The sequence below is a fragment of the Cohnella kolymensis genome, assembly GCF_000829465.1.
Classification (GTDB): domain Bacteria; phylum Bacillota; class Bacilli; order Paenibacillales; family Paenibacillaceae; genus Cohnella; species Cohnella kolymensis.
The window spans coordinates 1-57,671 of sequence record NZ_JXAL01000023.1; the positions used below are offsets into that span (position 1 = coordinate 1).

At 54.2% G+C, this 57,671-nt stretch carries 49 protein-coding genes and 6 pseudogenes (1 of these 55 running past the window's edge); 45 read left to right on the forward strand and 10 right to left on the reverse strand.

All coding sequences use genetic code 11. The features are described from left to right. Window positions 1–324: 324 nt before the first annotated feature. Window positions 325–1,515, reverse strand: a complete 1,191-nt coding sequence (locus tag SD71_RS14230; protein ID WP_041064452.1) for an acetoin utilization protein AcuC — start codon at window positions 1,513–1,515, stop codon at window positions 325–327. A 20-nt stretch (window positions 1,516–1,535) separates the two neighbouring features. Beyond that, window positions 1,536–2,168, reverse strand: a complete 633-nt coding sequence (locus SD71_RS14235) for a GNAT family N-acetyltransferase (protein ID WP_041064456.1) — start codon at window positions 2,166–2,168, stop codon at window positions 1,536–1,538. Window positions 2,169–2,423: 255 nt separating this feature from the next. On the opposite strand from SD71_RS14235, the gene acsA reads away from it, so the two are divergent. Then, the gene (acsA, locus tag SD71_RS14240) at window positions 2,424–4,148 is read left to right on the forward strand and encodes an acetate--CoA ligase (RefSeq protein ID WP_082034259.1); all 1,725 of its coding nucleotides are present in this window, start codon (window positions 2,424–2,426) and stop codon (window positions 4,146–4,148) included. Window positions 4,149–4,212: 64 nt separating this feature from the next. Here acsA and SD71_RS25935 read toward each other — a convergent pair whose 3' ends face one another. Together SD71_RS25935 and SD71_RS25940 are read right to left on the reverse strand one after the other, a co-directional pair. Then, complete coding sequence (locus SD71_RS25935) at window positions 4,213–5,772, reverse strand: penicillin-binding transpeptidase domain-containing protein (RefSeq protein WP_326998757.1); 1,560 nt, start codon at window positions 5,770–5,772, stop codon at window positions 4,213–4,215. Then, complete coding sequence (locus SD71_RS25940; RefSeq protein ID WP_326998758.1) at window positions 5,703–7,292, reverse strand: transglycosylase domain-containing protein; 1,590 nt, start codon at window positions 7,290–7,292, stop codon at window positions 5,703–5,705. The genes SD71_RS25935 and SD71_RS25940 overlap by 70 nt, the downstream gene beginning before the upstream one ends. Before the next feature lie 156 nt (window positions 7,293–7,448). Here SD71_RS25940 and tyrS point away from each other — a divergent pair. Then, a pseudogene (tyrS, locus tag SD71_RS14250) lies at window positions 7,449–8,707 on the forward strand (tyrosine--tRNA ligase). Window positions 8,708–9,029: 322 nt separating this feature from the next. Here tyrS and rpsD read toward each other — a convergent pair. Continuing rightward, the gene (rpsD, locus tag SD71_RS14255) at window positions 9,030–9,629 is read right to left on the reverse strand and encodes a 30S ribosomal protein S4 (protein WP_041064458.1); all 600 of its coding nucleotides are present in this window, start codon (window positions 9,627–9,629) and stop codon (window positions 9,030–9,032) included. 318 nt (window positions 9,630–9,947) lie between these two features. Between rpsD and SD71_RS14260 the strand changes: the two genes are divergently transcribed. The 6 genes from SD71_RS14260 to SD71_RS14285 all read left to right on the forward strand — a co-directional run bounded on the left by SD71_RS14260 (window position 9,948) and on the right by SD71_RS14285 (window position 14,693). Continuing rightward, complete coding sequence (locus SD71_RS14260) at window positions 9,948–11,924, forward strand: sensor domain-containing diguanylate cyclase (protein ID WP_052476275.1); 1,977 nt, start codon at window positions 9,948–9,950, stop codon at window positions 11,922–11,924. A 97-nt stretch (window positions 11,925–12,021) separates the two neighbouring features. Next, window positions 12,022–12,423 carry a hypothetical protein gene (locus SD71_RS14265; RefSeq protein WP_041064462.1) on the forward strand — a complete coding sequence of 134 codons (402 nt, stop codon included), beginning with the start codon at window positions 12,022–12,024 and terminating at the stop codon, window positions 12,421–12,423. Next, a complete protein-coding gene (locus SD71_RS14270) occupies window positions 12,408–12,755 on the forward strand; it encodes a hypothetical protein (protein WP_041064464.1) in 348 nt (115 codons plus the stop codon). Before SD71_RS14265 ends, SD71_RS14270 begins: the two co-directional genes overlap by 16 nt. Window positions 12,756–12,786: 31 nt before the next feature. Further along, on the forward strand, window positions 12,787–13,902 hold the full coding sequence (locus SD71_RS14275; protein WP_041064466.1) for an aminopeptidase: 1,116 nt from the start codon (window positions 12,787–12,789) through the stop codon (window positions 13,900–13,902). A gap of 80 nt (window positions 13,903–13,982) precedes the next feature. After that, window positions 13,983–14,222: an HPr family phosphocarrier protein gene (locus tag SD71_RS14280; protein ID WP_041064468.1), complete on the forward strand. Its 240-nt coding sequence runs from the start codon at window positions 13,983–13,985 to the stop codon at window positions 14,220–14,222. A gap of 180 nt (window positions 14,223–14,402) precedes the next feature. Continuing rightward, on the forward strand, window positions 14,403–14,693 hold the full coding sequence (locus SD71_RS14285; RefSeq protein WP_041064471.1) for a YlaN family protein: 291 nt from the start codon (window positions 14,403–14,405) through the stop codon (window positions 14,691–14,693). Window positions 14,694–14,737: 44 nt separating this feature from the next. On the opposite strand, the gene cax is transcribed toward SD71_RS14285, so the two are convergent. Continuing rightward, window positions 14,738–15,799, reverse strand: a complete 1,062-nt coding sequence (cax, locus tag SD71_RS14290) for a calcium/proton exchanger (RefSeq protein WP_041064474.1) — start codon at window positions 15,797–15,799, stop codon at window positions 14,738–14,740. A gap of 187 nt (window positions 15,800–15,986) precedes the next feature. Here cax and SD71_RS14295 point away from each other — a divergent pair, with 187 nt between their 5' ends. Then, window positions 15,987–16,373 carry an Asp23/Gls24 family envelope stress response protein gene (locus SD71_RS14295; protein ID WP_041064477.1) on the forward strand — a complete coding sequence of 129 codons (387 nt, stop codon included), beginning with the start codon at window positions 15,987–15,989 and terminating at the stop codon, window positions 16,371–16,373. Between the two features lie 79 nt (window positions 16,374–16,452). On the opposite strand, the gene ftsW is transcribed toward SD71_RS14295, so the two are convergent. Both ftsW and SD71_RS14305 read right to left on the reverse strand, forming a co-directional pair. Then, window positions 16,453–17,631: a putative lipid II flippase FtsW gene (gene ftsW, locus SD71_RS14300; RefSeq protein ID WP_041064480.1), complete on the reverse strand. Its 1,179-nt coding sequence runs from the start codon at window positions 17,629–17,631 to the stop codon at window positions 16,453–16,455. A 7-nt stretch (window positions 17,632–17,638) separates the two neighbouring features. Continuing rightward, complete coding sequence (locus SD71_RS14305; RefSeq protein ID WP_041064483.1) at window positions 17,639–17,983, reverse strand: YugN family protein; 345 nt, start codon at window positions 17,981–17,983, stop codon at window positions 17,639–17,641. 250 nt (window positions 17,984–18,233) lie between these two features. Between SD71_RS14305 and SD71_RS14310 the strand changes: the two are divergent. From SD71_RS14310 to SD71_RS14355, 10 genes and pseudogenes are all read left to right on the forward strand, one after another. Then, a pseudogene (locus tag SD71_RS14310) lies at window positions 18,234–19,362 on the forward strand (amidohydrolase). An 84-nt stretch (window positions 19,363–19,446) separates the two neighbouring features. After that, entirely contained in the window at window positions 19,447–19,887 is a 441-nt protein-coding gene (locus SD71_RS14315) for a CBS domain-containing protein (RefSeq protein WP_041064486.1), read from the forward strand. 78 nt (window positions 19,888–19,965) lie between these two features. Continuing rightward, window positions 19,966–20,712: a thermonuclease family protein gene (locus tag SD71_RS22365; protein ID WP_082034261.1), complete on the forward strand. Its 747-nt coding sequence runs from the start codon at window positions 19,966–19,968 to the stop codon at window positions 20,710–20,712. 44 nt (window positions 20,713–20,756) lie between these two features. After that, on the forward strand, window positions 20,757–22,442 hold the full coding sequence (locus tag SD71_RS14325; RefSeq protein ID WP_041064489.1) for a DNA repair helicase XPB: 1,686 nt from the start codon (window positions 20,757–20,759) through the stop codon (window positions 22,440–22,442). Further along, the gene (locus SD71_RS14330) at window positions 22,439–24,391 is read left to right on the forward strand and encodes a helicase-associated domain-containing protein (RefSeq protein WP_041064492.1); all 1,953 of its coding nucleotides are present in this window, start codon (window positions 22,439–22,441) and stop codon (window positions 24,389–24,391) included. The genes SD71_RS14325 and SD71_RS14330 overlap by 4 nt, the downstream gene beginning before the upstream one ends. Window positions 24,392–24,457: 66 nt before the next feature. Continuing rightward, the gene (locus tag SD71_RS14335; protein WP_082034262.1) at window positions 24,458–24,940 is read left to right on the forward strand and encodes a YlbF family regulator; all 483 of its coding nucleotides are present in this window, start codon (window positions 24,458–24,460) and stop codon (window positions 24,938–24,940) included. A 26-nt stretch (window positions 24,941–24,966) separates the two neighbouring features. Next, on the forward strand, window positions 24,967–25,230 hold the full coding sequence (locus tag SD71_RS14340; RefSeq protein WP_041064765.1) for a YlbG family protein: 264 nt from the start codon (window positions 24,967–24,969) through the stop codon (window positions 25,228–25,230). Between the two features lie 221 nt (window positions 25,231–25,451). After that, entirely contained in the window at window positions 25,452–25,889 is a 438-nt protein-coding gene (locus SD71_RS14345; protein ID WP_041064495.1) for a hypothetical protein, read from the forward strand. A gap of 120 nt (window positions 25,890–26,009) precedes the next feature. Beyond that, window positions 26,010–26,914: pseudogene (locus tag SD71_RS14350) on the forward strand (LysR family transcriptional regulator). After that, window positions 26,904–27,740: a PHP domain-containing protein gene (locus SD71_RS14355; RefSeq protein WP_041064498.1), complete on the forward strand. Its 837-nt coding sequence runs from the start codon at window positions 26,904–26,906 to the stop codon at window positions 27,738–27,740. Before SD71_RS14350 ends, SD71_RS14355 begins: the two are co-directional and overlap by 11 nt. Window positions 27,741–27,780: 40 nt before the next feature. Here the strand turns inward: SD71_RS14355 and SD71_RS14360 are convergent, their stop codons facing one another. Further along, window positions 27,781–29,532, reverse strand: a complete 1,752-nt coding sequence (locus tag SD71_RS14360; protein ID WP_041064501.1) for an Rqc2 family fibronectin-binding protein — start codon at window positions 29,530–29,532, stop codon at window positions 27,781–27,783. Between the two features lie 233 nt (window positions 29,533–29,765). Here SD71_RS14360 and SD71_RS14365 point away from each other — a divergent pair. The 18 genes and pseudogenes from SD71_RS14365 (at window position 29,766) to spoVM (ending at window position 49,740) form a co-directional block, all read left to right on the forward strand. Beyond that, window positions 29,766–32,582, forward strand: a pseudogene (locus SD71_RS14365) (calcium-translocating P-type ATPase, SERCA-type). 183 nt (window positions 32,583–32,765) lie between these two features. Continuing rightward, entirely contained in the window at window positions 32,766–33,632 is an 867-nt protein-coding gene (gene dapF / locus SD71_RS14370) for a diaminopimelate epimerase (protein ID WP_052476276.1), read from the forward strand. A 121-nt stretch (window positions 33,633–33,753) separates the two neighbouring features. Beyond that, window positions 33,754–35,639: pseudogene (locus SD71_RS14375) on the forward strand (bifunctional homocysteine S-methyltransferase/methylenetetrahydrofolate reductase). A gap of 180 nt (window positions 35,640–35,819) precedes the next feature. Then, entirely contained in the window at window positions 35,820–36,083 is a 264-nt protein-coding gene (gene remA / locus SD71_RS14380; RefSeq protein WP_041064504.1) for an extracellular matrix/biofilm regulator RemA, read from the forward strand. 13 nt (window positions 36,084–36,096) lie between these two features. Further along, window positions 36,097–36,732 (forward strand): guanylate kinase, encoded by a 636-nt coding sequence (gene gmk, locus SD71_RS14385; RefSeq protein ID WP_041064770.1) that lies wholly within the window; start codon window positions 36,097–36,099, stop codon window positions 36,730–36,732. A gap of 4 nt (window positions 36,733–36,736) precedes the next feature. Next, window positions 36,737–36,934 (forward strand): DNA-directed RNA polymerase subunit omega, encoded by a 198-nt coding sequence (gene rpoZ, locus SD71_RS14390; RefSeq protein ID WP_041064507.1) that lies wholly within the window; start codon window positions 36,737–36,739, stop codon window positions 36,932–36,934. 94 nt (window positions 36,935–37,028) lie between these two features. Continuing rightward, complete coding sequence (gene coaBC, locus SD71_RS14395; RefSeq protein WP_041064509.1) at window positions 37,029–38,267, forward strand: bifunctional phosphopantothenoylcysteine decarboxylase/phosphopantothenate--cysteine ligase CoaBC; 1,239 nt, start codon at window positions 37,029–37,031, stop codon at window positions 38,265–38,267. After that, window positions 38,264–40,744 carry a primosomal protein N' gene (priA, locus tag SD71_RS14400; RefSeq protein WP_041064510.1) on the forward strand — a complete coding sequence of 827 codons (2,481 nt, stop codon included), beginning with the start codon at window positions 38,264–38,266 and terminating at the stop codon, window positions 40,742–40,744. The genes coaBC and priA overlap by 4 nt, the downstream gene beginning before the upstream one ends. Window positions 40,745–40,764: 20 nt before the next feature. Beyond that, window positions 40,765–41,252 (forward strand): annotated as a pseudogene (gene def / locus SD71_RS14405) (peptide deformylase). Between the two features lies 1 nt (window position 41,253). Further along, on the forward strand, window positions 41,254–42,207 hold the full coding sequence (fmt, locus tag SD71_RS14410) for a methionyl-tRNA formyltransferase (RefSeq protein ID WP_041064513.1): 954 nt from the start codon (window positions 41,254–41,256) through the stop codon (window positions 42,205–42,207). 57 nt (window positions 42,208–42,264) lie between these two features. Next, entirely contained in the window at window positions 42,265–42,417 is a 153-nt protein-coding gene (locus SD71_RS24025; RefSeq protein WP_161793399.1) for a hypothetical protein, read from the forward strand. Window positions 42,418–42,539: 122 nt separating this feature from the next. Further along, window positions 42,540–43,937, forward strand: a complete 1,398-nt coding sequence (gene rsmB, locus SD71_RS14415) for a 16S rRNA (cytosine(967)-C(5))-methyltransferase RsmB (protein WP_041064517.1) — start codon at window positions 42,540–42,542, stop codon at window positions 43,935–43,937. A gap of 74 nt (window positions 43,938–44,011) precedes the next feature. Further along, complete coding sequence (gene rlmN, locus SD71_RS14420) at window positions 44,012–45,073, forward strand: 23S rRNA (adenine(2503)-C(2))-methyltransferase RlmN (RefSeq protein WP_041064520.1); 1,062 nt, start codon at window positions 44,012–44,014, stop codon at window positions 45,071–45,073. A gap of 6 nt (window positions 45,074–45,079) precedes the next feature. Further along, on the forward strand, window positions 45,080–45,847 hold the full coding sequence (locus SD71_RS14425) for a Stp1/IreP family PP2C-type Ser/Thr phosphatase (RefSeq protein WP_041064523.1): 768 nt from the start codon (window positions 45,080–45,082) through the stop codon (window positions 45,845–45,847). Then, window positions 45,844–47,889, forward strand: a complete 2,046-nt coding sequence (gene pknB, locus SD71_RS14430; protein ID WP_052476277.1) for a Stk1 family PASTA domain-containing Ser/Thr kinase — start codon at window positions 45,844–45,846, stop codon at window positions 47,887–47,889. The genes SD71_RS14425 and pknB overlap by 4 nt, the downstream gene beginning before the upstream one ends. A gap of 67 nt (window positions 47,890–47,956) precedes the next feature. Next, window positions 47,957–48,862: a ribosome small subunit-dependent GTPase A gene (gene rsgA / locus SD71_RS14435; RefSeq protein WP_041064525.1), complete on the forward strand. Its 906-nt coding sequence runs from the start codon at window positions 47,957–47,959 to the stop codon at window positions 48,860–48,862. 1 nt (window position 48,863) lies between these two features. Beyond that, window positions 48,864–49,523, forward strand: coding sequence for a ribulose-phosphate 3-epimerase (rpe, locus tag SD71_RS14440; protein WP_041064527.1), 660 nt, complete (start codon window positions 48,864–48,866; stop codon window positions 49,521–49,523). Window positions 49,524–49,659: 136 nt separating this feature from the next. Further along, window positions 49,660–49,740: a stage V sporulation protein SpoVM gene (gene spoVM, locus SD71_RS14445; RefSeq protein WP_041064529.1), complete on the forward strand. Its 81-nt coding sequence runs from the start codon at window positions 49,660–49,662 to the stop codon at window positions 49,738–49,740. 82 nt (window positions 49,741–49,822) lie between these two features. On the opposite strand, the gene rpmB is transcribed toward spoVM, so the two are convergent. Beyond that, window positions 49,823–50,011: a 50S ribosomal protein L28 gene (rpmB, locus tag SD71_RS14450; protein ID WP_041064532.1), complete on the reverse strand. Its 189-nt coding sequence runs from the start codon at window positions 50,009–50,011 to the stop codon at window positions 49,823–49,825. 202 nt (window positions 50,012–50,213) lie between these two features. On the opposite strand from rpmB, the gene SD71_RS14455 reads away from it, so the two are divergent. The 8 genes from SD71_RS14455 to SD71_RS14490 all read left to right on the forward strand — a co-directional run. After that, window positions 50,214–50,573, forward strand: a complete 360-nt coding sequence (locus SD71_RS14455) for an Asp23/Gls24 family envelope stress response protein (protein ID WP_041064535.1) — start codon at window positions 50,214–50,216, stop codon at window positions 50,571–50,573. Window positions 50,574–50,692: 119 nt separating this feature from the next. After that, window positions 50,693–52,495: a DAK2 domain-containing protein gene (locus SD71_RS14460; RefSeq protein WP_041064538.1), complete on the forward strand. Its 1,803-nt coding sequence runs from the start codon at window positions 50,693–50,695 to the stop codon at window positions 52,493–52,495. A gap of 33 nt (window positions 52,496–52,528) precedes the next feature. Continuing rightward, window positions 52,529–53,386: a DegV family protein gene (locus SD71_RS14465; protein ID WP_041064541.1), complete on the forward strand. Its 858-nt coding sequence runs from the start codon at window positions 52,529–52,531 to the stop codon at window positions 53,384–53,386. A 36-nt stretch (window positions 53,387–53,422) separates the two neighbouring features. Next, window positions 53,423–55,474, forward strand: coding sequence for an ATP-dependent DNA helicase RecG (recG, locus tag SD71_RS14470; protein WP_041064544.1), 2,052 nt, complete (start codon window positions 53,423–53,425; stop codon window positions 55,472–55,474). 87 nt (window positions 55,475–55,561) lie between these two features. Further along, a complete protein-coding gene (locus SD71_RS14475; protein WP_082034264.1) occupies window positions 55,562–55,864 on the forward strand; it encodes a stage VI sporulation protein F in 303 nt (100 codons plus the stop codon). A gap of 347 nt (window positions 55,865–56,211) precedes the next feature. Then, window positions 56,212–57,261: an ABC transporter substrate-binding protein gene (locus tag SD71_RS14480; protein ID WP_052476278.1), complete on the forward strand. Its 1,050-nt coding sequence runs from the start codon at window positions 56,212–56,214 to the stop codon at window positions 57,259–57,261. Window positions 57,262–57,288: 27 nt separating this feature from the next. Further along, complete coding sequence (locus SD71_RS14485) at window positions 57,289–57,591, forward strand: thiamine-binding protein (protein WP_041064548.1); 303 nt, start codon at window positions 57,289–57,291, stop codon at window positions 57,589–57,591. 1 nt (window position 57,592) lies between these two features. Then, a protein-coding gene (locus SD71_RS14490) for an ABC transporter permease (RefSeq protein ID WP_235427125.1) crosses the window boundary here: on the forward strand, window positions 57,593–57,671 show its 5' portion. 692 nt of this gene lie beyond the right edge of the window; only the first 79 of its 771 coding nucleotides appear in the window; its start codon is at window positions 57,593–57,595; its stop codon lies beyond the right edge, outside the window.

The following is a 57,671-nucleotide window of genomic DNA, read 5'->3' on the forward strand; positions in this document are numbered from 1 at the left end:
GAGCAGCCTTACAGCACGCATTGCAGGTGAGTAACGTGATGTGTAAAGCGGCTGAGCCGCCTTACAGTTCGCAATCCGGGTGAGCAACTGACGTGCAAGGCAGCTGAGCAGCCTTACAGCACGCATTGCGAGTGAGTAACTGATGTGTAAGTCCGGCGAACAACCTGCGGCGGGGCTCATGAGAAAGAGGTCGATCCGAGAACGATATAGTCGAACAGATTTTCCAGTTACTTTGTCCGGGTACGGTGCTGTGAATAAGTTAGCTGGAGATTTTCCAGTTACTTTGTCCGGGTACGGTGCTTCGAATGAATTAGCCTCTCACACCTATACCAAGTGCTGCAGAGCGATGTCCATCATCGTTCTGTTTTTTTCTGTAATTTCTTCTCTTCTCGGCATTGGAGTCCATGCGGCGGTGTCGTCCAGCCAAGTAGCGGGAAGATGCGCCGGCCTTCTTGCAGACTTAACCGTCGGCCACTGTTCAGGGAGATCCCCGCCCAGCGGGCTGGCGTCGATCTGTTTCAGCAGGGGATGGCCGGTCATTTCAAGCCATAGCAGCGACCAAGCTCTGGGCACGACGCGCCAATGGTCATAGCCGCCGCCTCCAAGCGCGATCCACCGTCCCTGCGTGTACTGCGCCGCCAGTTCGTGAATGATCCTCGGCATTTCGCGATAGATTTTCATGCTGCAATGAATATGGGCAAGCGGATCAAAAGCATGGGCATCGCAGCCATGTTGGCTGACGATCACATCAGGCTTGAAGGCCTGCACAGCTGTCTGCACGCCGCGCTCAAAACATTCCAGCCAAGACGCATCCTCTGTATACGGTTCCATAGATAAGTTCAAGCAAGCTCCGTATCCGGTCGCCGCCCCTCTTTCATGATGGAAGCCGGTGCCGGGAAACAGGAATTTGCCGGTCTCGTGAATAGATAAAGTAAATACGTCCGGATCCGTGTAGAAAAACCACTGCACACCGTCGCCATGGTGCACATCGGTATCGATGTACATAACCCGCGCGCCGTATTTTCGGCGAATCCAGGAATTCGCCGCCGCTGCGTCGTTATAGACGCAAAAGCCGGAAGCCCTTTCAGGAAACGCGTGGTGCAAGCCGCCCGCCAAATGGAGCGCATGGTCAGCACGCCCGGACATGACCGCATCGGCAGCCGCAAGCGAACCGGCCACAATGCCCGCAGCAGCCTCGTGAATGCCGGGGAAAAAAGGGGTATCGCCGTCGGATTCCATCCCATATTGGGCTGCAAGCTTTACAGCGTCGTCATTCAACGTCTTGCCGCTCAATGCCGCAACGCATCGGACAAAATCGGTGCGATGGATAAGGTCAACTTCGTGCTCACCCTCGTGCAGAGACAGAGGGAGAATCATCTGTTCCTGCCGCAGCGCCCCGCAAGCGTGGAGCAGATCCTTCGTCAATTCAAGGCGTATCGGATGAAAGGGATGATCATCATGAAAACGATAGATTCCACAGGCGGAATTGTCGATCCACAGCGTACGGTCATTCATAAGGAGCCACCTGCCTTTGATTAATACATAAACCGCTGCCGGAACCGCACCCGGTCGAACTGCTCTTCTGACGACATCGGTACGTCTTTCCCTATACGAACCATAAGACAGTTGGCGGGATGCGCGCAAATTTCGGGATCGTCCGTCGCATACCAGACCATGCCGGCCGACTTCATGAGACGTTCCATCATCTCGCGGTATTCCCAGACGCCCAGTCCGCTCGACTCCAGGTCCCAATGCCAATAATACTCCGTTGTGAACACGATGGCATTGTCCAGCTGTCCTTTGTCAAAAGCCGCAGAGATCAGCGCCTTGCCGAGACCGAGACCGCGATACTCGTCGGCAACCTCGATCGCTCCAAGCTCGATCAGATCGTCCATGCCGGCTTCGGACCATCTTTCCATTTCGTCGGGATAGTGAAAAGTGACGTATCCTACGATAACGCCGCCTTCACGCGCCGCAATGATTCGACCTTCAGGCAAGCCGGCAATCTCTATCAAAGCCTGATGCTGCTCGGCAGGGCGGCGGAACGCGTCCAACGCCGGGTGCATCGTCCAGTCACTTAAAATTTCCGGAGCCACGGGACCCTCTACGACAAGAGATCGGCCCTTTCGTTCTAGCGGATGCCGGCCATATATTTTGATATGTTCCATGCCGATCTCCTTTCCTGAAACAGCATCATATCAAACTGATGCAATTATACCATTAATTGCATACGGAACAGGAAGCGCCCGCAGGCAGAGGTGTGAAATGTCGCCCGCCTTTCCTGAAATGTACCTTTCCTGTATGCGTCACGCTTGGCGACTATGTTATAATGACAATGGCGGGGGAAAACGCTATCCTCCGGTACGATCCTGTAAGCGCATTCGCAGCGAATCGACGGTAATCCAATGGGAAGGTGATGTATAGTGACACTGCAGCATGATGAAAAATTGGCCGTCACGGCGACGGGCTCCAACATGAAATCTTACGAAGAAGCGGTTGATACGTTTTCTTGGTCGGATGTCGAAGCTCAGTTCTCTTGGGCGCGGACCGGCAAAGTGAACATGGCCTATGAGGCGATCGACCGCCATGTCGCTGACGGCAAAGGTGATAAAATCGCGCTTCATTTCAGCAACAATGAAAGAGATGAGAGCTACACCTTTGCGGAAATGTCGAAGCAGTCCAATAAGTTTGCCAACGTGCTTCGTTCTCTCGGCATCGCCAAAGGAGACCGCGTATTTATTTTCATGCCCCGGACACCGGAATTGTATTTCAGTCTGCTGGGAGCACTTAAGATAGGCGCGGTAGTGGGACCGCTGTTTGAGGCGTTCATGGAGTCCGCGGTCAGAGACCGGTTGAAGGACAGTGAGGCGGCCGCTATCGTAACCACGCCTGCATTAATGTCGAGAATACCTCGTTCGGAATTGCCGGACTTAAAACATATCATTGTATTTGGCGAGGGAGTGGCGGAAGGAGAAGGACTTGTCGATTATGGCAGAGCGATGGCAGAAGCATCCGACGAGGCCGACATCACATGGCTCGATCGCGAGGACGGATTGATCCTGCATTATACTTCCGGGTCGACGGGCAAGCCCAAAGGCGTTTTCCACGTTCAGAATGCCATGCTTCAGCATTTGTACACAGGTCAAATCGTATTGGATCTCAAAGAGGATGACGTGTATTGGTGTACGGCCGATCCGGGCTGGGTGACGGGAACCTCCTACGGTATTTTTGCCCCTTGGCTGAATGGAGCTACGAATGTCGTTCGCGGCGGACGGTTCAGCCCGCAGGATTGGTATGCAACGATTGCAAAATATAAAGTTACCGTGTGGTACAGTGCGCCGACTGCGTTTCGTATGTTTATGGGCGCGGGAGCCGAAGTGGCGAAATCATTCGATCTTTCCTGCCTGCGCCATATCCTGAGCGTCGGTGAACCGTTAAACCCTGAAGTGGTCCGCTGGGGACACAAAGTATACGGACAGCGCATTCACGATACATGGTGGATGACCGAGACCGGCGGACATATGATTTGCAATTACCCTGCAATGGAAGTCAAGCCGGGATCCATGGGCCGACCGATACCGGGAGTTCAAGCCGGGATCATCGACGATCAAGGCAACGAGCTGCCGGCGTTCCGTATGGGCAACCTCGCTTTACGTACGCCATGGCCGTCGATGATGAGAAAGATATGGAACAATCCGGCGAAATATGAAGAGTATTTCCGCATCCCGGGCTGGTACGTATCCGGCGACTCCGCTTATATGGATGACGAGGGCTACTTCTGGTTCCAAGGCCGGGTGGACGACGTGATCAATACGGCCGGCGAGCGTGTAGGTCCGTTCGAGGTCGAAAGCAAGCTTGTCGAGCACCCAGCGGTCGCCGAAGCCGGCGTCATCGGCAAACCGGATCCGCTTCGCGGAGAAATTATTAAAGCTTTCATTTCGCTTCGCGAAGGATACGAGCCTTCGGATGAGCTGAAAACGGATATCGCCCGCTTTGTGAAGGAAGGATTGTCCGCTCACGCCGCTCCGCGGGAAATCGAATTCAAAGACAAACTGCCCAAAACACGCAGCGGTAAAATCATGAGGCGCGTTCTCAAAGCTTGGGAGCTCAACCTCCCGGCCGGCGACCTGTCAACGATCGAGGACTAAACAGCACTTTTCCATAAAACCATATAAAAGCCCGCCTCCGTCGTTAGATGGAGGCGGGCTTTTGTCAGTTCAGCTTCACAGCGGCCGACGGCTCGGATTCACCGTTCGCGTTCACGGCAGTGACTTGGTACCAGCCGGATGTGAGTGTATCGACGTACTCGAAGTCAGGGGTGTCTGTCGTGCCGAGGAGCGTGTAATTACCTTGCTGCGCGGCGCTGAACCAGACTTGATATTGCGTCACACCTTCCTGACTGGAATTGGCTCTCCAGCTCAAGCTGGCTCCGATGTCGCTTGCTCTGACCGTCAGTCCCACAGGGGCATTCGGAACGCTGACGACGCTATCCGGTTGACCGGATCCGTTGTCTCCGCCGTTCGGATCCCCGCCATTCGGAAATCCGGGATCCGGTTCGGCCGGCAAACCGTTGGTAGAAGTAATCTCGCTCGGGGCCGATTCATTGCCTGCGACATCCACCGAAGTAACGTAGTAGCTGTATGATTGGCCGGAGGAAATGTAGTTGACGAATTTCGGTTCCTGACCTGTCGGCACCGACGCTTCCACTTTATTGTAGGAACCGCCGTCAACGGCACGGTACAACCGGTATCCGGCAATGTCAGCTTGGCCGGCAGGCGTGAACGACACCCGCACCTTCCCGTTTACCGTCTCCACGGCGATATGACCCGGCGGGTTAGGCGCGCTCCCGTCGTCCTGGCGCGGATCGATCTTCGACGGCGCGCTTTGCGCGGCATCCTTCGGCAAATAGTACGAAAGGGGTTTAGCCGTTTTGACCTTGCCCAATACGCTCTTTAACTCTTCGATCAAAGTGTCCAGCGGCGTCTCCCTCACAATCATGATGGACTCGCGGAGCAGGTCTTCCGGCGTTCCCGGCTGCGGCAAATAGTTGACGCCGTTATACGAAATATATTTCACTTTGACCAGGGCATCGTCCGGTTCTTTCGGAACGAATTTGGCATTGAAAATATCGGTCACCAGTTTCCCCGACGCCCGCGTTAATTCGGTAGGCAGCTTGCCGCTTACGCTGGACACCGTCATGCTCACGATTCCGTCAGGCTTGTGGAACTCCTTGGTCGGGAACAGCTCCGGTTTCGCCTCGGTGACGGAATTCATGATTTCCGCCCAGATGGAGCGTGCCCGGCCTTGCGCTTCTTTGGTCTTGAGCGTATGAATGACCTTCTCGTGACCTGCCCAGACACCGAGCGTGACATCGGGAGTAAAACCTTGGAACCAGACATCCCCGTAGTTTTGGGTGGTGCCGGTTTTACCGGCAATCGGTATTTTGCCGTAATTCTTGAACTTGTTTTGTAAAGTAACTGCCGTACCGTCGGTAATGACGGTTCTCAGCATATCGGTCATCAAATAAGCCGATTGTTCGGAGACGACCCGCTGAGGATCGGATTTATGTTTGTAGACGATTTCGTTGTTGGCATCGCGAATTTCTTTGATCATATAGGCATCGTTAAACACGCCTTGATTGGCGATCGCGGCATACGCATTCGTCAATTCCTCTACCGTCACGCCGTATTTCAGTCCGCCGATTACGCCCGTCTGCGCATTGTTATCCTCTTCGACGATTGTGGTAATGCCCAGTGAACGGACGAATCCCACGATTTCTCGATCGTTAGTTTATTCAAGAAGATTTTTAAAGCCGGTATGTTGTAAGAATGATTCAGCGCTTGCCTGGCTGTAACAAGCCCGGAGTAACGGTTATTGGAATTTTTAGGAATATGGAATCCGCTTCCGCCGTTACGCAGTATGACAGGGGCGTCGTCCAGAATACTGGCGGGCTGTATCAAGCCCTGATCGATAGCCGGCAAATAGGCTGCGATCGGTTTCATTGCCGACCCTGGCTGGCGTGTCATTTGGGTCGCAAAGTTCATCTGCTCGATATGGAAGTCTCGACCTTCGATCATGCCGAGAATCGCGCCGGTTTTCTGCTCCATCATGACTGCAGCGATCTGTTCCACGCCTCGCACAGGATGGTCGGGTGAGAAATTATCCGGATTTTCGGCAATATCATGCATCAGGTTGTACACTTGTTTATCGATCGTCGTCGTTACTGTAAAGCCGCCCCGCAGAAGCTGAGTCCGGGCATCTTCAATAAGGCCGGAATTTTGCTTCTTTTTGAGGTCTTCCCGTTTAAGATTCGGATTCTTCAAAAGGACAAGCTGCTCGGCAGCTTGGCGTTCAACTTCCAACAGCAAATAAGGATAAGTATTGTAAGCTTTCTCGCTTGGCTTGGCCAGAGAGGTGTACAGATCGAATGCCAGCGCTTCTTCATATTCCGCCTGGGTGATCTTGTTCTCTTCCAGCATCCGCTTCAGCACCAGCTTTTGACGCTGCACGGCCCTTTTGAAATTCTTTTCATTGAAATCGCCTTTTCCCGTAAAAGCGGAATAAAGCGAAGGCAATTGCGGCAGGCCGGCCAAGTATGCGGATTGAGCGATGTTCAATTTGTTCAAATCTTCGATTCCGAATATTCCTTTGGAAGCTGCCTTAATTCCGAATAGATTGTATCCGGACGAACCGTTGCCGTAGGGTACTTTATTTAAGTAGGCCGTAATGATTTGTTCTTTGCTCAAATACCGTTCCAACCGCAGCGACAGGAAAATTTCTTTGGCTTTCCGGCTGGATGTCTGATCCAAGCTGAGGAACACCCGCCTTGCTAGTTGCTGCGTGATGGTACTGCCGCCTGTCTGCACGTTTTCATTCAATAACTGCTGCCTGACGGCGCGCAATAAGCCGTTCGTGTCGATACCCGTATGGCTGAAAAAGTTTTTGTCTTCCGTAGCAATAACCGCGTCGATAATCGACTTGGGAATTTGGTTGTAGTTGACCGGCCTGCGGTCCTCTTCCGTGCGCAGCTGGCCGATCGGCGTGCCGTCGCGGAAATAGGCGAACCCTGTAATGGCATTCTCGTTGATCTTCTGTTCGATGAACTTGGGTGGCCTGACGGGCTCGTCATGCACCAATGAGGCCACATATCCGGTAACTGCTCCGGCCGCAACCAGTCCGGCAAGCACGCCGAAGAAGATCAGCCAGAGTACCGTAAAGCCTGTAATTTTTCCGGCTAACTTCAATCGTTCCCCTTTACGCCGCGGCGGAGGGGGTTGTTTGGAATCTTTCACTGGGGATCCTCCTTCAACAAACAGAACTATTATAGCACATAAGAGCATCGTTTGACTTCATTCGGAAGGGTGTGCTATAAAGAGAGAAATTCGCACCTATTATGCGCGGTTATTGGGATTTGGGCGGTTGGTGACAAGGGAGGAAATCGGAATTGAATACGGACGAAAAAAAACACCCTGACGCAGGAGCAGCAGCGTGAAGTATCCCGTCAGCTTGAGGTAATCAAGCGGGGTGCGGCGGACATTGTTCCGGAGGAAGAGCTGGCATCCAAAATTGCGGAGTCGGTTAGGACCGGGACGCCGCTGAAGGTGAAGCTTGGCTTGGACCCGTCCGCTCCGGACATTCACGTCGGGCACACGGTGGTCATGCACAAGCTGCGTCAATTTCAGGAGCTGGGGCATGAAGTGCAGCTGATCATCGGAGATTTCACGGGGCGCATCGGAGATCCGACGGGCAAGTCGGAAACCCGCAAGCAGCTTACGGAAGAAGATGTGAAGCGCAATGCTGAAACCTACCAAAAGCAAGCTTTTAAAATATTAGACCCAGTAAAGACGACCATTTACTATAACTCTTCCTGGCTCGCTCCGCTCAACTTCGCCGATGTCGTGGGATTGGCCGCAAAAATTACCGTCGCCCGCATGATGGAGCGGGATGACTTCACGAAAAGATTCCAGTCGAATCAACCGATCAGCGTACATGAATTCTTTTATCCGCTCATGCAGGGTTACGATTCGGTAGCGCTGGAAAGTGATATCGAGCTCGGGGGTACCGATCAGAAGTTTAATCTTCTCATGGGCCGCACGCTGCAGAAGGAATACGGCAAATCTCCGCAGGCGGCGCTGATGCTTCCGCTGCTCGAGGGCTTGGACGGCGTCAATAAAATGAGCAAAAGCTTGGGCAATTACATCGGAATCGATGAGGAGCCCAATGAAATTTACGGCAAAGCGATGAGCGTTCCGGATGAACTCATGCTCAAATATTACGAGCTCGCCACGGACATCGGAATTGAGGAGCTTAACGAACTGCGTGCCGGCTTGTCAGACGGCACCGTTCATCCCCGCGACGCCAAAATGAAGCTGGCCCGCACCTTCGTCCGGATGTACCATGGGGAAGAGGCCGCGGCGGCTGCGGAAAATCACTTTGTTGCGGTGTTCCAGCAGCGGGCGCTGCCGGAAGATATTGAAGAGGTTGTCATACCGGCTGAAGAATTGTCCGAGGGCAGGATCCGGATCGCCAGGCTGCTGACCGTGCTCGGTCTGCAAAGCTCCGCCAGCGAAGCGCGCAGAAGCATCCAGCAAGGCGCAGTCCGCCTGAACGAGGAGAAGCTGCTCGACCCGAACGGCGATATTGAGCTAAGCATGGCGATGTACTCCAAGTCGGCAAACGGAAGTTCGTGCGGCTGGCCGTGAAGTAACTAGTAAATACAATATGGCTATCCCAAGGCAGAAAGAAAGTTTCTGCCTTGGGATAGCCTTTAATTTTAGCGGGAATTGATCAACCACAAAAGCCGGATAAAGGAAGGGAGGTTTGCATCGTTGAGTAAACAAAGGGGAAGTATCTCGTGGAGGAGCGACAGCGTTTCCCTTTGAAATCGTGAAATAACCTTGTTCAAACCATTCAAATTTCATGATTTCAACAGGAACCGAAACGAGATACTTCCCCGCCAAGCCCTCAAGAATTTGGAAGCAGTCCGCAAAAAGAAAAACCACCCCAAAATGCATTGGGGTGGAAAATGATTAACGGCTGTAGAACTCGACGATTTGCTTCTCGTCGATATCTTGGGACAATTCGCCGCGATCCGGAAGACGAACAAATGTGCCTTCCATAGCGTTGGCGTCGAAGTCGATGTAGCCCGGCAGGTGATGACGAGCTTCCATAGCTTCTTTAATCGACTTCAGACCGCGGCTGCGCTCACGAAGACCGATTTTGTCGCCGATTTGCACCGTGTAGGAAGCGATGTCGACTTTCTTGCCGTTGACTGTCACGTGACCGTGAGAAACCAATTGGCGCGCGCCGTAGCGGGAGTTAGCCCAGCCGAGACGGTATACGAGGTTGTCCAGACGGCTTTCCAGCAGGAACATGAAGTTCTCACCGGCAATACCTTGCTGCTTCGTAGCGCGGTTGAACAAGTTGCGGAACTGCTTCTCGTTCAAGCCGTACATGTGACGCAGTTTTTGTTTCTCTTGAAGCTGCATGCCATATCCGCTGATTTTGCGGCGTGTGTTAGCGCCATGTTGTCCCGGAGGGAAAGGACGCTTCAGTTCTTTACCGGATCCGCCCAAGGAAATGCCGAGGCGGCGGCTTAGTTTGAATTTGGGACCTGTATATCTTGACATGTTCGTGAAAGCTCCTTTTTCAAAAAAGAATGATTTGAAAATGGGTTTCGTTGCGCGGATTTCTCCTTAACCGATTCAATCGGTTCCAGTCAGGGATGTTCAGCCGCAGCCCGCTGGTGGGAAATCCGAGAGGGTGTCACAAATTTTTTGCCCAGTATTCAACAAGTTATATTATATGAATTTGCATGGCGATGTCAAGGGAAATACACTACTTTTGAAAAAAATAGATTATAAGAAGATAGACCCGCAGATAATAGTGCAAAGTTGGTTTTTTCATTGTATAGTGTAGAAAATGGGACATCGGGCGAGGTGTCAAGGTTGGTTCACGAAAGCAAGCCGCTGCAAAATAACGACAATTTGCAGAATAATCAGAGTCCTTTCCGCAGCCGTGCGGATTTGCCCTCGTGGCTGGATAAACAGGATTTGTCGGAAACGGATTTGCCTTACATACATAGTTTGCTGTCGATCAGCTTTAAAGACTGGCAGGAAGATGTCGAAGGATTTCCATGGGTGAGCGGAACGATCGTGCTTTTGCACCCGGACGGAACAAGCATTGCGATGCAACATAACGATGAAGGCCAGGTGCATCCGTTTGCTTGGCGCGCCGACACCTTGGGTGCGACCGCCGCGAATACGGCGCTGGAGACGTGCCGTCCTGCACTGATGAGAGCGGAGGAGCATACATCGCCTGCGCTGAAAGCTTTCGATTCTCTTGCCGTTCCTGTGTTCACCAGGACAACCGGTATTCCTTGCGCCTTGCTGGCTTGCTTGCTACCGGCGGGAACCGCGGAGGCAGGCGACCTCAAGCTTCTGCAGGCGGCATCTCTGCATTTCCGGGGATGCATGTACCGCCGTTTTGAGAATATGTTCGTAGGCGGATTGCTCAGGGATCAGAAGATGAATGAAAGAGAAGAGCGCCGGCGTGAAATATTGTTTGAAGTGATACGGCGTCTCAATGCTCACATTGACGTGGAGAATGTTCTGTCTGAAGTGCTGGACAGCCTTGAACAAATGTACCCGATTTGCAAGGCGGATTTATTTTTGTCTCAGGATTACAGCAGCCAGAACAAGAAGGTTCAGCCGCTGGCGTTCCATCTGAACGACATGGATTTGTGCAAGCTGGCATTTGTCGACGGGCAGATCCGCGAGGATCTGTCGGGAGGCCGGCATCAGGTTGCTCTTCCGTTATCGGGCAAACAAGGTGTGTACGGTGTATTGAGGCTGAATTTGCCCGAAAACCAATTCGACGAAGCGGACATCCGTTTCCTCAACATGCTCGCGGCGGCAGCGGGCGCTTCCTTCGAGAAAGCCAAGCTGCACGAGCAGGCGAATATCATGATCGGAGAGCTGCGGCTGATTAATGAGATAACGCAGCGGCTGAATCGCAGTTTGAAGCTGTCCGACACGATGCAGTTTGCCTCAGCGGAATTGCTGAAGATTTTCAAGGCTGACTACAGCTTGATTCTTCAATACAATGTCAAGCTCGGCCGCTTTGTCGTCCTGTCGTCCAACGTTCCTGCTTTGCACGGACAGACCTATACGACGGATTCCGGTTTCTCAGGCGTTCTATGGACAACGAAGGAACCGATCATTCTTTCGGACTATGATTCGGCAACACCCGTCAGATCGCAGCTGATGGATCTCACACACTCGCGTTCTCTGCTCGCTTCTCCGATGCTGCTTAACGGCGATCTGATCGGTTGTGTGCTGCTGACCAAGCGGGAAGCGAATCACTTCTCATACGACAATTATAAATTGTTACACGTGCTGTCGGCTCACCTTGGGCTGGCAATGTCGAACGCGTCTTTACATGCGGAGGTCCGAAGAATGGTCATTACCGACAATTTAACCGGATTGTTCGCCCGCCATCATCTGAACGAGAGAATTGGGCGGAAGCAGATGCGCGACAACTTAGGCTCGTTGATCGTTGTCGACATCGACCATTTCAAGCAGATCAACGATACTCACGGTCATCAGGTGGGGGACGATATTCTCACTCAAGTGAGCAACATCATCAGAACCTCCATCCGGGACACCGATATCGCGGCCCGCTGGGGTGGTGAGGAACTCGCGATCTATTTGCCTCTCCTCGGACTGGAACAGACTCAAAGCATCGCCGAGCGAATCAGGCAGCGGGTGCAAGAGGAGACGAATCCGAGCGTCACGGTTTCATGCGGCATATCGGCATGGCGCTCGTCAGATGAGAAAGTAAGCGTCGAATCTTTGTTTTATAAAGCGGATATGGCGTTATATGAAGCGAAGCATCAAGGCCGCAACCGTATAGTGACCGGCTGAACCCCCTCGTCCACCCGACGAGGTTTTTTTATTTTTCTGGAAAACATAAACCAAGGAAGGGGAAGCGAATCAAGCCCAAAGGAGTGCTGTTACGCTCATGTTGAATAAGATGACGCGCATCGCGGCCCGCGCGGGGATCTGTTTCCTACTGCTCCTGCAAGGGTGCGCAATGTGGCCCGCTTCCATGCCGGCCGAGAAGACGTTCGCAATGTCCGCTTCGGCACTGTCCGGCAGCGAACGGTATGGCTTTAACGGGGAGGTCGCTGTCGTGGATGCGGGCGGCTGGGTGGTCAACCGGACGGCATACAAGGGTGAGGTCGTCGGACACGGAAAGCTCAATATGACGGTAACACCGCCACAGCAGGGAACGGCTGCCGAAGCGCAGAAGAACGGCGACGGTTTCCAGCCGTTGCAGCTGCTGCAGGCCATCAATAACGGTTCGGCTGCGATCCGTTACACGGAGCGGCCCAACGGTCCGCGCCGGTGCAGTTTCGCATAGAGCTGGACGAGGATGCGGCCCGCAAAAGAATGGCGAACAGTCTAAGGGCGGATCTGGCATCGCTGCGTAAGGAAAAGGTGTTTGCCGGTAAAAATCGCGCGGCGGCGGAACAGGTGCTGAGCAAGGCTGACAAAACGCTTGAGCAAGCTCTCTCAACTTTGCAGGTGTCAACCGTCTGCCTATGGTCAGCTGATCCCCGAACTTGGTTTCCCCGCCAGCTGAAGGAAGAAACGGTGCTTGAATATACTTCGGGGGGCAGGTCGTACCGTGAAAAAAGAGTGTCGGTAACCAATTTCCAGCGGCAGGATCGGAGTGGTACAATAAGAAAATAGCCGCAGAAATCAAAGGAGGATTCATTTTATCATGCATGATCCGCGTCTGCAGAAATTAGCTTCCAACCTGGCGGGGTATTCCGTCAAAGTTCAACCGGGCGAGAACATCCTAATCGAGATGATCGGACCCGAGCGCGAACTGCTCAAATGCGTCATCGAAGAAGTGGCCAAACGGGGAGGACGGCCGTTCGTCGAGCTATCCGATCGTTCCGTGCTCCGCAGTCTGGTGAAGAACGGCACTGCTGAACAAATGGAAACGTGGGCTGCTTACGACCTGGAAAGAATGAAGCAAATGCAAGGATATATAGGCATTCGCTCCGGTGAGAACGTCAATGAAATGGCGGATGTTCCGTCCGACAAGATGAAGCTGTACGACAAAATCTACAGCCACCCGATACATATGGAGCAGCGGGTCAAACGCACGAAATGGGTCGTACTGCGCTACCCGAATTCGGCAATGGCTCAGCTCGCGAATACGAGTACGGAAGCGTTCGAAGATTTTTATTTTAACGTTTGCAACCTGGACTATTCGAAAATGGACCGGGCGATGGATCCGCTTCAGCAGCTGATGAACCGTACCGATAAGGTGCGCATTGTAAGCCCGGGCACGGATCTGACGTTCTCGATCAAAGGCATCGGCTCCAAAAAATGCTCGGGAGAACGCAATATTCCGGACGGCGAATTGTATTCCTGCCCGGTGCGCGATTCCGTCAACGGAACTCTGGCTTATAATACACCGAGCGTCTATAACGGATTTACTTACGAGAATATCAAGTTCACTTTCGAGAACGGGAAAATCGTGAAGGCGACGGCAAACGACACCGATCGCATTAACGCCGTGCTGGACAGCGATGAAGGTGCGCGGCATATCGGCGAATTTAGCCTGGGATTTAACCCGTACATTCTCCATCCGATGAAGGACACGCTGTTCGACGAGAAAATTTCCGGCAGCCTGCATTTTACACCAGGGCAAGCTTACGAGGATACGGATAACGGCAACCGTTCCGCGATTCATTGGGATCTCGTGCTCATCCAGCGTCCCGAATACGGCGGGGGAGAAGTATACTTCGACGATGTGCTGATCCGCAAAGACGGCCTGTTTGTTCTGCCGGAGCTGCAAGGGCTCAACCCGGAAGCTTTGAAGTAACACGCCGCTCTTGCATGACTTCCGCTGAACTTGGTATGATGGGGAAGATAATCGAACAGTCTAAATTTGGAGGGATTCCGATGTCTAACAACGCGGCAATTGTCGAATTGTCCCAAACCGCGAACAAGTTCCGTTCTTCAATCGTGCTGCAAGCCGAGAACAAGTACATCGACGTTAAAAGCATTCTGGGATTGTTCACCACGCTTGTAGGCAATCATTCTTACGAGCTGCACGTTCACGGACCGGACGCTGAAGAGGCCAAAAAGGAACTGGCAGCCGTCTTCTCCAAACATAACTTGAATGTCAAGGTTGTGGATTAATCCCCACCGATCCATACTTACGGCCACCTCGCTCTTTCCGGCGGGGTGTTTTACTTTTCCAAGGCATTTTTCCGAATGTAAATCCTGTTTCGGGGTACCCGTCCTTGTACTTCTTTGTAATATCGTCTAATATGAAAGGGATAGCTTTAATGAGAAGGCATGGGTACAGGGGGAGTAGGAATGGCTTCATCGGATACGATCGTCCACCTGAACCAGAAGGCGCTTCGTCTTCTGCAGGAGGACGCCGACAAAATTGAAAAGCTTATCGCCATTCAGATGGAGAATCTCACGACCCGGCAATGCCCGCTGTATGAAGAAGTGCTGGACACCCAAATGTACGGCTTCTCACGGGCAGTGGATTTTGCGGTGCGCTCGGGATTGTTGGAGGAAGGCACAGGCAAATTGCTGATCAGCCAGTTGGAACGCAATCTGGCGATTTTATACGAAGCGTTGGAACGAAAAGAAGAGTAGCAGCCCGCCGGGCATGCCGCTCTTCTTTTTTTCACCACTGTTTATTATACGAAGTAGAACGCAACGCCAAGGATTACATACACGATCAGCAGCAGCTTACCCTCATACCATGTTGTCGCTCCATCTCTGGAGATGGATGTGGCGATCAATACGGCGACGCCGATTGCTGCAAGTTCGATTGTAGTGAAGATAAGATTCATATTCTCCTGGAACAGCAAGCTGACAAACACAAGAACAGGCGCTACGAACAACGCGATCTGCAGGCTGCTGCCGACGGCAATCTCGACAGCTGCACCCATTTTGTTCTTCATCGCTAACATGACCGCAGCGCTGTGCTCGGCGGCATTCCCGATGATCGCAACCACGAAAGCACCGACGAACAGCTCGGATAATCCGAATCGGCTCGTGAACGTATCGAGCGTATGTACCAGCCATTCACTGACAAATGCGACCATTACGGTGGCGAGGATCAGGTACAATATCGATCGCATACGCGACCAAGCCGGTTGTTCGCCGTGATCGGCCTGCGTGTCCACGTGGTCTTCAAGCATATCTTTGTGGGTGAACATGGAGTAGAACAGCCACCCCAAGTAAGCGAAGATCAGGAATGCCGCAACAATAATGCTCATCGTCATCGTCTGGGTTTCCGGAATGTTTTCCGTTTTGACGAAAACCGCAGGAATGAACAGGGCAATAACGGCCAGCATCATTAGAGACGCATTTTGACCCGCCAGATGGATGTTGAATCTCTGCTCTTTGTATTTAAGCCCTCCGGCCAATGCGCTGACACCAAGGACGAGAAGCAGATTTCCGATGATCGCGCCCGTCAAGCTGGCTTTAACGATTGCAAACATGCCTTCTTTGATAAGAAAAATGGAGATGATCAATTCTGCCGCGTTGCCGAACGTCGCATTAAGAAATCCGCCGAGCCGCTGTCCGGCGTAATGGGCGACGGCTTCCGTCGCTTTGCCGAGAAAGCCGGCTACGAACACAATAGCGATCGCCGATAAGCCAAATGTAATTTCCGGTCCCCAATGTAAATAGTGAGATATTGCGCTAAGAACAAACGTTGCGATCAATAAAGGGAAGAAAAGCCGTTTCAACACAGCAACACCTCGTCTTCTTGTTTTGGGCTCGATATGGATTGCCATTACTTACTATAACCAAAAGAGCAGGGCAGGTAAACCGGAGCCGAAGCGATGGCAGGAGCTGGAAGCGCACGGTGTTGCTTAAGCCGAACCCATCAAGTACAATGAAGGCATACATATCATTAGGTTCGGGGAGTGTGCCGCCATGACGGAAGAACTGCACGAGCACGATCAAGGTCTGATTCGTATTTCCGACGACGTCGTTGCCACGATTGCCGGCTTGGCAGCGCTGGAAACGCCCGGGATCTCCGCAATGTCCGGCGGAATCTCGGAAGGTCTGGCCAAGCGGTTAAGCGGACGCAACGCCCAGAAGGGCGTATCTGTGGAGGTCGGGCAGCTCGAAGCTGCGATCGATCTGCGAATCGTCGTGCAATACGGGATTCCCATACAGGAGGTTGGCCGCCGCCTGCAGGACAACGTTAAGGAAGCGGTAGAGAATATGACCGGGCTCCGCGTCGTGGAAGTGAACGTGAAGGTGGAAGGTGTCGCCTTCAAAGACGAAGAGCCGGATGACAGTCATCGGTTGAAATAAGGATCGAAACAGAAAACCGTGATTGAAGGGTGCTCCTGCGAGAGCCCGGTCAATCACGGTTTTCTGTTTTTTGTATCTGCTATCCGTTTCGCCGTTCTTTGTCCTCACGATTATACTCTCTGGATATGCTCAGGAGAATACCCATTCCGATCAGCATCATCAGCAGCGACGAGCCTCCATAACTGATAAAAGGCAAGGTGACTCCGGTGATGGGAATCGCACCGCTCACTCCGCCCATGTTGATCAGAGCTTGAATGGAGATCAATGAAACAAGTCCGACCCCGATTAATGTGCCGTAAATATCGGAGCAGCGAAGCGATACGATAAGAGCCCGCCACAAGAACAGCATATAGAAAAGCAGGAACAGGGTCGTTCCGATAAAGCCGAGCTCTTCGCCGATGACGGCGAATATGAAGTCATTGTATGCGTAAGGAATATAAAACAATTTCTGAACGCTGTTTCCAAGCCCCGCACCGGTTAGTCCGCCATGTCCGAACGCTTCAAGCGAGCGGATCAGATGATAGCCGCCGCCTTGCTCGTCTGCCAAAGGATCCATGAAAGCAGTGAAGCGGGCGAACCGGTAGCCTCCGTCAAAGTCCGGGTTAAACAGAAGGAACACGCTTGTCCCGAGCGCGGCCAAACCCAGCAGCACGCCTGCCGAGAGAAGCACATGCTTCATGTTGGATCCGCCTGCAACAACCATCGCTGCGGCGCACAGCACGAGGATGGCACAGGAGCCTAAGTCGGGCTGCAGCATGATGAGGAAGGCGAACAAACCGACGACAATCATGACGGGCATCAATCCCCGTTTGAATTCCCGAAATTTCTCGTCTTTCTTGGCGATGATCGCCGCGAGGTAGAGAATGATGGCAAGCTTGGCGAACTCCGTCGGCTGTATTCCGAAATCTCCGATCTGGAGCCAGCTCCTGGCGCCGTTTCTTTCGTCAGCAGCGAATGGAACGATCGCCATCAGAATAAGAGTTCCGAAGAAGAACAAGGCGTACAATTTCTTGTATTTGTAATAAGGAATGTTCATAAGTACAAGCATGATGAATGTGCCCAAACCCGCAAACATCATCTGCCGCTTCATAAAATACAAAGGGTCGTTGTTGTAATCGGGATCGATGGCCGCCATGCTGGAGCTTGCGCTGAATACCATGACCAGACCGAAGCACACCAGTACCATTGTGAGAATCAGCAGCAGAAAATCCGGCGTGCCGCGCGAACCTTGAGCCGGGTTTTTCGAATCTGTGCTCATGGCTCGCTTAGGCAAGCAGCTGCTTCAGTTCCTGCGCGCGCTGCGTTGCGATATTCATAATCGGCTGCGGGATCGGCGATTCATAATCCAGCCCGTGAGGGAACGTTGCCCGGCCGATGTAGACGGCTTCCAGTTCAAGCACCGCATCGGGGTTTTCCAGTTTTCCTTCTACCGCCCGAGTCGCTATACGCAAGAAGTAGTCTTCACCGTTGGAACGGTCATGCAATTTGAGGTCATATGTAGCGCGCGTGTATTCCCACTGCCAGCGAACAAAGCCGAGCTTTTCTCCCGATTCGTCCAAATGCGCGAGATCGCTGCGCAATCCGTTCAATCCAGTATTCTCGATAATCATGCCAAAAATCCTCCTTTGGAAGGTCGAAACGAGCTTGTTACCCTTCCATGATAGACGGTTTGAAGGGCTTCCGCAACCCTGTATACATGGAGAAGTTAGAACGTTCGTTGACAAATTCTACCCCTTTGGGAGGCCGGGCGGTTACGGATGTGACCGCTTTCTGATACAATGGTACCAATAAACGGGACATGGGGAAGGGGCGGCCGCCTTGACGATTAAGGAACAGACGCTGCTGTCTTTATATGAAGATATGGTCGAATGGCGGCGCCATTTGCACAAGCATCCGGAGCTTTCATTTCACGAGCACAATACTTCCCGAATGATTGCCGGCCTGCTGGAATCCTGGGGACTTGAAGTCAGACGCGGGGCGGCAGGCACCGGTGTCATCGCCAAGATCACCGGAGGATTGCCCGGCCGCACCATTGCACTCAGGGCGGATATTGACGCGCTGCCGATTCAAGAAGACAAGGAATCTTCCTACAAGTCGACGGTTGCCGGCGTTATGCACGCTTGCGGGCACGATGGGCATACCGCTCAGCTGCTGGCCGTAGCGAGGTATTACAGCTTGCATCGGAACGACACCGAGGGAACCCGCATTTTCTTATTCCAGCCGGCCGAAGAGCTGCTGCCGGGTGGCGCTGTGGGCATGATTGCGGATGGAGCGCTCGAAGGTGTGGATGTCATCTATGGCGTACATCTATGGTCACCTATGCCTTACGGCGTAGTCGCTGCAAGAGCAGGAACGTTCATGGCGGCCCCTGATGAATACGAGATTGAGATTATAGGCCGCGGCGGACACGGCGGTACCGCATCAATGCAAGGACGCGCTGGTCGCCGGAGCGTCGCTTGTCGTGGCGCTGCAGACGATCGTTTCCCGCAACGTGGACCCGCTTGATGCGGCTGTGCTGTCCGTGGGCCAATTCTCCGCCGGAACCGCCAACAACGTCATTGCGGAGCGCTGCCGGTTAAGCGGGACGGTGCGCAGCTTTGATACCAAGGTCCGCGGCTTGGTGAGACAACGGCTAGAAGACACCGTCCGTCATATGTGCGAGCTTCATGGGTGTGATTTCAAGTTTCAATATTATGAAGGATACCCGCCGGTCGTGAACGACGCCGATGAGACGGAGAGAATGCTTCGCACGGCGTCGTTACAGATGCCCGATGTGAAAGTGCAGCAATGTGAAAGAGTTATGGCCGGTGAAGATTTCTCGTATTATTTGGAAAAGAAACCCGGCTGCTTCTTTTTCGTAGGAGCAGGAGCTGAGGACGGCAGTTCCGCGCCTCATCACCACCCTCGCTTTGATATCGAAGAGAAGGCGATGCTTCACGCAGCAAGACTGCTCATTGCCGTGTCGGATGACGCTGCCTCCGATCTGTAGCGGCAGTCCGCGGCAGAAGCTTCTTTCGTATGAGGATTTCCTGTTTCGGTCACTCTAGAGACGGATACGAAAGGAGGAGCATTGATGACCAAAGTTACGGAGATTATGACGTCCGACATTTACACGCTCGGTCCGAACGAAACCATTTATGAAGCAGCGGTTTTGATGAAAGACAAAGACATCGGTTTTATACCGGTCGTCGACAACGGCAAGCTGCTCGGGGTTTGTACGGACAGGGACTTGGTGCTGCGCGGCTATGCGGGGAAGCATTCCGGTTCGACCTCGATCACGGAGGTGATCACCCGCGATGTGCATACGCTGTCCCCGGATGCGTCCGTGGACGACGCGGCGGATATTATGGCCAAGCATCAGATTAAACGGCTGCCGGTGCTCGACAACGGCAACCTGGTTGGAATCGTCGCTCTGGGTGACATGGCGATTCACGAAATCTTCATGAACGAAGCGAGCGACGCTTTAAGCGAAATTTCGGAGCCGGAGCCTTCGCACACACGCATGACGCATTGAGCCACAAGGTTCGTTTTCCGGCACTTGCCGGGAAATGGACCTTTTTTAAAGAATTGGATGGAGAGGGAAGCGAACACCATGGGGAAATATTCGAAGTTACAAGTATTCAAGGCAGCGATAGCTTGTGTCCTGCTGTGGCAGCTGCTCGGATGCGTCAATCCGGAAAAGGCGGCCGACAGCGATGCGGATCGTGACAGGATTATACGCAACTACCCTGAGCTGGCTGACAAAAAGATGGAAAAAGCAACGGTAGCCCGTATCGTCGACGGAGATACTTTGGAGCTCGGCGGCGGAGTAAAAGTGCGTCTGATCGGAGTGAACACCCCCGAGGTCCACGGCAAGGTTCAACCATACGGCAAAGAAGCGTCTGCCTTCACCAAATCTGCGCTGCTCGGCGAAACAATCCTGCTGTTTCCCGACGTTTCCGATACCGACCGGTACGGCCGGCAGCTGCGATATGTGTTCGTTGCCGGGCAAGACGTCATGTACAATGAGCGCCTTGTCCGAGAGGGGTATGCCCAAGTGATGACGATCCCTCCGAATGTGGCGTATGCCGAACTCTTTTTACAAAGACAAAAGGAAGCTCGCGAAAATAACAAAGGGCTGTGGGCGGAAGATGCTTCCGTGGACCAAGCACCGGCAGCGCCTTCCGGGACGCCGGCTGTCCCTTCGTGTTCGAATCCGATTAAAGGGAATATCAACTCCAAAGGGGAAAAGATTTATCATGTGCCCGGTGCCTCCGCCTACAAAAGAACGGTACCCGAGCAATGGTTCTGCTCTGAACAGGAAGCGCGGGAAGCCGGTTTTCGCAAAGCTATGAATTAACGGTTCCGCAAGCGGAAAGGCTGTAGTTGCAAGGAGGGATATGCATGACGATTCCCCGGCCGCTGCTGGTCCAATCGAACGGAACGCTGCTGCTTGACGAAAGACATCCTCACTATGAAGAGGCAAGGAAGTTTCTAAGGCAGATTGCCCAGCTTCAGAAACGTCCCGGCACCCTTCATACATACCGTGTAAGCCCGGTTACATTATGGAATGCGTCAGCGTCGGGATGGAGCGGCAGCCAGGTAACGGAAAAACTGGCCTCCCTCGCCCGATTCGGTGTGCCGCGCTCTCTGGCAGACGAGATACACAAACAGATGAGCCGATATGGCCGCATTCGGCTTGTTTCCCTGGATGGCGCACTTACTCTCGTTACCGATACTCCCGATTTGTTAGATTTACTGAGGGAATGGGAAGATCTGGCAGATGTCTTTGTCACTTATTTGTCCGGGACGGAAGCGGTCGTCAGACGCGACGCCCGCGGCTGGATTAAGCGTGAGCTTGCAGCGCGAGGCTATCCCGTGTTGGATCAAGCCGGATACCGTTCGGGAGAAACGCTCCAGGTCTCGATGCGGTCGGGCACCGGCTCCGGACGGCCGGTACAGCTGCGAGATTACCAGATTGAAGCGGTCAATGCTTTTGTCGAAGAAGGCAGCGGGATCGTGGTGCTTCCCTGCGGTGCCGGCAAAACATGGGTAGGCTTGGCGGCTATATCCCGGCTAAAGTGCGAAACCCTGATTCTGACGCCGAACGGAGTGTCCGTGTCGCAGTGGATTTCGGAGCTGCTGCGGAATACAAGCTTAACGGAGAATGAGGTCGGCGAGTATACCGGGCAAGCGAAGAACGTTCGTCCCGTCACCGTCGCCACCTACCAGGTGCTTACGCACCGCCGGTCCAAAGACCAAGCTTATCCTCATTGGAAGTTATTCGTGAATCGGGATTGGGGCTTGATCATCTATGACGAGGTGCATCTGCTGCCCGCCCCGGTGTTCCGGATGACTGCGGACATTCAGGCGACGCGCAGACTGGGCCTCAGCGCCACTCTCGTAAGGGAAGACGGGCGGGAAGAGGATGCGTTCGCTTTAATCGGACCCAAACGTTATGAAGTGCCGTGGAAAACGATGGAGGAAAAAGGCTGGATCGCCGAGGCTGTATGTACGGAAGTTAGAGTCCCTCTCGATCCGGTAACGGCGGAAAAATATGCGGCCGCACCGAAACGGAACCGTCACAGGATCGCCGGAGAAAACCCTTTGAAGGCGATAGTCGTCAAATCGCTCCTTCAGCGGCATCAAGGGATCCCAACCCTTGTCATCGGCCAATACTTGAACCAGCTTCATTATCTGGCGGAAGAGCTGTCTTTGCCGCTGATCACGGGAGAAACACCGCATAGCACCCGCAAGCAGTGGTTCGACCGCTTCAACGCGGGGGAGATCGGCGTGCTGCTCGTCTCCAAGGTGGCCAATTTTGCCGTTGATTTGCCGGAAGCCAGCATAGCCATTCAAGTATCCGGCAGCTTCGGCTCCCGCCAAGAAGAAGCGCAGCGGCTGGGCCGTATCCTTCGCCCGAAAAAGTCGGGGAACGAAGCGCTGTTTTATTCCATTGTCAGCGAAGGAACCGACGAGATCGAATTTTCCCGTAATCGCGCGCGGTTTCTGCTTGAACAGGGTTATCCGTATTCCGTGGAGAGATGGGCGGAATTTGATGCTGACAGCGCGGAGAAGGTGAGCCTATGAACATTGAAGCTTCCGTGCGGCGTCTGCCGCCTTCGATCAGGCGGCTTATTGAAACGGAGCCTTCCGTCCTGCGCAGGATTACACAAGGGGATAGTCTGGAACGGATTCTCCGTTCCGTTGATTGGGCCTCCTCGTGGCTGCAACATGCCGATGACACGGTTGTGCAAATGCTGAAGCTCATTATCTTGCGCTTCGCCGGCATTGCTTTCGAACCGGCTGCCCTGAGCAGGGCTGCAGAAGAACAGGGGATCGCCACCGGAGCTGAAGTGAGAGTCGCTGCGGCCAGACTGCGGCGCAGCGGGGTTCTGTTCGCCGTTCGCAAAAGTTGGGGAGACCGGCTGTTATATGTACCTACAGATATGGTTGCCGTCTGGCAGTCTCTGCTGATGCCGGTTGAAGGCGGGCCGCTTACCGAGCAGGAATCTGGCGAGGTGAGGGTGGATGCGTATGCTTTAAGGCTGCCGTTAGCGTTGGAACTGTTCACCGCCTGGCATTCCGTTTATTTGCATCCGCTTACCGTAACCTCCAAAGGGACGCTTCAGCGTCCGCCGGTGGCGCGAATGACGGCAAACATGCGTGTAACTGCAGAGGAATTGGCGTTCTTATCATTGACTTACCCCGGGCACGAGCAGGTTCCCGCACATGCCGCGCTGGCAATCGACTTTGGGTTGTGCTGTGGTGTTCTCCGCAAAGAAGACGGCGCAATCCGCGTTTCGGAATCCGGATTGCAATCGTGGCTGACCCAGCCGATTTGCACGGCGGATGCCCGATTGCACGAGTTGGCGCTGACACGGTTCAGCTCAGCCGATGCCGGTCTGCACATGGCCGCTTCTGCCGTGCACTCGTTGCCGCCGTTTCAATGGTATCGGGCAGAACAAATCGTGCCGATTTGCGGCGACCGGCAAAAGATCGACGATTGGCTCGGGCTGCTGCAATCGTTCGGGTGGCTGGAAAAAGGGACCTGTAAAGGGCAATCCGTGTTTCGGAAAAATTGCGATTTGAGCACGCCGGCCGAATCTGAACGGGAGGACTCCGGTTTATTTTTCGTGCAGCCGGACGGAGAAATCGTTGTCCCGCCGGATGTCTGCCTTGCGCACCGCTGGTTGTTGGAGCAAATGGCTGAACGGGTCACAATCGATGCGTTGTTTGTGTACCGTTTGACACGGACCGCTTGTGAGAAGGCCTGCCATGCAGGCTATACATTGGAAGCCGTCACCGAGTTTCTGGAACGCGGTTCCGGCGAACCGCTGCCGGAAAGCGTTGGCGGCGCCCTGAGGGATTGGTTTGCTCAACTCGGCAAAGTGAAGCTCGCTCAGGTGACCCTGCTCAGAACTGAAAGCGCTGAGGTCGCAGAACGTTTACGGCAAAATCCGGAGTTGTCGGCGCTTCTGACGGAACAGATCGGAGATAAAGACTTTGTCGTGGATGCTTCAGCGGTGAAAGCGTTAGCCGCGGTCTTGCAAAAAATCGGCTATCCCCCCTCCGAAGCGAATGATCGCACCTTTATTGCCCGGCCGGACGCGTCATCCGTCGCTCAGGGAGCGGCGGAATTTGCTGCGGAGGAGGGATGGCTGTATTTGGGCCATCTCGTTACCGTTTATGAACCCGATCAGACCTTCCCAAGAGCCGACGATTTATTTCCCGGACTGTCCGACATTCCCGCAGCGTGGATCCGGCAGCCGAGAGCGTATCACGTTTCGACCCGCAAGGAGCTGATCCAGCGAGCGATCCGCTGGCAGGCGCCGGTCCGAGTCGGCGGGAACGGCGAAAGCCATACCTTTATCCCGAAGGCGGTTGAGGAGCAGGGGGCGGAATGGAGCGTATCGGGACAGTGGAAAAGCGAGCATCCTGCCGCTTCCGGGCAGCGACAATCTGTCGTTGTACAGCCGGGGGATTTTGCTGAAATGATGATTCTGCTGCCGCCTTTGGATGAGTTTGAATCCATTTGACCTGTTGTCGCCTATCTGTGGTATGATAGAGAAGATATGGCACAGCCCAAAGGTGAGGTGAGGCCGATGGCCGCATTAATGCAAACCCTCCCTGCGGCAGGACAAGGTGTGGATGAAGCGCCTGCTGATATGGCGGTCCTCCTGACCCACGCCTTCGAGCTCGGGGATTGGATAAAAGATTCCACTTACGCGGCGGAGTATATTTTTTGGAAAGAGCAAGTCGGCAAGAACGCCGAAGCGCAGGAGCTGACCCGCCAATTCGCCAAAGCGAAGGAAAAATTCGCGGAATGCGAAAGATTCGGCAGGTTCCATCCGGATTATAACGCTGCTTTGGATGAGGTATATGCAATACAAGCACGGTTGGACAGTATAGAATCCGTTCGCCGGTTTAAGGAAGCGGAGTCTTCGCTGGATCAACTATTGTACGATATTACGAGAACGATCGCTGATGCCGTGTCCGAAACCGTTAAAGTATCCGGCAACGAATCGAGCGGCAAGGGCTGCGGCAGCGGCGGCAGCTGTTCTTGCGGATCCGGAGGCTGCGGATAATCATGTTCGACAATCTTGAGGTTAACTTGTTTGCCGAGCGCATCGGATATATCGTATGGTTCAGCGATTGGAAAGCGGCGCGAGGGTTAGACAAATATGGCACGCTGCACTATCTGTCGCGGAAGATGCAATACGCAGTTCTGTACATGAACGCTGACGCAGCAGAAGAGGCGACTCGCAATCTGCAGCGTCTGCCGTTCGTCCGGAAAATCGAACGTTCCTACCGTAACGAAATCAAGACGGAGTATGAAAGCAACGTTCCCGACAAAACACGGTTTTACGGCTTATAAGCCGATCTGAACCATCTGAAGAGTCTCCTTGCCATAGGGAGACTCTTTTTGCAACTATCGACCTGCACGGAATTGAGAGATTGCCGTACAGTCACGTTCCCTCCGATTTTATTTTTTTGTTGAATCCTTGGGAATGAGTGAGTTAGAATGTACTTAACTTCCTGGAGTCTCAGCCGGCAAGAATGATCTGAAAGACCTAGAATCGGGAAGGAGACAGCCCCGTGAAGGATAAACATACTGAGCGGTGGAACACTTACGAACCTTTCCATATTGAGCTCGGGGACAAGAAAGTCGTCGATATCATCATTACCAACCATGCTCGTGCGCGTTGGGCAGATCGTGTTGAAAGCGAGAAGACCGGCTACTCCGATATCGCCCAATATATTTGGGAATGCTTGAAAGAAGGCCGTATCGTCTCCTATTACCGTAATGAGCAGGATGTCTACACGATTGACGACGATCTTGTGTTTGTTGCGGAATTCGCCGTCAGTGAGACGGACACGGATCTTCTAGGAACGCCGCTGCATAAGATGATTGTCGTTACTTTTCTCGGCCGTATGTCGGAGACGATGGAGCTGCGAGATCTGAAAAGCTACTACTCGTGGCTGAGGCATTCCCGCCGGATGACATTAATCAAGAACAATCGCAAGCGCCGATAACGGCCTTATTCCTTTTGGACAGTCAAGCATACCTGCGGGTATGCTTTTTCATTTCGAGCAAGTGATTGATCCGCATGTGGTATAATTCGGAATAATAAGTGCGTCGGAAGGGTGAATGGCATGGCTCTGAACGTCCATCAACTGCATATTTTCTACACCGTAGCGCAGCGGGGAAGCTTCTCTTCAGCCGCGCAGACGCTGCATATGACACAGCCGGCCGTAACGATGCAGGTTCAGGCGCTTGAGGAACGGTTCGGGACAAAGCTGTTTAATCGTACGACCAAGAAGCTTGAGCTTACGGAGGCTGGCCACCATCTCCTGCCGCAAGCGCGCAAAGCCGTTGAACTGATGAGGGACACCGACGCATGATGGCGCGTTTCGCCGAAGACCTGAAAGGCCGTCTGCAATTTGCCGCCAGTCTGACCATCGGAGAGTACGTGCTTCCTCGTTTGCTCGGATCGTTCTTGCGCACGTTTCCGGAAGTATCCGTTAATATGAAAGTCATGAACACGACGGAAATCATTGACGCCATCGCCAATCAGGGATTGGATTTCGGATTGATCGAAGCTCCCTGCGACGTGCCGGGATTTCATACGGAAGCTGTCATGGACGATGAGCTTATTCTCGTGACGCCGAAGGATCATCCTTTCGCCGCTCTTGAGGAAGTAGATTTGGATGATGTGCTTCTCGAGCCGATGGTACTGAGGGAAAAAGGTTCAGGTACGCGGCAGATCATGGAAGACGAGCTTTCCCGCCATGGGGTGCAGGACGGCCGGTTGAGGGTGGTCAGCGAATTCGGCAGCACAGGCGCCGTGAAGTCGGCGGTGGAGGCCGGCTTAGGTTTGTCCGTGTTGTCGGTATGGACGATTAAGCATGAAGTGTCGCTTGGCTTGCTCAAGCCGGTCAGGATCAAAGGTGTATCTTTCATGCGCAAGTTTTTTGCCGTTCGCTTGCAATCCTCACTGCTGCCGATGCCCGCCGCCGCGTTGCTTCACGATTTAAGGGAGCTGTCACATGAACAATAGAGCGGATTTACATACACATACGACTGCATCGGACGGGATGAACCGTCCTTCGGAGAATGTGCGGCTTGCGAAGGAGGCCGGATTGTCGGCTGTCGCAATTACCGATCATGATACTGTCGCGGGGATCCCTGAAGCATTGGAGGCGGGTGAACGATACGGCATCAGTGTAGTGCCGGGTGTGGAAATCAGCACGGCCCTTGACGGAAGAGATATACATATGCTGGGGTACGGGATATCGCATCAGGATCCTCTATTGCTGTCCCGGCTCAGCTCGCTTCGCAATGTCAGAAATCGCAGAAACGAGCAAATTCTAGCACGGCTGGCCGAACTAGGGATGCCCGTTTCTATGGCGGAGGTCGAGGCTGCCGCGGGCAAATCCGGCCGCGGCAGCGAGTCTGTAGGAAGGCCGCATATTGCGCAAGTATTGATGAACAAAGGTTACGCCTCCGATCTGCGCGACGCATTCGACCGTTTCCTCGGGGAAGGTAAACCCGCATATGTCAGTCCTCCGCGCATTTCTCCGTTTGAGGCGGTCGCCTGGATCCACGAAGCCGGGGGAGCGGCGGTCGTCGCGCATCCGGGTTTGTACGATAACGATGACCTCGTTGCCGCGTTATTGGAAGCGGGAGCAGACGGAGTGGAAGCTTTCCATTCCGACCATGATGCGGAGCAGGAAGCACGATACTCTGCGTTAGCCGATCGGCACAGCAAGCTTGTCACGGGTGGATCGGATTTTCACGGGGCGCGGGAAGGCGTTATCTTCCATGGACCTATCGGGAATAAGACGGTCGACGCCGGAGTGGTGCACAAGCTGAAGCGATTATAAAAAAAGCGGGTTTCGCTCATTGCAGCGAAACCCGCTTTTTTTATTTAACCTCGGAAGGCATTCGTTCGATGAGAGCCTCATCCGGTGTCACATATAACGTCCTTTGCCCTTCGTAAATGACAAAGCCGGGCTTCGCGCCGTTTGGCTTACGGACGTTACGAATCCGCGTATAATCCACGGGAACGGTGCTCGATTCTTTGGCCTTGCTGTAGTAAGCCGCGAGAACCGCAGCCTCATGCAGCGTGGCTTCGCCGAATTCCGGACTGCGAATGAGCACGTGGGAGCCGGGGATGTCCTTGGTGTGGAGCCACGTGTCGGAAGGCGTGCCCAGCCGGTTCGTGACGTAGTCGTTTTGTGTATTGTTTTTGCCGACGTAGATCGGAATGCCTTCGCTGGATGTATAACAAAGAATGGACGGCCGGTCCTTCTTCTTCTTTTTTTTCATACCCCGTTTCAATCCGCGTTCCCGAATGTAGCCTTGCTCCGTCAGCTCGTCGCGAATCTCCTCGATGTCGGCCGGCGAAGCCGTATCAAGGCCTTGAAGAACCGACGCGAGGTAGCGGATTTCATCTTCGGCTGCTTGCATCTGTTCCGCGACTACCGTGCGGCTGTTTTTGAGCTTGCTGTATTTGCGGAAAAAACGCTGGGCGTTCTCATTAGGTGTCAGCAGCGGATCGAGCGGAATCGCAACGGTCTGCTGGTCCTCATCATAGTAGTCGGTCACCTGGACGGATTTGTCCCCCCGTTGGAACTGATGCAGATGCGCTGTGAGCAGCTCGCCGAATCGCCGCACCTTGTCCGCTTCCTCCGCTTCTTCGAGCGTTTCTTGAAGCTTGACCAGCTTCTTCTCGTTCTTGGAGATTTCGTTGAGGAGGAACCGATGTAAATCTGTAGTTCGCTGGCGGACGAGATCCCGCTGGGCCTTTTCGCTGAAATAAGTCTCCAGGCATTGATGAATGCTTGTGAATGTCTGCGCTTCCCCTTGCAGATGCGTTAAAGTTACGGCGGAATAATCGGTTTTGCCGTTTACCGGCTCCACTAAATTCGGAACATAGCTGTGTCTCGCAATTTGCTGCATCATCTCGAGAAAGGCAGGCCACAGCCCGGCTTGATTTTCCTGTGCGCGATAAGCAATTTCACGTGCGATTAACGGACTGATTCCGGTAAAAGAGTTGACGAGAGCTTTCATCGTGTTCTGCGTTTCATCGGATTGTTCGGCTTCCGCATGGTGATTGTTCAAAGCTTCTTCAAATGCCGCTTCGGAATCAACGATCAACGGGTTCACTTTATTTTGGGACGGCGGAGGCACATAAAGACTTCCCGGCAAAACGACGCGGTGACTGCTGATGGCCGGTGTAACATGCCTGATTCCATCGTGGATAACACCGGTGGCCGGGTCGATCAGCATCAGATTGCTGTGGCGCCCCATAATCTCCAGTACAATCCTTTTCAGCGCGCAGTCCCCGAGTTCGTCACGATGCCTGATGTCTATCTCGACGACTCGCTCCATGCCGACCTGGCGTATGGCCTCGATGACGCCGCCTTCGCAGTATTTGCGCAGGAGCATGCAGAACATCGGCGGTTCCTGCGGATTGGCCCAAGGCTGTTCCGTCCAATGAATTCTCGGCATGGAAGGGTGAGCCGACATGAGCAGGCGCCCATTGATTCCCTGGCCTCTAATATGGAGCACCAACTCGTTGTCGGTAGGCTGATAAATTTTATGAATGCGCGCATGCACACAATTTTGGAGTTCATATACGAGGGCGCGTGTGACAATTCCGTCCAAAGACATTTCAATGGCTCCTATTTTACCGCAAAAAGATGCGTTTCTTCTGACTCTTATGATGCCACACCTGCCTTCAAAGGGAAAGCCCTGCGGCTGCGGGGCGGAAGAGCGCGGGGCCGTCCGTTGACGCGGATGGGCATGCCGGCGGCAATGCGGTGAGCGGCAATTAGGGGATATTTCCCGGCTTGTCTGAATACATATAGGTCGTAAAGCGGATAAGCGGGAGGGAGATGACCGTCGTGGAAGGTAAGTCATGGCATCAGCTGAACGAGGGACAATTGCTTGAGGTGCTGGAAACGGACATCACAAATGGGCTCATTGCCGAAGAAGCGTCCCGGCGGCTGCAAGCGCACGGCCCCAACGAACTGGAAGAGAGGCGGGGCCAGTCGCCTTTAAAGCTGCTGCTGAATCAATTCAAGGATTTCATGGTGCTGGTGCTTGTCGGAGCAACGATCGTCTCCGGCTTGTTGGGGGAAATGCTCGATGCGCTCACGATCATAGCGATTATTCTGATCAACGGAGTGCTCGGTTTCTTCCAGGAATTCAGGGCGGAACGGTCCCTTCGCGCTCTTAAACAATTGTCCGCCCCTTCCGCGAAGGTCATTCGAAGCGGGGCGTACGAGCAAGTGCCTGCCAGCAGTCTCGTTCCGGGTGACATCGTCCTGCTCGAGAGCGGAGATCGAGTACCCGCGGACTTAAGATTGGTCGAGTGCAATCAGTTCTCCATAGATGAAGCGCCGTTAACGGGAGAATCGGTGCCTGTGGTTAAAGACGCCGCGAGTATCGATGCGCAGGAGCTGCCGCTGGGGGACCGTAGAAATTGTGCCTATTTAGGAACGATGGTTACGCGAGGTACCGCTAAAGGGGTCGTTACGGTTACCGGAATGTCCACCGAGATGGGTAAAATTGCGGACCTGATCCAACAGACGGATGAGGCGGGGACACCGCTTCAGCACAGGCTTGAGCAGCTCGGCAAAATCCTTATTATCGTTGCGCTGGCGTTAACCGTTATGGTTGTGCTCGCAGGGGTTCTGCACGGACAACCTATGTACGAGATGTTTCTGGCAGGCGTCAGCCTGGCAGTGGCCGCGATTCCGGAAGGTTTGCCTGCCATCGTCACGATCGCATTGGCGCTGGGCGTACAACGGATGATCAAGCGGCGCGCGATCGTACGTAAACTCCCGTCCGTAGAGACGCTGGGCTGCGCTTCGGTGATCTGTTCCGACAAGACGGGCACGTTGACCCAGAATAAAATGACCGTAACCCAGCTGTGGCTTGGCGGAAGATCCATTGATGTTACCGGCGAGGGATATGAGCCTCAGGCCGCTTGCCAGGAAGCCGGCAAGACTGTCGATGCGAAAGGCGACGCGTTCGCTGCGCCGGCTGACCCAGATCGCGGCGCTGTGCAATAACTCTGTATTTGACTCGTTCGGACCGCGATGAAGAAGCTGCGCAAGCGCAAGCCGGGCAAAGGCGAGGAAGCGGCGGCGGAATCCTCGGAGTGGAAAATAAAAGGCGACCCCACCGAAGGAGCGCTGCTGGTGCTCGCAGCCAAAACCGGTCTTGCCAAAAGCTCGCTGGAAAGCTTGTATACGCGGGTTAAGGAGTTTCCGTTCGAGCCTGAGCGCAAGCGGATGTCCGTCCTTATCTCCCACCAAGGAGGCAAGCTCGTTTGTACAAAAGGAGCGCCGGATCTGCTGATCGAACGTTGTTCCTATGTTCTATGGGGAGATCACGTCGTACCTTTCACCGGCACGATCCGCCAGAAGGTGCTTCAGGCGAATGAAGCCATGGCAAAAGATGCCCTTCGCGTTCTGGGCTTTGCCTTCCGTGAAGTGAAGGCGCATGACGTTATCGAGACTCCGGAGCAGGCGGAGCAAGGGCTGATTTTTGTAGGGCTGATCGGAATGATGGACCCGCCGCGCAAAGAGGTTAAGGAAGCGATCTACAAATGCCGTCAGGCCGGGATCAAGACGGTTATGATTACCGGAGATCATGGCACAACTGCCGAAGCGATAGCCAGAAGCCTTGGCATTATCGCGCGCGGCGGACGCGTCGTAACCGGAGCGGAGTTATCCGGCATGGATGATGACAAGCTCCAGAAAATGGCCGACGATATTTATGTATACGCCCGGGTTTCCCCCGAGCATAAGCTTCGGATCGTCCAGGCGCTGCAGCGCCGCGGGCATGTTGTGGCGATGACCGGTGACGGCGTCAACGACGCCCCGGCGGTGAAAGCTGCGGATATCGGCATCGCGATGGGCATTACCGGTACCGATGTGACGAAGGAAGCGTCTGCGCTCGTGCTCGCGGACGACAACTTTTCGACCATCGTTGCCGCCGTGGAGGAAGGACGCGGAATTTATGAGAACATCCGCAAGTTCATCCGCTACTTGTTAGCTTCGAACGTCGGAGAGATTATGACGATGTTCATGGCGATGATGATGGGGCTGCCCTTGCCGCTCGTTCCCATTCAGATCTTGTGGGTGAACCTGGTCACGGACGGCCTGCCGGCAATGGCGCTCGGTGTCGATCAGGCAGAGAGCGATCTGATGCAGCACAAGCCGCGTTCCGCCAGGGAAAATATTTTTGCCCGCCGTCTCGGTTGGAAAATCATCAGCCGCGGTATATTGATCGGATTCTGCACGCTCGGCGCCTTCATGCTGGCGTTAAGCGAAGGAGCAAGAAGCGGCGACAACCTCGTACACGCGCAAACCGTCGCTTTCGCAACACTCGTTATGGCACAGTTGATTCACGTGTTTGACTGCCGCAGCTCCCGATCCATTTTCCACCGTAAGCTTCTGGAGAACAAATTTCTGGTTTTGGCGGTCTTATCCTCGCTGATTCTGATGATTGCCGTGCTTTATCTTGAGCCGCTGCAGCCAGTATTCAAAACGGTTCCTCTCAACTTGCGCGACTGGGCGCTCGTCATTGTCGCAGCCGGCATCCCGACGTTCGCGATGGGAATCGGCAGCGTGCTCGGATCATCGAAGCCGACAAAAGGCACAAAAATCACATATGGAGGAGCGACCGCAACGCGCACTCTCTCCAGGTAACGTTGTAAAGGCTGTTTCGTCAGCGGATTTCTTCCGCATTCGAAGCAGCCTTTGAGCGATCCAGAGACTAATTTATTCGGAAAAGTGCAAATAAACAGAGGATTGCTGTATGCTCTTCCTGCTGTATAATAGCTATCATTAGAATAGAAGCATAGACGGGTATACAAGCAGGAGGAACGAACAATGGAATTTACTAAAATGCACGGGTTAGGCAATGATTTTATCGTTGTCGCAGGCGAGCAAGCATTGCCGGACAACGTCGGCGATCTGGCTGTTAAGCTCTGTAACAGGTTTTTCGGCATCGGTGCTGACGGCCTGGTCTACATCCTGCCGTCCGAGGCGGCAGACTTCCGGATGCGGATCATTAACTCCGACGGTTCGGAAGCGGAGCAATGCGGCAACGCCATTCGCTGCGTCGCGAAATATGTGTATGATAACGGATTGACCGATAAAACGGAACTGACCATTGAGACTCTCGGGGCCGGTGTGCAGCCTGTGCAGTTGGTCGTTAAAAACGGAAAAACGGAATCGGTAACCGTTGATATGGGTGAACCGATTCTGAACGGATTGGACGTGCCTACAACGATTGATGAGAATCCGGTCGTCGGACACTCCGTAATGATCGATGGACGGGAATTCACGTTTACCGCCGTTTCGATGGGCAATCCGCACTGCGTCATTTATGTTGACGATGCAATTGGTTTCGATCTCGCGACATGGGGGCCAAAGCTTGAGAAGCATCCGCTGTTCCCCCGCAAAATTAACGTTGAGTTCGCCAAGGTCAACTCCACAAACCAAGTGGACATGCGCGTATGGGAACGCGGCGCCGGTCCGACATTGGCGTGCGGAACAGGTGCGTGCGCAACGCTCGTTTCCTCGGTGCTTAACGGCCTGACGGACCGCAAAGCTACCATCTCTCTGGCCGGCGGCGACCTGCTCATCGACTGGAACGAGGAGAACAACCGCGTCTATATGACCGGTCCCGCTGCGGTTGTGTACACAGGCACCATTGAATCACGGAACATCACGAGAGTAACCCAAATTCGCTGACAACTTTGTTCGAAATATTGTTGAATCAGACCCGGCAGCCGCCGGGTTTTGCCATTTTCGCGATAGAGAAATTGTGCTACATTTAGAATACTTTTATGGATGGAATGGATGGGGATGCTTCATGAAACCGGATTTGCGCACGGCGCTTGCAGAACGGCCCCGCGTCGGAGACGGTGCGATGGGCACTTATTTATATCAGCTTGGTTTTCCGGTCGGCGTCTCGTACGAGGAATTCAATTTGCTTAAACCCGATATTATCGGCGATGTTCACAAGCGGTACGTGGCGGCCGGCGCAGAAGTGATCGAGACGAATACGTTCTCCGCGCAGCACGGAAAGCTTTCAAAATACGGATTAGAGAAAAAGACGGAAGAGATCAACGCCGCAGGTGTCGCTATCGCCCGGCAAGCGGCGGGGGACGATGTCTATGTTGTCGGTGCGATCGGAGCATTTCGGGCGGCCCGCGGAAGACACGTAAAGACGTCCGCCATCAAGCGGGATTTCGAGGAACAGATCGGCGCGCTTCTGGCAGCGGGTGTGGACGGCCTTTTGTTGGAGACCTTTTTCAATCTTGAAGAGATGTCCCTGGCATTGTCGCTGATTCGTAAACGCAGCGATCTTCCGGTCATCTGTCAATTCGCCGTAGAAGACGTGCCGCGTACTGCGGACGGAGTGCCGCTTTCCGATGCATTCCTGCGGTTGAAAGGTGAAGGAGCGGACGTTATCGGCTTTAACTGCCGCAGCGGCCCTAACGCCATTCTTCGCGCAATGGAAACCATTCCGCGAGATTTGGGCGCGCCGCTCAGCGTTTTCCCGACGCCGGACTTCCGGATTACGTGGACGGCAAAGTGGTGTACAAAGCGACTCCGGAGTACTTCGGGGCGTCCGCCGTCAAGTTTGCGGATATCGGTGCACGGCTCATCGGCGGGTGCTGCGGGACGACGCCGGAGCATATTGCCGCGATTTCGGCAGCGCTGACAGGCTATGCTCCCTCGCAAATTGATGTAAGCAATGTTAATGAACTCATCTCTCAAGTTGCCATCAAAGAGCCGGCAGCGGTTCCTGTGCAAGAACATCCTCCAACGGACGGCGGAGCGGGAGATCCCAGTATCCTCCATCTTGTGCGCGAACGTCACACGGTTATCGTGGAGTTGGATCCGCCGCGTGATCTGGACATTGCCAAGTTCATGGCCGGAGCTGCGGCGCTGAAAGAGGCTGGAGCCGACGCTCTAACAATGGCGGACAATTCCCTTGCCGTCACCCGGATGAGCAACATGGCGCTGGCTGCGCTGCTGAAGGAACGCATCGGTATTCGTCCGCTGGCGCATATCGCTTGCCGCGACCGCAACCTGATCGGCACCCAGTCCCATATGATGGGCTTCGACGCGCTCGGTATCGATCATGTATTGGCAGTGACGGGCGATCCCGCCAAATTCGGAGATCTTCCCGGATCCAGCTCGGTTTATGATCTGACCTCATTCGAAATCATCCGGATGATCAAGCAATTGAACGAAGGCGTTGCCTTCTCCGGCAAGCCGCTTAAGCAGAAAGCCAAATTCGTCGTCGGAGCGGCATTTAATCCGAACGTCAAGCATTTGGATAAAGCGGTGGAAAGATTGGAGCGCAAAATCAAGGCGGGAGCCGATTACATTATGACTCAACCCGTGTACGATGAAGCGTTAATTGAACGGATCGCCGATGCGACGAAGCATATCTCTGCTCCGATTTTTCTGGGCATTTTCCCGCTTGCCAATGGCCGTAATGCGGAATACCTGCACAATGAGGTGCCGGGCATTCAGCTCTCGGACTCCGTCCGGCAGAGAATGAGCGGATTAGAGGGAGCCGAAGGCCGGGCGGAAGGCATCAAGATCGCGCAGGAACTGCTTGACGCCGCCATGTCCCTTTTTAATGGAATCTATTTAATGACTCCTTTCATGGCTTACGAGATGACGGCTGCGCTTACTAGATATGTAAAAGAGAGAAGCGGCAGTTTATCACCCGTCAATTGAGACGCCGTCGAATGCTCTTGTCCGGCTTTGGGATTTGAAGTACAATAAAAAAATGAATTGATAGGCGATAAGACTAGGTATATCCAAACCTGCAGTATGCGAGGCGCCGCTTTCGTCAACAATGGGAGCGTACGGCAGCCCCCGGCTCAGGGCAGGAGTAACCGGAGGGAAAGTGTATCTATGGCGGCCATTAAGCTGATCAATATCGGTTTCGGCAATATCGTATCAGCGAATCGGATTATTTCCATCGTCAGCCCGGAATCGGCACCTATTAAAAGGATCATACAGGAAGCTCGAGACCGGCATATGCTGATCGATGCGACTTATGGTCGCCGGACACGGGCGGTTATTATAACCGACAGCGATCACGTCATCCTGTCGGCCGTCCAACCGGAAACGGTTGCGCACCGGTTGTCCACCAAAGACGACGAGAATGATGAATGAATCGGGGAAGCCCATGAAAAGAGGTTTACTGATCGTGCTGTCCGGCCCATCCGGGGTCGGCAAAGGTACGGTATGCGCAGCGCTGCGCGCCAGGCTGCCTGAGCTGGTATATTCCGTATCCGCCACGACAAGATCGCCGCGAGAAGGCGAACGGGACGGCGTCAACTATTTTTTTAAATCCCGCGAGCAGTTTCACCATATGATGCAGACGGACGCGCTGCTGGAGTATGCCGAGTATGTCGGCAACTATTACGGCACGCCTCGCGATTTTGTGGAGAAGACGCTGTCAGAGGGTAAGGACATCATTCTTGAAATTGAAGTCCAGGGAGCTTTGAAAGTGAAAGAAAAGTTTCCCGAAGGCATATTCGTGTTTCTGATGCCGCCTTCTCTTAATGAATTGAAGCAGAGGATTACCGGCAGAGGAACCGAAACGCAAGCGACCATCGACCATCGCCTTTCTGTGGCGGTGGAGGAGATGAATTTGCTGTATCACTACGATTATGCGGTGGTCAACGATCAGATCGATTCCGCGTGCAATCGGATCAGCGCGATCATCACGGCTGAACATTGCAAAAGGGAACGATTCCTGAACGAGTTGTTTCAGGAGTTCGCGTCCGTACCGTCCGCCGAAAATGTCTCAGAGAGGTGAAATCATGTTATATCCATCCATCGATGAAATGGTCAAGAAAGTAGACAGCAAATATACGCTTGTTGTCGCTGCCTCGAAGAGAGCTCGCGGGCTGAGAGAAGGCGACATGGTCGGTATAAGCGGGCCAAAGTCCCACAAGGTTGTCGGGGTTGCTTTGGAGGAAATTTATAAGGACGCCATCAAAGTGGAACATCTTAAATAATGATCGGATCGGATATATCTGCCGGATCTGAAGGAAGGACAACCCCTGCGGTTGTTTTTTTTCTAAGGAGACGGTGCGCAATGGAGGAGAATTCATGGACAAGCCGCTTTCGGGGAAAACCATTCTGCTGGGAATATCGGGGGGCATAGCGGCATACAAAGCTGCAACCCTGTGCAGCCGGCTGATCAGCCTTGGAGCCTCGGTTCGGGTGATCATGACGGAAGGCGCCACCCGCTTTATTACTCCGCTGACGCTGCAGACGCTCTCCCGTCATCCGGTGGCAACAGACGTGTTCGACGAAAGGGACGCTTCCATCGTACAGCATATCGATTGGGCCGATGCTGCGGATCTTGTTGTCGTGGCTCCGGCGACTGCGAATATTCTGTCCAAGCTTGCGAACGGGCTGGCGGACGATATGCTCAGCACGACGCTGCTGGCCGCGACGGCTCCGGTGCTGGTTGCTCCCGCTATGAACGTCCATATGTGGGAACACCCGGCTGTTGTTGAAAATGTCAACAAATTGGCAGCGCGGGGAGTCACATTCGTTGAGCCCGGTACGGGTCAATTGGCATGCGGCTATGTCGGCAAAGGGCGTCTCGCGGAACCGGACGAAATCGCCGGCGCGGTTGTCGCCATGCTGGCCGGACCCCGGCCGCTGGCGGGACGGAGTGTTCTGATTACCGCCGGCGGTACGGTGGAAAGAATCGATCCCGTGCGTTACATATCGAACGACTCATCGGGAAAAATGGGCTTTGCGCTGGCGGAAGCCGCACGTGCGTCGGGAGCGGACGTCACGTTGATTTGCGGAAGGACGGATTCAGCTGCACCGAGTGGAGTGAAGGCAATTAAAGTAAATTCGGCAGTTGAAATGTATGAAGCCGTAATGGAACGCCTGCCGCAGACGGATGTTGTGATCAAGGCGGCTGCGGTTGCGGATTACCGTCCGAAAGAGACGGCGGATCATAAAATAAAAAAGAGTGCGGAAACCATAAGCTTGGAGCTCATTCGGAATCCGGATATTCTGCAATCGATCGGTGAATGGAAATCCGGTAATAAGGGGTCTAATGGTCTGTTCGTGGTCGGATTTGCCGCGGAAACAACGGATGTGGAGCGGCATGCCGTCGACAAGCTGAACCGGAAAAAGTGCGACCTGATGATCGCTAACGACGTATCGCGAGAGGGAGCCGGCTTCGGCTCGGATACGAATATCGTGAGCGTGTATGATACGCGCGGGCTCGTGGAAAATATGCCGCAAATGTCCAAACGAGAGGTTGCGAACCGGATTATGGAATTGATTGCGCAGAGGCTGCCTATGAAAGGATCCGGCGTATGACGGCGGTTGCCCGAGTCATCGTAGATGTTCCAAGCCGCGAAACGGATCGGACGTTCGATTACTTGATTCCGGACCGGTTAAGCGGCTGGGTTGAGATCGGAACCCGGGTTGCGGTGCCGTTCGGCGGGCGCACGCTGCAGGGGATCGTCACCGGTCTCGGGGCGGACGCCGAGGTTGAATTGGCACGGATGAAGCCGCTAGAGGATGTGCTTGATGCGATTACGCCGCTGTCTTCAGAGCTTGTGCAGTTAGGGGTATGGATGAGCAAACGATGGCTCTGCCCCTTGACGATCGCTCTGCAGGCGATGCTTCCCGCAGCGCTTAAGGGCCGAGCCGAGAAATATGTATTTCCGGCTGAGGGTGCCGAATGGTCAGATGAAGAGACCGCCCAGAGTGGCGGTCTCTTGCATGCGCTTCGCAAAGGGCAGCCGCTGAAGCTGTCCGGCTTGCTGCAGCATTATCCGGAGCATGGCGATTTATTGCGCCGATGGCTGCTCGACGGAAGGCTGGAAGAACGTCAAAAAGTGGAAGACAGGCTGTCTGTGAAGACGGTGCAGACTGTATTTCCATCCGATGCCGAGACATTGAAGCGCGCGGTGGCAGAGCTTCCGGCCAGGGCGCATAAACAGAGGGAAGTGTTGGCGTATTTGGCCGATCAGCCTGAACCGATTGGCGTGCAGAGGCTTGCGGAAGCTGTAAGCACAACGCCTTCAACGATTCGTTCCTTGGCAGAGCGCGGATGGATCGATATCCGCGCGGTTACGGAGGATCGGGATCCTTACGCGGATCGGGACTTCCCAGTTTCCTTGCCGATGCAGCTTACGCCTGCGCAGGCAGCCGCTTTATTGCCTATTAACGATGCATTGGAGCAGAGAAGTAACGAAGTTTTTCTCCTGCACGGAGTGACGGGAAGCGGTAAAACGGAAGTATATCTGCAGGCGATACAGCGATGTATGGAATCGGGCCGGGAAGCGATCGTTCTCGTTCCGGAGATTGCCTTGACGCCGCAAATGGTAGAACGGTTCAAAAGCCGTTTCGGAGCCAGAGTCGCGGTCCTCCACAGCCGCCTGTCGCAAGGGGAGCGCTATGACGAATGGCGCAAGATCCGGGAAGGCCGGGCACAGGTGGCCGTTGGCGCGCGTTCTGCCATTTTCGCTCCATTTTCCAAGATCGGACTTATTGTCATAGATGAAGAGCACGAAACCTCGTATAAGCAAGAGGAAAGTCCCAAATATCACGCGCGGGACGTTGCGGTTGAGCGGGCTCGCCTTCATGGCGCTGTCGTCGTTCTCGGATCCGCCACTCCGTCTTTGGAAACTTATCAGGCTGCGGTTGACGGCGGGCGTCCGAAGTACATTGCAATGCCTGAACGTGTAGCGGATCGGCCTCTGCCGGGTGTGCGTATCGTAGACATGAGGGAAGAGCTGAAGCTGGGCAATCGGGCGATGTTCAGCCGGGAGCTTGCCGAAGCTTTGAGAGACAGACTTGATAGAAACGAGCAAACGGTGCTGCTGCTGAACAGGCGGGGGTATGCGACTTTCGTCATGTGCCGGTCTTGCGGTTATACCGCCGCTTGTCCTCATTGCGAGATTTCATTGACCTATCATCGCGGCTCGCACAACCTGCGCTGCCATTACTGCGGTTATGCGGAAGCGGAGCCGAAGGTTTGCCCGAGCTGCGAAAGTCCGCACATCCGCTTCTTCGGAACCGGCACTCAGAAGGTGGAAGAGGCGCTTGCCGAGGCGTTCCCCGGCATCCGTGTGATCCGGATGGACGTCGATACGACAACCGAGAAAGGTTCCCATGAAAAGTGGCTCACCCAGTTCCGTGAGAGGCGCGCGGATGTGCTGCTGGGAACGCAGATGGTCGCTAAAGGATTGGATTTCCCTTACGTGACTCTGGTAGGCGTGCTCGCCGCGGATGCTGCTTTGAGATTGCCTGACTTCCGCGCATCGGAGCGAACGTTTCAGCTGCTCACCCAAGTGGCGGGGCGGGCGGGACGTCATGAGCTTCCCGGTGAAGTTATCATTCAAACCTATGATCCGGAGCATGTATCGATAGACTCCGTGCGAGGCCATGACTATAAAGGGTTCGTCACTAAGGAACTCCATGTGCGGCGGCAGTTGGGTTATCCGCCGTATGGCCGTCTCATCGCCATTACTTTGTCCCATGAGTCGGTGCCTATGCTTCTCTCTGTGGGCGAACAGTTTGCAATGAGGATAAGAGAGAAAGCGGCGGCGCTCGGAATTTCATCTGATTTTACGGAACCAGGGAGGGCGGCGTTGGAAGTGCTCGGGCCTGTTTCTTCGCCGATCGCCCGTTTGAAAGATCGCTACCGTTTTCAATGTATGGTAAAATATCGGGGAGACGTCGACGCAAGCTTTTTAGCCTCACAGGTACTGCAGGAGATGGGTGACGCGGTGAAACGCGGCGGCCTGCAGGTCAGCGTCGATGTAGACCCGCAGATGATGCTTTAACGAAAAGGAAGGATGCCGTAATGTCGATTCGATTAATCGTGAAACATCCCGACAGTGTGCTCCGGGAAAGAGCGCAAGAAGTGACCAAATTCAACGCCAACCTGCACAAGCTGCTTGACGACATGGCCGAAACCATGTATGACGCCGAAGGAGTCGGACTAGCCGCTCCCCAGGTGGGCATTTTGAAGCGTGTCATTGTTGTGGATGTGGGTGATGATCACGGACTTATCGAGCTGGTGAATCCCGAGATCGCAGTGTCGGAGGGCGAGCAGCTCGGACCCGAGGGGTGCCTCAGCATTCCCGGGATCCAAGGGGACGTGCGCCGCGCGAATCGGATCGTTATCAAGGGATTGGACCGTAACGGCAACCCGATTCAATATGAAGGAAGCGAGTATATCTGTCCAGAGCTTTCCAGCATGAGCTCGATCATTTGAACGGGGTGCTGTTCATCGATTTGGCGGAATCCGTCTACGAAGCCCGTAAACCAAACGAGCAGGACGGGGAGTAATATGAAAATTCTATTCATGGGGACACCGCAATTCGCGGTACCTGCCTTGGCTCTGCTCTTGGAGCGGGGTTATGAGATTGCTGCGGTGGTGACGCAGCCGGATCGGCCAAAGGGCCGCAAGCGGGAGTTGACGCCGTCCCCGGTCAAGGTTTTCGCATTGGAGCGCGGGCTGAAGGTGTTTCAGCCGGAGAAGCTGCGTTCGCCGGAAGCGGTGGAGGAGGTTAAGGCGATCTCCCCGGATTTGATTGTAACCGCCGCGTACGGGCAAATTTTGCCGAAATCCGTATTGGACGTGCCGCGGTACGGATGCGTTAACGTTCACGGTTCGCTGCTGCCGCGTTATCGCGGCGGAGCGCCGATTCAACGAGCGATTATCAATGGCGAATCTGTCACAGGCGTGACGCTGATGTATATGGCGGAAGGCATGGACACAGGCGACATGATCGCCAAGGTGGAAGTGCCGATTACCGACGAAGACACAGCGGGCACGATGTTCGAGAAGCTCAGTGCTGCTGGAGCTCAGCTGCTGCTCGATTGGCTGCCGCGAATAGCGGAAGGCACAGCGCCGCGCACGCCGCAGCAGGAAAGCGAAGCGACGTATGCGCCGAACCTGACGCGTGAGGACGAGAAGCTGAATTGGAGCGGGACGGCCCGTGCACTGTTTAACCGGGTTCGGGGCTTGAATCCGATGGCGGGCGGCTTCACGTATTTGGACGGCGAAGTGTTCAAAGTGTGGGCGTGCCGCATACCGCAAGGGTCGGATAAGATGATGCGTCCGGAATGGACGAATCTGTTTCCGGGATCGGTGCTGGAGACCGGCGCATTCGGCATACGCGTGCGCACCGGAGATGGCAGCGTCGTACTTACGGAAGTGCAGCCGGCAGGCAAAAAGGCGCAGTCAGCCGCGGATTTCGCCAGAGGCGCGCGGCTGCCCGCCGGCAAATTGCTCGGGTGATCCCCGGGCTTTTTTTCTGCTTGTGAGAGGTTATAGCGGTGGGAACGGCTTAAATGGGTGCCGCAGGCGAAACTGCTCGCAGTAAGCCGCTGCGAACGGCTTAAATGGCTGCCGCAGGCGAAACTGCTCGCAGTAAGCCGCTGCGAACGGCTTAAATGGCTGCCGCAGGCGAAATTGCTCGCAGTAAACCGCTGTGAGCGGCTTAAATAGCTGCCGCAGGCGAAATTGCTCTAAGCCGCTGAGCGAGTTACAACACACGAATGGAAATACTAAGCAAGAGTTACGCCAACATTGATCCGATACAAATGACTAAGCCAGATAGGATGTCTATAATGAACAAAAATAACCGCACGCCGGGCGCTAAACCGAAAGGAGCGCGCGAACTTGCGATGAATGTGCTGCAGCGGGTGGAGATGAACGGCGCGTACAGCGGGCTGGAGCTGAATCAGGCGCTCTCGTCTGCGGAGTTGTCCCGCGCCGATGCTGCGCTTGCAACAGAGCTTGTGTACGGGACGATTCAGCGGTTAAATACGATCGACTATTCTTTGACGGGAAGGGTGAATGGCTGGCCGCGGAAGGTCGAGCCTTGGGTGCGAAGCCTGCTGCGGTTAAGCTATTACCAGCTCCGCTGGCTGTCCCGCGTACCGGCGCATGCCGTCGTGGATGAAGCCGTGCGAATCGCCAAGAAAAGAGGGCATGCGGGGATTGCCGGGTTGGTGAACGGCGTGTTGAGAGCGTTGCTTCGGGATGGGGTTGAGACACCTTTGCCGGAGCATATGAACGCCGCCGAAAGGCTGTCGCTTACCCACAGCCATCCGCAGTGGCTGGTAGAGCGTTGGATCGCCGCCTACGGCGAACAGACTACCGAGCTCATGTGCGCCGCCAATAATGAGCCCCCGCACGCCTCGGCGCGCGTCAATGTCCTCCGAAGTGAACGCGCCGGGCTGATCGACGCGATGCAAGACGCCGGCCTGGACGCGGCCGCCTCCCAGCTTGCCTCTCAAGGCATTGTTACCTCAAGAGCCGGTAATCTCGTTCATACGGATTGGTACAAGGAAGGTTTACTATCGGTGCAGGATGAGAGCTCCATGCTGGTGGCTGCGGCAGCCGATCCGCAGCCGGGAATGACGGTGCTGGACTGCTGCGCCGCACCTGGCGGCAAATCGTCTCATCTGGCGGAGCTGATGAACAATGAAGGCCAGGTTATCGCGAATGACTTGCACCCTCATAAGGAAGCGCTGATCCGGCAGCAAGCGGAGCGTCTCGGCTTAACCGTCATCAAGACGATAACCGGCGACGCCGCAGAGCTGCCCGAACGCCTGCCGCCGGAATCCTGCGATGTCGTGCTTTTGGATGCCCCATGCTCAGGCTTCGGCGTCATCCGGCGCAAGCCCGAAATCAAGTGGAACAAGACGCAAGACGATATTGACAGCCTTTCAATTTTACAGAGACAACTGTTAAGCAGAGTCCAGTCTCTCGTGAAGCCGGGCGGGGTTCTCGTTTACAGCACATGTACCGTTGCGCCGGAAGAAAATGAGCAAGCCGTTACACATTTTCTTGCGGAGCATCCCGAGTTCAGCCTCGATCCGTTATGGCCCGAGCCTGTGCTGCAGCCGATTCGCGACAGGATGCAGCTGCCCCGGCCGTTCACCGGAATGATTCAACTGCTTCCCCATATGTTCGGAAGCGACGGATTTTTTATCGCACGCATGAGAAGACAAGTCCGGTAGACGGATCATAATACGCGTTTTGTTTATGCACAAACTACCTTTATGGTAAAATAGATCGAACGGTGGTGACCAAATTGGAAAATGAACAAAATAAACCTTTCATTTACGACTTTACAATAGATCAAATTCAGGACTGGATAAAAGAACAGGGGGAGCCCGCTTTCCGTGCCGGTCAGATATTCGACTGGCTGTATGTGAAACGCGTCGGCTCTTTCGAAGATATGACCAACCTGCCCAAACCTTTGCGCGACAAGCTGAACGATAGCTTCCGCTTCGTAACCCTGACGGAAATTACGAAAATGTCCTCCAAAGACGGTACGGTTAAGTTTCTATTCGGGCTGCACGACAATCATGCGATCGAGACGGTTATCATGCGCCACAATTACGGCAACAGCGTATGTGTGACTACCCAGGTGGGCTGCCGGATCGGCTGCACTTTCTGCGCCTCCACATTGGGGGGGCTAAAGCGGGATCTGACTGCCGGGGAAATTGTCGCGCAAGTGGTGCAATCCCAGAAGCTGCTCGATCCGGAAGACGAACGGGTATCCAGCATCGTCATCATGGGATCGGGTGAACCTTTCGAAAACTATGACGCAACGATGAACTTTTTGCGTATTATGATTGATCCGAAAGGATTGAACATCGGCCAGCGGCATATCACAGTGTCAACGAGCGGAATCGTACCCAGCATGCTGAAATTTGCAGAGGAGAATACCCAGATTAACCTTGCAATTTCAATCCATGCGCCGAATGACGCACTCCGCTCCAAGCTGATGCCCGTTAATCGGCGGTTCCCTTTTGAGGACGTTATCAACGCTTGCAAGTACTACATCGAAAAGACCGGCCGGCGGATTACGTTCGAATACGCGTTGATCGGCGGCGTAAACGATCGTCCCGAGCATGCGGAAGAACTCGCATCCGTACTCCAAGGCATGCTGTGTCATGTCAACCTCATACCGGTCAACTATGTACCCGAGCGGGACTATGTCAGAACGCCTCGCGACGATATATTCGAGTTTCAGCGCATTTTGCAGAAGAACAACGTGAACGCCACGATTCGCAGAGAGCAGGGCCATGACATTGCGGCGGCTTGCGGACAATTGCGGGCCAAGCACATGGAAACTACGACGGGGTGATGGGGATTGAGGACGGCCGTACGGACGCATGTGGGGAAAGTAAGGCAAATCAATGAAGATAAAGCGTGGGGAGGCCGCCTTGCCGGCGGTCTGACCGCGGTGATCGTGGCCGACGGGATGGGCGGGCATCGCGCGGGGGAAGTAGCGAGCGCCCTTGCCGTCGACAGCCTGCTGCAATCTCTTGCTGCATGGGATGATACGGTATCCCTGGAGGAGAAAACGGACAGGATTCAGGAGATGATCCGTAAAGCCAACAAGCTCATCTTCGAAACGGCTTCGCTGAACGAGGAGTTTTACAACATGGGCACGACGGTCGACATGGCACTGCTTAACGGCAGTTCCCTGTTAATCGGCCACATTGGGGACAGCCGCGTGTACAGGGTACGCGAAGGACAACTGGAGCTGTTGACTGATGATCATACGCTGGTCAATGAATTGGCGAAATCCGGACAGCTCAGCCCGGAAGAGGCCGCCAATCATCCGAGACGCAATGTGATAACGAGAGCGCTCGGCACCGATCGGGAAGTTGACGTTGACGTGCTGGCCTTAGACTGGGCGGCCGGCGACCGGCTGCTGCTCTGCAGCGACGGATTAAGCGGCTTGGTCGAACCGGCCATGCTGCTTGCCGTATTGGAGGAACCGGATTCCACATTGGATCAGCAAGCGGAGACGCTCATTAATCTTGCGCTTGCTGCCGGCGGAGACGATAATGTGACGGTTGCATTGGCTGCAGACCAAGGCGAAGCTGACGCTACAGGAGGGGATACAGCATGATCGGCCATACGCTAAGCGGACGTTACGAATTGCTGGCCCGGGTGGGCGGCGGCGGGATGGCTCTCGTTTATAAAGCAAAGGACTTATTGTTAAATCGTTTTGTCGCGGTTAAGGTTCTGCGCCAACAGTTCACCCACGATGAGGATTTCGTCAAGAGATTCCGCAGGGAGGCTCAAGCTGCAGCTTCTTTATCCCATCCGAATATCGTAAGCATTTATGATGTGGGACAAGTTGAAGATACCCATTATATCGTCATGGAATACATCGAAGGGGCCAATCTCAATGAAATCATTCGCGACAGGGCCCCTATGCAATCGGAAGAAGCGGTCAGAATCACTTCGCAAATTTGCGACGCACTGGAGCATGCCCACCAGAATCAAATTATTCACCGCGATATTAAACCGCATAACATCCTGATCGGCAACAACGGACGGGTAAAAGTGACGGATTTCGGAATCGCGCGCGCCGTGACGTCCTCGACCATTACGCAAACGGGCGCGGTGGTCGGGTCCGTACACTATTTCTCACCGGAGCATGCCAAGGGCGTGGCGACGGGTGAGAAATCGGACCTGTACTCGCTGGGTATCGTACTGTATCAGATGGTTACCGGCCGCTTGCCTTTTCTCGGTGAAAGTCCGATCAGCGTGGCGCTCAAACATTTGCAGGAGCCTTTTGAGCAGCCTCGCAAAGTGAATCCGCATATTCCGCAAAGCGTTGAAAATATTATTTCGAAGGCGATGCGCAAAAACCCGCAGGAAAGGTATCATTCCGCGCGGGAAATGATGAAGGACTTGGAAACTTGCTTGCAGCCGCAGAGACTTAATGAACCGCCCTCCCAATTCGCCAGCGACGACGATGAGGAAGCGGAGCACACGCGCGCGATACCGGCTTTGCGCACCGACATGCGCAATACGATGGAGGCCAAAGGCATCGGTGACCGTGATGACGAGGATCGTTGGAACTCCGACGGGCTCGTACAGCGCAAGCGCAGGTGGGTGCTGCCGACGATACTGGGCATATTCGCCGTTCTGCTTATCGGTGTGCTTATTTGGGCAATTGCCCAGCTGCAAGATAATTTGAAGCCTAAAGACGTCATGGTTCCAACTGTCACGAATCAGTCATTGATGGACGCACGCAGCGAGTTGGAGGCCGCGGGGCTTAAAGTGGAAGAACCGGTGGAGGAAGAACCGAGTGAAACCGTGCCGGAAGGTTATGTAACCAAGCAGTCTAAGGAAGGCATTCGAGTTAAGGAAGGCTCCGGCATCGCACTCACGATCAGCACCGGTAAAGAGCTGCCTGGAATGCCGGATCTGGAAGGCAAGACTTACAACGATGCCGTCAAAATACTGAAAGACATGGGTGTGGACGAAGACCGGATCGGCACGATTCCAGAGTACGACGACAGTGAAGAAGGGACCGTTCTGAAGCAATCTCCGGCAACCGATCAGCAATTCGATCCGGAAAATCAGAATGTTACGCTCACGGTCAGCCAAGGTCCGGAGACGTTCGCGATGCCTAATCTCGTCGGTAAAACGATCAACCAAGCGAAACAGATTGTCGCAGATAAAAAATTGAAGCTTCCTGCCGACAAAATCGTGCCGGAGCCGAGCTACACGACGCCTCAAGGCACCGTGTTCAAGCAATTCCCGCCCGAAGGGGACGACATGGTGACCGCGGGTACGGAAGTTACCGTTTATGTAAGCAGCGGGTATCCGAAAGATTCGAGAACCCAGCAACTGGATTTGCTCATTTCTCCGGCGGTTGAAGGCCAGATCAGCACGATCAAAATCGTCTACTCCGACGCACGCGGCGATAACCGTGAAGGGACGACCAAGAAAATCAGCACGGCGACTTCGTTCCCTGTTAAGCTCGTTTTGTCCCCGGAAAAGGATGGGGTGGTTTACATTTATGAGAACGGGCAGTTTTTACAAAGCATTCCCGTTCCTTACGAGGATCGGCCGGCGAGCAATCCGGAACCGCCTAATCCGGATCCCGGCACCCCGGGTGATGGTACCGATGAAGGAAACGGCGGCCAGGGATGATCAGGAATGTGCGTTGCGATCGTAATGAACCCAGCACCTTCGGGCGTGGGAAAGGAGTCGTTGTCTTATGCCCGAAGGTCTGATCGTTAAAGCTTTAAGCGGGTACTATTATGTTCAAGGCACAGAAGGCGGCGAGACGATGCAATGCCGTGCCCGCGGCATCTTCAAGAAGCGCGGGGAATCCCCGCTTGTGGGGGACAGGGTCATCTACGGCGAGACGGAGAACGGGGAAGGAACCGTGGACCGGATTCTGCCCCGAAGCTCCGTACTAATGCGTCCGCCGATCGCGAATGCCGATCTGGCGGTTCTCGTATTTTCCGTAATTCGGCCGGAGCTGAATTTCACTTTGCTGGATAAATTTCTGGTGCATACGGAACATGCCGGCCTGGATTCCATTCTTGTCTTCACCAAAATGGACCGCATCCCGGAAGGCGGTGCAGGAGACGAAATCCGCCGTACAGTAGAGGAAGCTGCGAAACTGTACTCCTCGATCGGTTACGATGTCCTGCTCACCAGTGCCCATCTTGGAGAAGGGATGGACGAGCTCCGGCAAGCACTGGCAGGTCATATTAACGTATTCGCGGGTCAGTCGGGCGTAGGCAAATCGTCTCTGGTGAATGCTCTCATTCCGGGGTTGATGCTGGAAACCAATGAAATCAGCGAAAAGCTCGGCCGAGGGAAGCATACGACCCGGCATGTGGAAATTCGTCCTTTGCGGGACGGCGGCTATGTAGCGGATACTCCGGGCTTCAGCCAGCTGGATTTCGCGGAGCTTGGAATCGACGACATCGGTTCCTGTTTTCGCGAATTCAGACAATTGTCTGCCGGCTGCAAGTTCCGCGGCTGCACGCATACGCATGAACCTAAATGCGCTGTGCTCTCGGCCAAAGAGCAAGGTGAAATTGCCGCCAGCCGTTATGATAATTATGTGGATTTTTTGGCGGAGTGGAAAGAGAACCGACGGAGGTACTGATATGATCAAAATAGCCCCATCTATTCTGGCTTCGGATTTCGCGCGGCTGGGGGAAGAAATACGGGATATCGATTCCGCGGGAGCGGACTGGATTCATATTGATATCATGGACGGACACTTTGTGCCCAATTTGACGTTCGGACCGCCGATCGTGTCCATGATCAGACCGGTGAGCAAACTGTGCTTTGACGTTCATCTCATGGTCGAATCGCCGGAAACTCTGTTTCCCGCTCTTGCCGACGCCGGCGCGGACAGGCTGACGGTTCATCCGGAAGCATGCGTTCATCTTCACCGCACGCTTATGCAAATCCGGGAGCTGGGCATGAGAGCGGGTGTCGCGCTAAATCCGCACACACCTTTATCCGTACTCGAATATATATTGGATGAGATCGATCTCGTTCTGATCATGACGATTAATCCCGGCTTCGGCGGGCAATCCTTCCTGCCGGCCATGCTGCCGAAGCTCCGGCAGCTTCGCGAAATGCTGGAAAAGAATGGCAGAAACGATATTCACATTGAGGTAGACGGGGGCATTAATGTCGAGACCGCTTCGCTTGTCATCGAGGCCGGGGCCGACGCTCTCGTAGCGGGCACGTATATTTTCGGTCAGAACGACCGGGCTGCGGCGATCGCGTCTCTCCGAGCCGCCCGCTCGTCATAACGCCAAACCCCCGCGCTATCTTTATTCCGATTTTGTCTGGCATAGGACAATGTGAAAACCGCATACACTTGAATCATTAGAAGCGGTGGATTTCAGTCGACGGAATCGGTTCAGCCTGCGGAGGGGGGATGGGAAGATGAAATTTTACACCATCAAGCTGCCGAAATTTTTGGGTGGCTTCGTCAAAGCGATTCTCAACACGTTTCACAAAAATTGACGAGACTCCAATTACCCCAACACAAAAAGAACCGTCAGGATGACCTGACGGTTTTTCTTCATGGCCGCTTGCGCGGCGTTCATTATACGCGAGTTACTTGACCGGACTTCAAGGCCTTGGCGCTGACATAAACCCGCTTCGGCTTACCGTTCACCAAAATGCGCACCTTTTGTACGTTAACCCCCCAAGAACGGCGGGTAGTGTTGTTGGCGTGAGACTTGTTGTTACCGGAACCCGGCTTTTTACCTGTGATGAAACATTTACGAGCCATTAAAATACACCTCCCTGCCCTGTGTACACAAATACTTCACTATCATAGCACAGGGGATAGGGTGTTGCAATGCTAATTCAGCCCTCTGAAGCCATTCTCTGACACAATCGATAGATTTCCCGAGAAAACGGCTTCATTCTCCCGTTTTTTTATAGTACAATGGGGTATGGTCCATAATACAGGCATAAAGGAGTGAATTTCCATGCCGATGCAGCTCGTCTCGGAAAACGGAAAAATTGATGTTGCGGATCAGGTTATAGCGGTGATCGCCGGTTCGGCGGCATTGGATTGTTATGGGCTGATCGGAATGGCTTCCCGTAAAGGTTTGAAGGACGGCATTGCCGAACTGCTCGGACGAGAGAATTTGTCCCGCGGCGTGGAAGTCCGTCGAGAGGGAGAGCTTTTCCATCTTGATCTTTATGTTATTGTAAGCTACGGAACGAAGATTTCCGAAGTGGCCCATAACATTCAATCAAAAGTAAAATATGTGTTGGAAGAAGTAGTCGGACTGAAAGTGGATTTCGTGAACATATTCGTTCAAGGAGTTCGCGTAGTCAGTTAGCGACAACTATGCTTAGTGGCGCCGGAGGCGCACTTATGCGGGTCGCATCTGTGACTCACCCGACTGTGACGCTATAGGCGCACACTTCGGTTGGCACTGATAGGAAGGGGAATCCATCATTGAGCAAGCGCTTCTTGAACGGAAGTGAATGGGCGGCCATGATCCTGGCCGGTGCTGAGCGGTTGTCCCGCAACGCCGAACGAGTTAACGCCCTGAATGTGTTTCCGGTGCCGGACGGCGATACGGGAACCAATATGAATCTAACCATGACGGCCGGTGTGGCCGAATTGACCAATAAACCGTCGGACGAGGTCGGCCGCGCTGCAGAGGTGTTGTCCAAAGGGCTTCTCATGGGAGCGCGAGGCAATTCGGGAGTTATTTTGTCCCAATTGTTCCGCGGCTTTTCGCGTGCGCTTTCCGGCGAGCGCGAACTAGACGTGCCTTTGTTCGCCAATGGGCTGCAGCAGGGAGTGGACACCGCCTATAAAGCGGTAGCCAAGCCGGTTGAAGGGACGATTCTTACGGTCGCTCGCGAAGCGGCCCGCCATGGGGTGCTGATCTCCCGCCGGACCACGGATCTGGCGGAATGGATGCAGGAGGTTCATGCGAAGGCGCTTGAGACGCTCGCTCGTACACAGGAGATGCTTCCTGTTCTGAAGCAAGTCGGTGTTGTCGATTCAGGCGGACAAGGACTCGTTTATTTGTATGAGGGATTTGTCGACTTTTTGCAGGGAGGCGCCGATACGGCAGATTTAGTGCGGCAGCAGCCCGCCGCTCCCGCTGCGGCTCCCGTACCTGCGCAAGGCGCAGCGGCGAAAGCTCAATCCAAGCTGGCAACGGAAAGCATTGCTTTTCCTTATGATATGGAATTTTTCATTCAGCGGATATCTTCGGCGGCGCCATTCCCGGAGCGCACGTTCCGGCAAGCGCTCGAACGGGACGGCGATTCCGTCATCCTGATCCAGGACGACGACATCATTAAAGTGCACGTTCATTCCCGTCGTCCCGGCGATGTCATGAACTTGGCGTTAACTTACGGAGAAATCACGCACATTCACATATTGAACATGCAGGAGCAGCATCGTGAATTGCTGCAGCCTGAGTCTCAGCCTATTGCAGCGGCTCCGGAAGCTCTCCGTCCGATGGATCAGGCGGATGGATTGGGCCTGGAAGCCGCAACGGGCATTCCGCATGTGGAATACGGCACGGAAGGCGTGACGGCATCACCTGAAAGCGAACCGAACCCGGACGTATATGAAATGGCGTCCTACGGGGTAGTTGCCGTCAGCGTTGGGGACGGCAATGCGGAATTATTCCGCAGCCTGGGCGTCGATATCGTCATCTCAGGCGGACAAAGCATGAACCCGAGCACGGAAGATTTGCTCGGAGCGGTGTCTTCCTTGTCGACGCACCATGTGTTCCTGCTTCCGAACAATCCGAATATCATTATGGCAGCCAAACAAGCGGCAGAGCTTGCAGACAAGCAGGTAACCGTCATTCCGACGAAGACGATTCCGCAAGGCTTGGCGGCTATGCTTGCTTTTCAGGAGAACGACTCGGAAGCGGCCAACGTCGAACGTATGAACAAAGCGTTGGAACGTGTCGTAACCGGACAGGTTACTCAGGCTGTGAGGGATACGACGATGGATGGACTGCAGATCAAGGAGGGCCATTTCATCGGCATTCAGGACAAAACGATCGTGGTCTCAGCGCCTACTCAAGCGGAAGCTTGCCGGGAGCTGCTGACGAACCTGCTTGCTTCAGGCGGAGATATGGTCACGGTGCTCACAGGTGAGGATGCAGATGCACAGGAGACGGAAGAACTTGAAGCTTGGCTCGAGCAGCAGTTCCCGGACGTCGAGGTCGAAGTGCATGAAGGCGGGCAGCCGCTGTATCCGTATTTGTTTGCCGTAGAAGCCTAACCCCAATTAAGTTCGCGAATGGAGGACAAGTTCATGGCTTCGATTGCTTTGGTAACAGACAGTACGGCGGATATCTCGCAAGAGGTACGTGACAAGCTGGGTATTTCGATGGTCCCGCTGAAGGTCAGTTTCGGTGAAGAGACATTTTTGGATAACATTACTTTACAACCTGCGCAGTTTTACCAGAAGCTGACTGCTTTTACCGCCGGTCTTCCGAAAACTTCAACGCCTTCCCCGGCAGACTTTTACGAAGTATTCAAGAAATTAACGGACGAAGGCCGTTCGGTGATTTCGGTGCACCTGTCTTCATCGCTCAGCGGAACTTATCAAGCCGCACTGATCGCCCAGTCGATGCTGGAGGGTGAGGGTGACGTTACCGTAATCGACTCCAAATCCGCTTCTTACGGCTATGGCAATCAGGTGGTGGCGGCGGCAGAAATGGCTCAAACAGGCGCTTCCAAAGAGGAGATCATCGATGAAATCCATCGGTTGCGCGGGGAAATGCAGCTGTATTTCATGGTCGATACGCTCGAATATTTACAAAAGGGCGGCCGCATCGGTAAAGCTTCTGCAGTGCTCGGGTCCCTCCTGAACATCAAACCGATTCTATCGATTGACGATGACGGCTCTATCTTTCCGGTGGAGAAGGTCAGAGGAACGAAACGCGCCATGGCTCGCATCACGGAAATGGTAGCGACGCATTTTCAAGGTGCTCCTGTGGACGTGACGGTTGCCGTGACGCCAGGTTACACTTCAGGCGTTGCTGAGATGGCAGAGATGCTGAAAAACCAATTAAACATCAAACGTTACCTGGAGGCGGAAATCGGTCCGGTCGTCGGCACCCATGCCGGACCGGGCACGATCGGCTTGTTCGTTACTCCTGCTCGTTAACTTGGACAATCAGGCAATTGTAAAGAGGTCGGTCTTATGTCTATCGATTTATTCGTTATACCGGTCGTTCAACTTCAAGGCGTGGGCTCCCAGAAAGCGGAGGAGCTTCACGCCTTGGGTATTTCCACGGTCGGCGAACTGCTCGAATACTATCCTTTTCGTTATGAGGATTACCGGATTCGCGAGCTGAGCGAAGTGAAGGACGGGGAGAAAATCACCGTTCAAGGCACGATCGCCTCGATGCCTTCCGTTCAAAGATACGGGCGTAAATCCCGGCTTACTTCGCGTGTAACCGTGGAAGGGATTCTTGTGACCGCGGTATGGTTTAACCGGGCATTCCTTCAGGATCAGCTCACACCGGGCCGGGAGATCACTTTAACCGGCAAGTGGGATCAGCGCCGCCGTCATTTAACCGTGGCGGAGTCTGAATTCCCTGACCGGGGCGGAGCGAAGTCCGGTACGCTTCAACCGGTATACTCGGTTGGCGGTACCCTTACCCAGTCATGGCTTCGCAAAACGATGGACCGCGCATTGACCCAATACGGAGGACTCATACCGGAAATGCTTCCGCCGGATCTTGTGGACAAGCACAAATTGGTTCCCAGAAGGGAAGCGATTATGCGCATTCACCGTCCCGAGAACACGCGCGAGGGACAGGAAGCCCGCCGAAGAATGGTTTACGAGGAGCTGTTTTTGTTCCAGTTGAAGCTGCAGGCCTATCGGGCAACTCATCTGAAGCAGCCTGACGGTGTTGCGCACCCCGTCAACAATGAGGACATCCGGACGTTTGTGGGGGCGCTGCCTTTCTCGCTCACGGACTCGCAAAAACAGGTGATCAACGAAATTCTTCATGATATGAAGCAGCCGTACGTGATGAATCGGCTGCTGCAAGGAGATGTCGGCGCAGGTAAAACCGTTGTTGCTGCGGTGGCGCTTTATGCTACGGTCAAAGCAGGCAATCAAGGGGCGCTTATGGTGCCTACCGAAATTCTGGCCGAGCAGCATGCACGGTCGTTAAGCAAGCTTTTCGAGCCGTACGGCATCCAGGTCGGCCTGTTGACCGGAAGTCTGACCGAACGAAGACGCAGAGACGTGCTGGCATCCCTTCAAATGGGATTGTCGGATATCGTCGTCGGCACGCATGCCCTCATCCAGGAGGATGTGTTTTTCCGGAGTCTCGGACTGGTCGTGACCGATGAGCAGCACCGGTTCGGAGTCAATCAGCGCAGCATATTGCGGCGCAAGGGCATGAACCCCGATGTGCTGACCATGACCGCCACTCCGATACCTCGCACGCTTGCCATCACCGTCTTCGGCGATATGGACGTGTCGACGCTCAGGGAACGGCCTAAGGGACGCAAGCCTATCAAAACCTACTGGGTCAAACACGATATGATGGACCGCGTGCTTGGATTCATCCGCCGTGAAGCGGAAGCGGGGCGGCAGACCTTTTTCATATGCCCGCTCATTGAAGAATCCGAGAAGCTTGACGTGCAGAATGCCATCGACCTGCATATGCAATTGCGCCAAGCGCTGCCGGAGCTGCCCGTGGGCCTCCTGCACGGTCGCATGAGCCCTGCCGACAAGGAAGCGGCAATGGCCGCTTTTGCGGACGGTGAAACGACTGTGCTCGTATCGACAACGGTCATTGAAGTCGGGGTGGATGTTCCGAATGCGACACTTATGATTGTTATGGATGCCGATCGTTTCGGGCTCTCCCAGCTGCATCAGCTGCGCGGACGAGTAGGGCGAGGCGAGCATCAGTCGTATTGCATTCTCATTGCCGATCCGAAGTCGGAGAACGGGCAGGAGAGAATGAAGGCGATGACGGACACCGATGACGGCTTCGAAATTTCTCGCCGTGATTTGGAGTTGCGCGGCCCCGGCGAATTCTTCGGAACAAAGCAAAGCGGCATGCCGGAGTTCCGGCTGGCGAATTTGCTGAACGATTTCGAGGTGCTGGAGCAAGCGCGGGATGATGCGGCACAATTGACCTCCCGTGAGGAATTCTGGTCGTCGCCTGTTTACGGGGAATTGCGGGATCACCTGCAGCGCGAGACGCGCATGCAAGGCGAGCCGCTGGATTAGCGTGCGCCACCTACTTTGGGCATTTGACGCTGTCATTTCACCTGTTTTACCGGCATAAGATGAACGGGAACGAATGCCGGAAGGAGCGTGACCGTCTTGAGCCCAAGTTGGCAGAGTTACGGCATTAAGCCGGAGTTTGTGGAACGCGTGAAATTCAAAATGAAAAACCCGGCAACCAAAGAGAAGATCAAAGGGCTTCTGGAAGGGATCACGAAATACGATTTGCAGGATCGCGTGAAGGTCCGCAAATGGGTTAAAATGTTCGCCAAAATCTTGAACGAACCGTTAACCCAGATGCAGGAGGAACAGTTAGTCAATTTTGTCATCGCCCAAAAAATAGATCCGAACAACACGCTCCATCTGATAAAGCTATGGACGATGTTCCGGTAAACAGTAACGCTCTGTTCCCGCACATTGCCTGCGGGAGCGGAGCGTTCCGGCGTTTATCTTGACATCGAATATCACCGGATGTATATTATGAGCGAAGAAGGATGAGACAACTGCATATAACCTCGGGAGCTTAGGTGAACTTTGCTGAGAGGAAAGCTATTCCGCTTTCGACCGATAACCTGATCTGGATAATGCCAGCGGAGGGACGCCCTTAACATCATTTAAGGCCGCACATTCGTTGCGGCCTTTTATATTTGGCGGCTTTCTTATCTGACGTCTTCCGGATCCGGAGACGTTTTTTGAGTTGTGAGCATCCGTTACGACAGACAACGCACGAAGAGAGGAAGATGAAAGTGACAGCAGGCAGCAGGTTTGTGAAAATTGCAGGGTTAACGTTATTGGCGGGGGTACTTCTCATCACCGGATGCGGAAACAAGGAAAATGCGGCGCCGGCCGCCGGCCCGTCCGATTCAGCCGCTGTGCAAGAGCAGCCAAAAAAGCTGCAGGAAGTAAAGCTGGTGCTGGACTGGACACCGAATACGAATCATACGGGTTTGTATGCGGCCAGGGATAATGGCTACTGGGAGAAGCGGGGACTGAAGGTTGAAATCATTCAACCCCCGGAGACGGGAGCCGATGCGCTAGTGGCCAGTGGTACCGCACAATTCGGAGTCGGAGCGCAAGAGGCAATGATATTAGCTCGGGAGCAAGGGCTGCCGATCGTTTCTTTGGCTGCGGTCATCCAGCATAACACATCAGGCTTCGCCTCTCCTGCGAGTAAGAATATCAAGCAGCCCAAGGATTTCGAAGGCAAAACGTACGGCGGGTGGGGATCTCCCGCAGAGCAGGCCGTTATCGACTCGTTGATGCAGGTTCAAAAAGCGGACGTGAGCAAGGTGACATTCGTCAACGCCGGAACCGCCGACTTTTTCACCGCCGTAAAGAAGGATATCGATTTCGAATGGATTTTCTACGGCTGGACGGGAATCGAAGCGGAACTTCGCAAAGAGCCAATCAACATGATCTACCTGGCCGACTATAGCAAACAGCTGGATTATTACACCCCGCTTTTGACGACAAATGAAAAAATGATCAAAGAGAAGCCGGATGTCGTGCGCGCGTTTGTAGAAGGGGCTGCGGAAGGTTACCAATATGCAATCGACAATCCCGAGGCTTCAGCGGATCTGCTGCTGAAAGCTGTGCCGGAGCTGAATGCGGATCTTGTGAAAGCGAGCCAGAACTGGTTAAGTCCGAAATACAAGGATGACGCGGCCCGCTGGGGCGAACAGAAGAAGGAAATTTGGTCCGGCTACGGTGATTGGATGCAGCAGCATGGCCTTTTGAAAAAAGAGCTGAATTACGACGAAATGTTCACAAACGAGTTTCTGCCGAAATAATTGACGGTGTAGAGGGGATGAGAGAGTATGGCTCAGGCGCTGCTCAGTATTCAAATATTGCCGAAAACAAACGCGGGTGAAGAGGTTTATCCTTACGTGGACCGCGCGATCGAGATCATTAAGCAATCCGGCGTTCCTTATCGGGTAGGGCCGCTGGAGACGACGATGGAGGGCGATCTCGATCAACTGCTTGATATTGTCAAACAGATGAACGCAGCGATGTTCGAAATGGGAAGCCCTTCGGTGCTGTCGCAAATCAAGCTGTCCGTGGATAGTAAGGAAGGCGCGTCCATGGCGCGCTTGCTGCAAAAGTATCCTGATGGGAAATAGGATGCTCAGGAACATTGTTCCGCCGGTGCTCAGCGTGACGGTGTTCCTGTTGGTCTGGCAGGCGGCATGTAAGATGTTTT

Coding starts and splice junctions, on each gene's coding strand:
- SD71_RS14230 (WP_041064452.1), bottom strand. CDS start 1,515: ATGAATGACCGTACGCTGTGGATCGACAATTCCGCCTGTGGAATCTAT.
- SD71_RS14235 (WP_041064456.1), bottom strand. CDS start 2,168: ATGGAACATATCAAAATATATGGCCGGCATCCGCTAGAACGAAAGGGC.
- rpsD (WP_041064458.1), bottom strand. CDS start 9,629: ATGTCAAGATATACAGGTCCCAAATTCAAACTAAGCCGCCGCCTCGGC.
- SD71_RS14265 (WP_041064462.1), top strand. CDS start 12,022: ATGTTGAATAAGATGACGCGCATCGCGGCCCGCGCGGGGATCTGTTTC.
- SD71_RS14275 (WP_041064466.1), top strand. CDS start 12,787: ATGCATGATCCGCGTCTGCAGAAATTAGCTTCCAACCTGGCGGGGTAT.
- SD71_RS14280 (WP_041064468.1), top strand. CDS start 13,983: ATGTCTAACAACGCGGCAATTGTCGAATTGTCCCAAACCGCGAACAAG.
- SD71_RS14285 (WP_041064471.1), top strand. CDS start 14,403: ATGGCTTCATCGGATACGATCGTCCACCTGAACCAGAAGGCGCTTCGT.
- SD71_RS14295 (WP_041064477.1), top strand. CDS start 15,987: ATGACGGAAGAACTGCACGAGCACGATCAAGGTCTGATTCGTATTTCC.
- ftsW (WP_041064480.1), bottom strand. CDS start 17,631: ATGAGCACAGATTCGAAAAACCCGGCTCAAGGTTCGCGCGGCACGCCG.
- SD71_RS14305 (WP_041064483.1), bottom strand. CDS start 17,983: ATGATTATCGAGAATACTGGATTGAACGGATTGCGCAGCGATCTCGCG.
- SD71_RS14315 (WP_041064486.1), top strand. CDS start 19,447: ATGACCAAAGTTACGGAGATTATGACGTCCGACATTTACACGCTCGGT.
- SD71_RS22365 (WP_082034261.1), top strand. CDS start 19,966: ATGGGGAAATATTCGAAGTTACAAGTATTCAAGGCAGCGATAGCTTGT.
- SD71_RS14325 (WP_041064489.1), top strand. CDS start 20,757: ATGACGATTCCCCGGCCGCTGCTGGTCCAATCGAACGGAACGCTGCTG.
- SD71_RS14330 (WP_041064492.1), top strand. CDS start 22,439: ATGAACATTGAAGCTTCCGTGCGGCGTCTGCCGCCTTCGATCAGGCGG.
- SD71_RS14335 (WP_082034262.1), top strand. CDS start 24,458: ATGGCCGCATTAATGCAAACCCTCCCTGCGGCAGGACAAGGTGTGGAT.
- SD71_RS14355 (WP_041064498.1), top strand. CDS start 26,904: ATGAACAATAGAGCGGATTTACATACACATACGACTGCATCGGACGGG.
- SD71_RS14360 (WP_041064501.1), bottom strand. CDS start 29,532: ATGTCTTTGGACGGAATTGTCACACGCGCCCTCGTATATGAACTCCAA.
- dapF (WP_052476276.1), top strand. CDS start 32,766: ATGGAATTTACTAAAATGCACGGGTTAGGCAATGATTTTATCGTTGTC.
- remA (WP_041064504.1), top strand. CDS start 35,820: ATGGCGGCCATTAAGCTGATCAATATCGGTTTCGGCAATATCGTATCA.
- gmk (WP_041064770.1), top strand. CDS start 36,097: ATGAAAAGAGGTTTACTGATCGTGCTGTCCGGCCCATCCGGGGTCGGC.
- rpoZ (WP_041064507.1), top strand. CDS start 36,737: ATGTTATATCCATCCATCGATGAAATGGTCAAGAAAGTAGACAGCAAA.
- coaBC (WP_041064509.1), top strand. CDS start 37,029: ATGGACAAGCCGCTTTCGGGGAAAACCATTCTGCTGGGAATATCGGGG.
- priA (WP_041064510.1), top strand. CDS start 38,264: ATGACGGCGGTTGCCCGAGTCATCGTAGATGTTCCAAGCCGCGAAACG.
- fmt (WP_041064513.1), top strand. CDS start 41,254: ATGAAAATTCTATTCATGGGGACACCGCAATTCGCGGTACCTGCCTTG.
- rsmB (WP_041064517.1), top strand. CDS start 42,540: ATGAACAAAAATAACCGCACGCCGGGCGCTAAACCGAAAGGAGCGCGC.
- pknB (WP_052476277.1), top strand. CDS start 45,844: ATGATCGGCCATACGCTAAGCGGACGTTACGAATTGCTGGCCCGGGTG.
- rsgA (WP_041064525.1), top strand. CDS start 47,957: ATGCCCGAAGGTCTGATCGTTAAAGCTTTAAGCGGGTACTATTATGTT.
- rpe (WP_041064527.1), top strand. CDS start 48,864: ATGATCAAAATAGCCCCATCTATTCTGGCTTCGGATTTCGCGCGGCTG.
- spoVM (WP_041064529.1), top strand. CDS start 49,660: ATGAAATTTTACACCATCAAGCTGCCGAAATTTTTGGGTGGCTTCGTC.
- rpmB (WP_041064532.1), bottom strand. CDS start 50,011: ATGGCTCGTAAATGTTTCATCACAGGTAAAAAGCCGGGTTCCGGTAAC.
- SD71_RS14455 (WP_041064535.1), top strand. CDS start 50,214: ATGCCGATGCAGCTCGTCTCGGAAAACGGAAAAATTGATGTTGCGGAT.
- SD71_RS14465 (WP_041064541.1), top strand. CDS start 52,529: ATGGCTTCGATTGCTTTGGTAACAGACAGTACGGCGGATATCTCGCAA.
- recG (WP_041064544.1), top strand. CDS start 53,423: ATGTCTATCGATTTATTCGTTATACCGGTCGTTCAACTTCAAGGCGTG.
- SD71_RS14480 (WP_052476278.1), top strand. CDS start 56,212: ATGAAAGTGACAGCAGGCAGCAGGTTTGTGAAAATTGCAGGGTTAACG.
- SD71_RS14485 (WP_041064548.1), top strand. CDS start 57,289: ATGGCTCAGGCGCTGCTCAGTATTCAAATATTGCCGAAAACAAACGCG.